The sequence below is a fragment of the Paenirhodobacter sp. genome, from assembly GCF_047600745.1.
Classification (GTDB): Bacteria; Pseudomonadota; Alphaproteobacteria; order Rhodobacterales; family Rhodobacteraceae; genus Rhodobacter.
In genome coordinates, this window is record NZ_JASGKI010000003.1 from 170,427 (window position 1) to 228,097 (window position 57,671).

45 protein-coding genes and 9 pseudogenes (2 of these 54 cut by a window edge) are annotated in these 57,671 nt (G+C 62.2%); 30 read left to right on the forward strand and 24 right to left on the reverse strand.

Translation table 11 applies throughout. The annotated features are described in order from the left end of the window. Together QM789_RS07390 and QM789_RS07395 are read left to right on the forward strand one after the other, a co-directional pair. Nucleotides 1-494, forward strand: partial view of a substrate-binding domain-containing protein gene (locus QM789_RS07390; RefSeq protein ID WP_420351311.1) — the 3' portion only. The gene continues 190 nt to the left of window position 1, outside the view; the window shows 494 of its 684 coding nt (coding positions 191-684); its start codon lies off the left edge, out of view; it ends in the stop codon at nucleotides 492-494. A 260-nt stretch (nucleotides 495-754) separates the two neighbouring features. Continuing rightward, nucleotides 755-1,573: a transposase gene (locus QM789_RS07395; RefSeq protein ID WP_420351499.1), complete on the forward strand. Its 819-nt coding sequence runs from the start codon at nucleotides 755-757 to the stop codon at nucleotides 1,571-1,573. 273 nt (nucleotides 1,574-1,846) lie between these two features. On the opposite strand, the gene QM789_RS07400 is transcribed toward QM789_RS07395, so the two are convergent. Continuing rightward, nucleotides 1,847-2,836, reverse strand: a complete 990-nt coding sequence (locus QM789_RS07400; protein ID WP_420351312.1) for a purine-nucleoside phosphorylase — start codon at nucleotides 2,834-2,836, stop codon at nucleotides 1,847-1,849. A gap of 207 nt (nucleotides 2,837-3,043) precedes the next feature. Between QM789_RS07400 and QM789_RS07405 the strand changes: the two are divergent. The 4 genes and pseudogenes from QM789_RS07405 to tnpB all read left to right on the forward strand — a co-directional run. Beyond that, nucleotides 3,044-3,208, forward strand: a pseudogene (locus QM789_RS07405) (ABC transporter substrate-binding protein); the annotation flags it as partial. A 67-nt stretch (nucleotides 3,209-3,275) separates the two neighbouring features. Next, nucleotides 3,276-3,461 (forward strand): hypothetical protein, encoded by a 186-nt coding sequence (locus tag QM789_RS07410; RefSeq protein WP_420351508.1) that lies wholly within the window; start codon nucleotides 3,276-3,278, stop codon nucleotides 3,459-3,461. A gap of 48 nt (nucleotides 3,462-3,509) precedes the next feature. Then, nucleotides 3,510-3,935, forward strand: a complete 426-nt coding sequence (locus tag QM789_RS07415; protein ID WP_420351313.1) for a hypothetical protein — start codon at nucleotides 3,510-3,512, stop codon at nucleotides 3,933-3,935. Continuing rightward, complete coding sequence (tnpB, locus tag QM789_RS07420; protein WP_420351314.1) at nucleotides 3,932-4,282, forward strand: IS66 family insertion sequence element accessory protein TnpB; 351 nt, start codon at nucleotides 3,932-3,934, stop codon at nucleotides 4,280-4,282. The genes QM789_RS07415 and tnpB overlap by 4 nt, the downstream gene beginning before the upstream one ends. A 301-nt stretch (nucleotides 4,283-4,583) precedes the next feature. On the opposite strand, the gene QM789_RS07425 is transcribed toward tnpB, so the two are convergent. The 7 genes and pseudogenes from QM789_RS07425 to QM789_RS07455 all read right to left on the reverse strand — a co-directional run. Beyond that, a complete protein-coding gene (locus QM789_RS07425; RefSeq protein WP_420351315.1) occupies nucleotides 4,584-5,030 on the reverse strand; it encodes an SMI1/KNR4 family protein in 447 nt (148 codons plus the stop codon). A 209-nt stretch (nucleotides 5,031-5,239) separates the two neighbouring features. After that, a pseudogene (locus QM789_RS07430) lies at nucleotides 5,240-6,622 on the reverse strand (IS5 family transposase). A gap of 185 nt (nucleotides 6,623-6,807) precedes the next feature. Continuing rightward, nucleotides 6,808-11,223 (reverse strand): calcium-binding protein, encoded by a 4,416-nt coding sequence (locus QM789_RS07435; RefSeq protein WP_420351316.1) that lies wholly within the window; start codon nucleotides 11,221-11,223, stop codon nucleotides 6,808-6,810. Further along, on the reverse strand, nucleotides 11,192-12,502 hold the full coding sequence (locus tag QM789_RS07440; protein ID WP_420351317.1) for a Hint domain-containing protein: 1,311 nt from the start codon (nucleotides 12,500-12,502) through the stop codon (nucleotides 11,192-11,194). Before QM789_RS07440 ends, QM789_RS07435 begins: the two co-directional genes overlap by 32 nt. A gap of 215 nt (nucleotides 12,503-12,717) precedes the next feature. Beyond that, the gene (locus QM789_RS07445; RefSeq protein WP_420351318.1) at nucleotides 12,718-13,203 is read right to left on the reverse strand and encodes a hypothetical protein; all 486 of its coding nucleotides are present in this window, start codon (nucleotides 13,201-13,203) and stop codon (nucleotides 12,718-12,720) included. A gap of 293 nt (nucleotides 13,204-13,496) precedes the next feature. Further along, nucleotides 13,497-13,832: a toxin-activating lysine-acyltransferase gene (locus QM789_RS07450; RefSeq protein ID WP_420351319.1), complete on the reverse strand. Its 336-nt coding sequence runs from the start codon at nucleotides 13,830-13,832 to the stop codon at nucleotides 13,497-13,499. Between the two features lie 378 nt (nucleotides 13,833-14,210). Next, a pseudogene (locus QM789_RS07455) lies at nucleotides 14,211-14,366 on the reverse strand (transposase domain-containing protein); the annotation flags it as partial. 393 nt (nucleotides 14,367-14,759) lie between these two features. Here QM789_RS07455 and QM789_RS07460 point away from each other — a divergent pair. From QM789_RS07460 to tcuB, 9 genes are all read left to right on the forward strand, one after another. After that, on the forward strand, nucleotides 14,760-16,460 hold the full coding sequence (locus QM789_RS07460; RefSeq protein ID WP_420351320.1) for a type I secretion system permease/ATPase: 1,701 nt from the start codon (nucleotides 14,760-14,762) through the stop codon (nucleotides 16,458-16,460). Next, a complete protein-coding gene (locus tag QM789_RS07465; RefSeq protein WP_420351321.1) occupies nucleotides 16,457-17,785 on the forward strand; it encodes an HlyD family type I secretion periplasmic adaptor subunit in 1,329 nt (442 codons plus the stop codon). The genes QM789_RS07460 and QM789_RS07465 overlap by 4 nt, the downstream gene beginning before the upstream one ends. A gap of 69 nt (nucleotides 17,786-17,854) precedes the next feature. After that, the gene (locus tag QM789_RS07470) at nucleotides 17,855-18,019 is read left to right on the forward strand and encodes a hypothetical protein (RefSeq protein WP_420351322.1); all 165 of its coding nucleotides are present in this window, start codon (nucleotides 17,855-17,857) and stop codon (nucleotides 18,017-18,019) included. A 154-nt stretch (nucleotides 18,020-18,173) separates the two neighbouring features. Continuing rightward, nucleotides 18,174-18,335, forward strand: coding sequence for a hypothetical protein (locus tag QM789_RS07475; RefSeq protein WP_420351323.1), 162 nt, complete (start codon nucleotides 18,174-18,176; stop codon nucleotides 18,333-18,335). Nucleotides 18,336-18,650: 315 nt separating this feature from the next. Further along, a complete protein-coding gene (locus QM789_RS07480; protein ID WP_420351324.1) occupies nucleotides 18,651-18,893 on the forward strand; it encodes a helix-turn-helix domain-containing protein in 243 nt (80 codons plus the stop codon). 184 nt (nucleotides 18,894-19,077) lie between these two features. After that, nucleotides 19,078-20,721 (forward strand): IS66 family transposase, encoded by a 1,644-nt coding sequence (gene tnpC / locus QM789_RS07485; protein WP_420351325.1) that lies wholly within the window; start codon nucleotides 19,078-19,080, stop codon nucleotides 20,719-20,721. Between the two features lie 769 nt (nucleotides 20,722-21,490). Then, nucleotides 21,491-21,928 (forward strand): hypothetical protein, encoded by a 438-nt coding sequence (locus tag QM789_RS07490; RefSeq protein ID WP_420351326.1) that lies wholly within the window; start codon nucleotides 21,491-21,493, stop codon nucleotides 21,926-21,928. 162 nt (nucleotides 21,929-22,090) lie between these two features. Continuing rightward, nucleotides 22,091-22,966 carry an FAD-dependent tricarballylate dehydrogenase TcuA gene (gene tcuA / locus QM789_RS07495; protein ID WP_420351327.1) on the forward strand — a complete coding sequence of 292 codons (876 nt, stop codon included), beginning with the start codon at nucleotides 22,091-22,093 and terminating at the stop codon, nucleotides 22,964-22,966. Beyond that, entirely contained in the window at nucleotides 22,953-24,059 is a 1,107-nt protein-coding gene (tcuB, locus tag QM789_RS07500) for a tricarballylate utilization 4Fe-4S protein TcuB (protein ID WP_420351328.1), read from the forward strand. The genes tcuA and tcuB overlap by 14 nt, the downstream gene beginning before the upstream one ends. 30 nt (nucleotides 24,060-24,089) lie before the next feature. Here tcuB and sodC read toward each other — a convergent pair whose 3' ends face one another. From sodC to QM789_RS07515, 3 genes are all read right to left on the reverse strand, one after another. Continuing rightward, nucleotides 24,090-24,620, reverse strand: coding sequence for a superoxide dismutase[Cu-Zn] (gene sodC, locus QM789_RS07505; protein ID WP_420351329.1), 531 nt, complete (start codon nucleotides 24,618-24,620; stop codon nucleotides 24,090-24,092). A 79-nt stretch (nucleotides 24,621-24,699) separates the two neighbouring features. Continuing rightward, nucleotides 24,700-25,974 carry an SLC13 family permease gene (locus QM789_RS07510; protein ID WP_420351330.1) on the reverse strand — a complete coding sequence of 425 codons (1,275 nt, stop codon included), beginning with the start codon at nucleotides 25,972-25,974 and terminating at the stop codon, nucleotides 24,700-24,702. Between the two features lie 243 nt (nucleotides 25,975-26,217). Then, nucleotides 26,218-27,123, reverse strand: a complete 906-nt coding sequence (locus tag QM789_RS07515) for a methylenetetrahydrofolate reductase (RefSeq protein ID WP_420351331.1) — start codon at nucleotides 27,121-27,123, stop codon at nucleotides 26,218-26,220. A gap of 114 nt (nucleotides 27,124-27,237) precedes the next feature. On the opposite strand from QM789_RS07515, the gene QM789_RS07520 reads away from it, so the two are divergent. Both QM789_RS07520 and QM789_RS07525 read left to right on the forward strand, forming a co-directional pair. Continuing rightward, on the forward strand, nucleotides 27,238-27,570 hold the full coding sequence (locus QM789_RS07520) for a LysR family transcriptional regulator (RefSeq protein WP_420351332.1): 333 nt from the start codon (nucleotides 27,238-27,240) through the stop codon (nucleotides 27,568-27,570). Next, entirely contained in the window at nucleotides 27,522-28,067 is a 546-nt protein-coding gene (locus QM789_RS07525) for a LysR substrate-binding domain-containing protein (RefSeq protein WP_420351333.1), read from the forward strand. Before QM789_RS07520 ends, QM789_RS07525 begins: the two co-directional genes overlap by 49 nt. Nucleotides 28,068-28,267: 200 nt before the next feature. Here the strand turns inward: QM789_RS07525 and QM789_RS07530 are convergent, their stop codons facing one another. Continuing rightward, nucleotides 28,268-29,224 carry an IS5 family transposase gene (locus tag QM789_RS07530; protein ID WP_420351334.1) on the reverse strand — a complete coding sequence of 319 codons (957 nt, stop codon included), beginning with the start codon at nucleotides 29,222-29,224 and terminating at the stop codon, nucleotides 28,268-28,270. 187 nt (nucleotides 29,225-29,411) lie between these two features. Here QM789_RS07530 and QM789_RS07535 point away from each other — a divergent pair, with 187 nt between their 5' ends. Continuing rightward, a complete protein-coding gene (locus QM789_RS07535; RefSeq protein WP_420351335.1) occupies nucleotides 29,412-29,531 on the forward strand; it encodes a putative oxygenase MesX in 120 nt (39 codons plus the stop codon). Between the two features lie 250 nt (nucleotides 29,532-29,781). Here the strand turns inward: QM789_RS07535 and QM789_RS07540 are convergent. The 3 genes and pseudogenes from QM789_RS07540 to QM789_RS07550 form a co-directional block, all read right to left on the reverse strand. Next, nucleotides 29,782-30,314: pseudogene (locus QM789_RS07540) on the reverse strand (transketolase); the annotation flags it as partial. 230 nt (nucleotides 30,315-30,544) lie between these two features. Further along, nucleotides 30,545-30,790, reverse strand: a complete 246-nt coding sequence (locus QM789_RS07545) for a hypothetical protein (protein WP_420351336.1) — start codon at nucleotides 30,788-30,790, stop codon at nucleotides 30,545-30,547. A 184-nt stretch (nucleotides 30,791-30,974) separates the two neighbouring features. Next, a pseudogene (locus QM789_RS07550) lies at nucleotides 30,975-31,124 on the reverse strand (IS256 family transposase); the annotation flags it as partial. 110 nt (nucleotides 31,125-31,234) lie between these two features. Between QM789_RS07550 and QM789_RS07555 the strand changes: the two are divergent. The 6 genes and pseudogenes from QM789_RS07555 to QM789_RS07580 form a co-directional block, all read left to right on the forward strand. Continuing rightward, nucleotides 31,235-31,933 (forward strand): hypothetical protein, encoded by a 699-nt coding sequence (locus tag QM789_RS07555; protein ID WP_420351337.1) that lies wholly within the window; start codon nucleotides 31,235-31,237, stop codon nucleotides 31,931-31,933. Next, nucleotides 31,815-32,570, forward strand: coding sequence for an RHS repeat-associated core domain-containing protein (locus QM789_RS07560; protein ID WP_420351338.1), 756 nt, complete (start codon nucleotides 31,815-31,817; stop codon nucleotides 32,568-32,570). The genes QM789_RS07555 and QM789_RS07560 overlap by 119 nt, the downstream gene beginning before the upstream one ends. A gap of 324 nt (nucleotides 32,571-32,894) precedes the next feature. Continuing rightward, a complete protein-coding gene (locus QM789_RS07565; protein ID WP_420351334.1) occupies nucleotides 32,895-33,851 on the forward strand; it encodes an IS5 family transposase in 957 nt (318 codons plus the stop codon). 1,020 nt (nucleotides 33,852-34,871) lie between these two features. Beyond that, the gene (locus tag QM789_RS07570; RefSeq protein ID WP_420351339.1) at nucleotides 34,872-36,218 is read left to right on the forward strand and encodes an IS5 family transposase; all 1,347 of its coding nucleotides are present in this window, start codon (nucleotides 34,872-34,874) and stop codon (nucleotides 36,216-36,218) included. A 770-nt stretch (nucleotides 36,219-36,988) separates the two neighbouring features. Beyond that, nucleotides 36,989-37,484, forward strand: a pseudogene (locus tag QM789_RS07575) (IS110 family transposase); the annotation flags it as partial. 408 nt (nucleotides 37,485-37,892) lie between these two features. Beyond that, a pseudogene (locus tag QM789_RS07580) lies at nucleotides 37,893-37,997 on the forward strand (IS5/IS1182 family transposase); the annotation flags it as partial. A gap of 408 nt (nucleotides 37,998-38,405) precedes the next feature. Here the strand turns inward: QM789_RS07580 and QM789_RS07585 are convergent. Genes QM789_RS07585 through QM789_RS07605 form a run of 5 tightly spaced genes read right to left on the reverse strand, consistent with a single transcriptional unit; the run spans nucleotide 38,406 to nucleotide 45,674 of the window. Next, nucleotides 38,406-40,595 carry a TSUP family transporter gene (locus QM789_RS07585; protein ID WP_420351340.1) on the reverse strand — a complete coding sequence of 730 codons (2,190 nt, stop codon included), beginning with the start codon at nucleotides 40,593-40,595 and terminating at the stop codon, nucleotides 38,406-38,408. 57 nt (nucleotides 40,596-40,652) lie between these two features. Continuing rightward, nucleotides 40,653-42,299, reverse strand: a complete 1,647-nt coding sequence (locus tag QM789_RS07590; protein WP_420351341.1) for an ABC transporter ATP-binding protein — start codon at nucleotides 42,297-42,299, stop codon at nucleotides 40,653-40,655. Further along, complete coding sequence (locus tag QM789_RS07595; protein ID WP_420351342.1) at nucleotides 42,299-43,183, reverse strand: ABC transporter permease; 885 nt, start codon at nucleotides 43,181-43,183, stop codon at nucleotides 42,299-42,301. Before QM789_RS07595 ends, QM789_RS07590 begins: the two co-directional genes overlap by 1 nt. A 12-nt stretch (nucleotides 43,184-43,195) precedes the next feature. Beyond that, complete coding sequence (locus QM789_RS07600; protein ID WP_420351343.1) at nucleotides 43,196-44,113, reverse strand: ABC transporter permease; 918 nt, start codon at nucleotides 44,111-44,113, stop codon at nucleotides 43,196-43,198. Nucleotides 44,114-44,162: 49 nt separating this feature from the next. Beyond that, a complete protein-coding gene (locus QM789_RS07605) occupies nucleotides 44,163-45,674 on the reverse strand; it encodes an ABC transporter substrate-binding protein (RefSeq protein ID WP_420351344.1) in 1,512 nt (503 codons plus the stop codon). Between the two features lie 89 nt (nucleotides 45,675-45,763). Between QM789_RS07605 and QM789_RS07610 the strand changes: the two genes are divergently transcribed. Continuing rightward, on the forward strand, nucleotides 45,764-46,426 hold the full coding sequence (locus QM789_RS07610) for a GntR family transcriptional regulator (RefSeq protein WP_420351345.1): 663 nt from the start codon (nucleotides 45,764-45,766) through the stop codon (nucleotides 46,424-46,426). A gap of 72 nt (nucleotides 46,427-46,498) precedes the next feature. On the opposite strand, the pseudogene QM789_RS07615 reads toward QM789_RS07610, so the two are convergent. Continuing rightward, nucleotides 46,499-47,403: pseudogene (locus QM789_RS07615) on the reverse strand (transketolase); the annotation flags it as partial. Between the two features lie 689 nt (nucleotides 47,404-48,092). Between QM789_RS07615 and istA the strand changes: the two are divergent. Together istA and QM789_RS07625 are read left to right on the forward strand one after the other, a co-directional pair. Further along, a pseudogene (gene istA / locus QM789_RS07620) lies at nucleotides 48,093-49,610 on the forward strand (IS21 family transposase); the annotation flags it as partial. Further along, nucleotides 49,605-50,168 (forward strand): ATP-binding protein, encoded by a 564-nt coding sequence (locus tag QM789_RS07625; RefSeq protein WP_420351500.1) that lies wholly within the window; start codon nucleotides 49,605-49,607, stop codon nucleotides 50,166-50,168. The pseudogene istA and the gene QM789_RS07625, both read left to right, overlap by 6 nt. A gap of 751 nt (nucleotides 50,169-50,919) precedes the next feature. Here QM789_RS07625 and QM789_RS07630 read toward each other — a convergent pair. After that, a complete protein-coding gene (locus QM789_RS07630) occupies nucleotides 50,920-51,948 on the reverse strand; it encodes a siderophore-interacting protein (protein WP_420351346.1) in 1,029 nt (342 codons plus the stop codon). 3 nt (nucleotides 51,949-51,951) lie between these two features. Next, nucleotides 51,952-53,958, reverse strand: a complete 2,007-nt coding sequence (locus QM789_RS07635; protein WP_420351347.1) for a TonB-dependent receptor domain-containing protein — start codon at nucleotides 53,956-53,958, stop codon at nucleotides 51,952-51,954. Nucleotides 53,959-54,073: 115 nt separating this feature from the next. Here QM789_RS07635 and QM789_RS07640 point away from each other — a divergent pair, with 115 nt between their 5' ends. The 3 genes from QM789_RS07640 (at nucleotide 54,074) to QM789_RS07650 (ending at nucleotide 57,005) form a co-directional block, all read left to right on the forward strand. Then, complete coding sequence (locus tag QM789_RS07640) at nucleotides 54,074-54,946, forward strand: heme/hemin ABC transporter substrate-binding protein (protein ID WP_420351348.1); 873 nt, start codon at nucleotides 54,074-54,076, stop codon at nucleotides 54,944-54,946. A gap of 305 nt (nucleotides 54,947-55,251) precedes the next feature. Continuing rightward, nucleotides 55,252-56,340 (forward strand): glycerophosphodiester phosphodiesterase family protein, encoded by a 1,089-nt coding sequence (locus tag QM789_RS07645; protein ID WP_420351349.1) that lies wholly within the window; start codon nucleotides 55,252-55,254, stop codon nucleotides 56,338-56,340. Nucleotides 56,341-56,366: 26 nt separating this feature from the next. Continuing rightward, on the forward strand, nucleotides 56,367-57,005 hold the full coding sequence (locus QM789_RS07650; protein WP_420351350.1) for a VPLPA-CTERM sorting domain-containing protein: 639 nt from the start codon (nucleotides 56,367-56,369) through the stop codon (nucleotides 57,003-57,005). A gap of 11 nt (nucleotides 57,006-57,016) precedes the next feature. Here the strand turns inward: QM789_RS07650 and QM789_RS07655 are convergent, their stop codons facing one another. Next, nucleotides 57,017-57,671 carry the 3' portion of a hypothetical protein gene (locus QM789_RS07655; protein ID WP_420351351.1) on the reverse strand. The gene runs 560 nt beyond the window's last position, so the window shows 655 of its 1,215 coding nt (coding positions 561-1,215); the start codon falls outside the window, past its right edge — the gene reads right to left on this strand; its stop codon occupies nucleotides 57,017-57,019.

Sequence of the window (57,671 nt, forward strand, 5' to 3'; positions counted from 1 at the left end):
CGCATCATGTCATCGCGCATAACCGCATGGTTTTGCTGGCGCGTCCGGGGATTGCGGCGGGCAGTGACGCGCTGGCGCTGTTGGCCGATCCCCGCTGGCGGATCGGCATGTCTACCCCCGGCGCCGATCCGAGCGGCGATTACGCGGCGGGTTTTCTGGACGGGATGCCGGGGGCGGTCCGGTCGCGTTGCCGCAGCCTGTTCGGCGGGCAACTGCCCGATCCGGCCAGCACCGGCAGCCCGGCGCTTGAGGTGCTGCGGGCGGGGGAGGCGGATCTGCTCATCATTTATGCGACCAGCGCGCGGCGGATCGCGCAGAGCCTGCCGGGGGTTTCGATCCTGCCGCTCCCCGCGCCGGTGACGACGATCTGCGCCGCCCTGTCGCAGGACGCCGACCCGGTGGCGCGGGAGTTCCTGGCCTTTCTGACCGGCGCCGAGGGGCAGCGGATCCTGATGCAGAGCGGCTTTCTGGGTATCGGGTCGGCGGGGGGCTGAGGGCCCCATATGCGCTAACTTAAGGGGTGGACACTGGGAATCTCGATGTGATTCTCGGGGAGGATGCAAACACCCGATTTCATCGACCCCGACTGGCAGCAACTGATCTCGAAGCTTTCGACCGTCATTGACCTCGACAAGACGGCACGGGCGAGTGGCGCACTTTTACGTCGGCGTATCGTTCGGGACGGGGCGACCTTGCTGCGCCTGGCCCTTGCCTATGGTCCCGGCGGCATGAGCCTCCGACCGGCCGCCGTCGCCTGCGCATCGCGGACGGCAGTTCGATTTCCCGGCCCGGCAGCGGCGGTACGGATTTTCGGCTGCATGCAACCTATGAGCCGGCGCTTTCCCGGTTCACGCATCTGGAAATCACCGACTCCCATGGCGGCGAGGCATTTACCCGCGTGCCGCTGCAGGCAGGCGATATCGTTGTCGGAGACCGGGCCTATGCGCGCGCTCCGTCATTGGAAAAGGTGATCGCTGCCGGCGCCGATTTCATCGTTCGTTCGGGCTGGCGCGCCATGCGCATTGTCACGAGGGATGGTCATCCGATTGATTGGAATGCCATTTATGCCCCGATGCAGGTCGGCGAGATTCGTGAACTGGACGTGCTCGTGGAACACTCCGGTGACCCGCGAAAGGGTCGCGGCAAGCCGCTGTTTCAGGCAAGGCTCATCATCAAACGGAAAGATGCCGGGGCGGCGGAGCGTTCCCTGAGGGCGGCCAGACAGGGGCACCAGCGCCGCCGTCGCAATCAGACCATGCTGCCGACAACCGTCGCCGCGGCGGGGTTCGTCATGGTCCTGACCTCGATCCCGGCAACCGACATGACGGCCCAGGCCATTCTGGATCTCTATCGGCTGCGCTGGCAGATCGAAATCGCCTTCAAGCGCCTCAAGAGCGGACTTGGCATTCACAAGCTGCCGGCCAAAGATCCACAACTGGCCAGAACCTGGCTGACAGCCCATCTCATTCTGGCGCTGATGATCGACGAGGCCGTCAACGACGTTCTCGACTCTTCCCCCTGTGGAGACAGCACCCCGGAAAGCCATCGCAATTTCCATGTGGAGGTTGCATGACCTTTTGAGACGCGCGCTCCTGGCTGCGATCCTGACGGTACTCTCACCCAAGAAAGCAGTGCCCGGAGCCCTAGCCAAAATCATGCGCCTTCTTTGCGACACGCCCAGACTGCGGAAAAGCCAGTCAAATGCCGCCAGAACACTGGAAATGCCACTAAGTTAGCGCATATGGGGCTGAGGGCCCCGCTCCCCCTTCGAATACCTGCCGGGGCCGCAAACAGATCTCGCCTTTCGCCGCATGCAAGGCCGGCGCGGCATGGACGCGGTGGCGGGTCAGGGTGCCGGGACGCCGTTTTGCCACTCCGCCCAATCCGCCACGATCCGGTCGACCAGCGGCGCCCCGACCAGCGCGATATTCGCCACCGTTTCGGCAAAGCCCCCCGCCGTTTCGCCCGGCGCCGGGTCGAGGTGCCGGAGCGTGGTTTCGTTCGGATTGCCCTGATCGAAGTTCACCGCGCCGCGGATCGCCGCGATCCGGTCCGTGCCATGCAGCCGTTCGATGACCTGCGCGATGGCGTTGTCCTCCATCTCAGTCACCATGTAATCGTCGGCGCCATAAAGTTTCGAAATATATTGCGCTTCCGCCGACAAGCCGGGCCCGTGGAAGAAGGTGTCACCCGTCATGTGCGTGCCGACCTTGACGGAAGGCGCGGCCTGCGCGGCGGCCTCGGGGTAGCGCATCCGATAGGCGCGCGCGGCATCGGAATCGCGCAATGCCACGCCCGAGGACAGCCGCACGCCCCAGGCGACCAGATCGGGGTTCAGCCGGTGGAGGCGGTAGCCTTCGTAGCCTTTGCGCGGCATGAAGACCGGCGCGCCGGGGGTGCCTTCTTCGGGTGCCCAACGGTGGCCGAGGTCGTAATCCACCAGCCAGCTGGCCCAGACCACATCGCCGATCGTGCCGCGCGCGGGGGGCGTTCCGGCCACGCCGGTCAGCAGGTAATAGGCCTCCGAAAAGTCGAACTCCGGGTTCAGCAGGATCGCCTGCATCGAGGCCGCCGCATTGACCTTGCCCATGCCCAGGATCGAGCCGCAAACCCCATCGTCATTACACTGCACCGGTGCGAAGGCGCCCGGCACGGTGCGGGCGGCGGCGGTCTGCCAGTAGCGCTCAAACCAGTGCTGATATTCCCCGGCCCGGTCGCCGCTGTTCGCGCCGATCTCGAACATGGCGCCGATGAAGACCTTGACCTTCACCGGTTCCGCCGAAACGGCGCCCGCAAGGCCGAGCACGAGCGCCGAAGCGCCCCAGAGGGATGTCATCAAATTCCGCATCGTTTTTCCCATTGGACGTGAGTTTTTCCCCTGCCTACCGTCCCCGCGGGGGGAATGCTAGCCGTTGAGCATCTTCAACGCGCGCCCGCCGTCGCTTTGGCCGAAGTTCCGACCGATTACGCGCCGCCGCAGCGATGTGCTCTGGTCACGGCCTTCGGCGCGGTGGATGCGAAGTTCTACACCTCGACCGGCACCATGCTGGAAAAGATCAGCGCCGGGGAACATGCCATTGGCTACAATATTATCGGGCCCTATGCCTATCTGCGTGCCGAACGCGACCCGAATGTGAAGGTCGTGGTGCCCGGGGATTATACTGTCGTGCTGTCGCGCCTGGCGATCGTGACGCAGCAGGCGCAGCATCCGAATGCGGCGCGGGTGTTCCTTGACTATCTGCTGTCGAAGCGCGGCCAGACGGTGATCGGCAACGATGCCCGATCCGCCCGATGTCGCGGGCAAGGCCACCATCGCCGGGCTGACCGCCGCGCATGGCGACCGGCTCAAGCCGGTGGAGATCGGGCCGCATCTGCTGGACGCGATCCAGCCGATGGAGCGGATGGCCTTCTTCCGCAAGTGGAACGTAAGCGTTGCATCTGGCCCCCGCCGTCATGGCTAAAAACTGCGCTAAAGGCATGATATATTCCTCTCAACCCGCGAGGATTATATGTCAGAAACGAAAAATCCGCCTCTTCAAGCCTTCGGTTTCGCCATCCCAATCACTCCGGCTGGACGACGTATCTGGCCACCGCAGTTCAAGCGCTTCGTTCTGGAAAAGATGGATGCCGGAGAGCTTACCTTAGACCAGATCATAAAAACATGTGGTGTATCGAGGTCCTATATATACCAGTGGCGCATGCAGGCCAAAGGCAAGCCCGCAACTGCGGCGGAATGGCGCGCAAAGGCTCATTTTGCAGAAATTGCCATCCATGAAGATGAGGAACCTTCTTTTCCTGAGATCGCCCTGCCCGCGCATATCACCATTTCCGGACTGATTGCCGAAATTACGCTTCCTCGTGATTACCCTGTCGCCGATCTCGTTCAGATCCTTCGAGCGCTGAAAGCCATGAACACAACCGGGGATGTCTCGTGATTTCGCCTTCAGGGAACCTCAGGATCTATCTGGCCACCCGGCCCGTGGACTTTCGTAAGGGAATGGATGGTTTAGCCGCCATCGTGCAAGCGGAATGCGATCTCGATCCGTTTTCCGGAGCCATTTTTGTTTTTCGGGCTAAGCGCACAGATCGTTTGAAGATTGTCGTCTGGGATGGAACTGGGCTGGTACTGGTTTGCAAACGCATCGAGGGAACGGGTTTTGCTTGGCCGAGGGCCCGTGATGGAGTGATTTCCCTCACCCGATCGCAATTCGAAGCGCTCTTCGAGGGGTTGGACTGGACCCGGATAAGAGCCCGCGTGCAACCGAGACCTGTGCAGGCTTAGATGTTCAATCTCGGCTTCTGGTGGATCGGATTTAGGATGGATCTGCCCAGATCTTGCAGATGTATTCGTATGACGCGAGACCTCGCCGGTCTTGATCCTTCGTGCGGAGTTTAGGCCGCGCGCGGAGTTGGTCGTGGCTGTCATAATGGAAGCGCTTGACAGTCGCGTTCTTGAGCGTGCGGTTCATCCGCTGAACTCGACCATTGGTGGAGGGGGCGCGGGAACCGACTCGGCACGGCGGCCACCACTGCCCCCGACCGGCGGCGCGGACTCGGGTGCGGGGTAATGTCGGTTCGAGCCCTCAGGCGCCGGTCACCCCTGCCAAGGCGAGCAGTCCCGTGAATGACGCTGCAAGAGGCCGAATGCTTTCAGCGAGGTCGGCATTCGTCATGTCAAAACAAACGACTCCCGCGTCTCCGCCTGAGCGAAAGTCGAATGCAACGCCTTCACCCGCCCCGTTGCTGCCAATCACGAGGAAGCTTGGAAAGAACTGGGTAAAGGTGCCATCAGCCAAGGTATCAATAACGGTATCAGCGCTGTCCAGAACCAACCAGAAGGGCTCAACCGGCAGGGGTCCTTGTCCGCCATTGCTGACACGCAGAAACGAGAGATAGTCCTCAGGCAGCGCCAATCTGGATGCGGCAACCATCTTGGCAAGGTCTTCACCGGCTGCACCTTTCTCGGGTTGCCAACCATTTCTCATCACGATTGCGACCTTCTTCTGGAGTGCTTGCCACTGTATCGGCATGTTGGAACATAGGCTCTATGGCAACAATGTCCGCAGAGCAGCCACTGACCGCCACCACGAGTTGTCTTGGTGCGCTGAAGCGAGTTTGCGGCGATGCCACCTCCAACCATTGGTTCGGGGATGGTCGGCCTGTACCCGATCTCGTTTACCTCTCAGATCATGCCGAAGCAAATTGTTCGGGTGTAAATGGTCGGCTCTGAACAAGGCGGTTATGGCGCACAGGGTGTCCGAAGTGACCTGTCAGTGCTCCCGGTGATGGCGCGGATGAGGCGGAGGACGAGTGTCCAAAGAGCCCTGATATGGGCGAGGATCTTGCGGATGTTGTGGCCGCAGGCGCAGAGCACGGCGAAGACCGCATCGCCGATTCTGCCCTTGAGGGGGCATCTGGCCAGACGCCCATCCGATTTCATATGGCCGATCTCGGGTTCGATGGCGCTTCGTCGTTTGAGGAGCTTCGCCAGAACCGGGGTAAGGCCGCGCCGCTGGCCGCTGATCAGGACGCGGGTGGCCTCGACACCGTGGCCGCGATAGCCACGGTCCACGACGACGAGGTCGGGCCTTGTGTCGGTCAGGATTGCGACCTGTTCCAACGCCGGGGCGAGGGTGTGGCCGTCGTAGGGATTGCCGGGAAAGCTGCGGGCACCGACAACGAAGCCGCCATCGAGGGTGGTGGCAAGGCTGACTTTGGTGCCGAATTCGTATCGCACTCGAGCCTTGCCCTTGGAGATGCAATCGACCTCGGGCTCATGCAGGGAATAGAGCTTGTCCTTGCTCTTCGGCCCCTGTTCCAGCAGGCGACCGACCCGCGTAGAGGGCGTCCAGCACCCTCTCGCGCACAGAACCCTGCTCGATGTCCTGCAGGTGCCGACGCAAATCGCGGCGTACCCGGCCGACATAGCCTTTGAGCTGGCGCAGCGCCTTGCGCATGCGCTTGAACTGGCGGGCATGGGCGTAGCGGCCGACCTGGATCGCCAGACGCGGCGCGAGCCGGGCATAGCTCTGGCGCACCTCAATCCCGGCCCTCTTCGCCAGACCGGCCAGCAGGGCACGAGCCCGCTCGTAGAGCCGTGCATCCGTTGGATGGGCGATGTTCTTTTTCATCACGGTGGTATCGACGGCCACCCGCTTCAGGCTGTTGTCTGTGATCGTTCCGGACTTGCGCCCCGCTTCGATCGTCTTGGTCAACAGCCACTCTACGCCGTTCGGCGTGGCCTTGAACCGGTGGCGCCTCACGCCTCACTCACCGATCCTCTTGCGCCGCGCACCAGAGAGGAGGGATCGATCGGCGGGCGGTGCTGAAAGAACGTCTCGCCGGTGAAGTGCTGATAGTAGGGGTTCTCGACCCAACGGGCGATCACCGCCTCGTCCGACAGCTTGAAGGCATGCTGCAGATACATCAGCCCGGCGATCAGGCGCGGCGAAGTCGCCGGACGGCCCGTCGCCGAGGGGAAGAACCCGGACCATTCCCGCTCGAAGAACGCCCAGTCGATCAGCGCCGCCAGCTTCACCAACTCGTGGCGCGGATCAATCATGTCCAACAGTCGCGGGCGCAGAAGGTCAGCCTGTTCGGGGGCGCGGGAATGCGGCTTCATCCGTAAACCGAAATTGCAGGGTTTTGGCTTCTCAGATTACGAAACCCTGCAATCCAATGCCAACAAAATCAACAGATCATCACATGAAATCAAAGCACTGAGCCTTGTTCACGGGCGACTAAATGGTGTTCCGCTTTCGTCGCATGAAACAAGCGGGTAGCCGCGCCGCTGCCCGCTTGTTCTGTTCAGGTGAATATGAAATCCGAAGCCGTCAGATCCGCCACCTTGAGGGCCGTACTTTCCAGAAGGATGGTATCCGTCGCCGATCCATAGTCCACCAGGACCCCGGTTTTGCCTCCACTGTTGTATTGCGAGATGTGGAGATCCGAAAATTTCATTCCAGCCGTCGAGAACTTGATCTTGTCATATCCATCGGTGTAATCACCGATGGTGTCCTTCCCGCTGCCGGTTTGGAAGACGAAGGTGTCAACGCCTTTCCCTCCGAGATAATAGTCACTTCCCTTTCCGCCGTCGAGAATGTCGTTTCCATCGCCTCCCTTCAATTGATCGTCACCATCTCCGCCATAAAGGCTGTCATTCCCTGCGAGCCCATCGAGAAAATCATTTCCGGATTTCCCGAACAGAATATTGCCTGCCGCATTGCCTCGCAGAACATCATGGTAGTTCGATCCCGAAACACCCTCAATGCTGACATAAGTGTCGCCTGCGGAATCTCCCCGGTTGTTGATGGCGTTACCCAGGTCAACGGTGACCGCCTTCGCGGCATTGCCGTAGTACACCAAATCTATTCCGGCGCCACCGTCCAGCTTATCAGCCCCGGTCCCTCCTTGAAGGCTGTCATTTCCATCTCCGCCATACAGCGTATCGTTGCCAGCCTCACCATAAAGCTGATCATTCCCGCCGCGACCGCTCAGGACGTTATTCCCGGAATCGCCCCGCAGAATGTCATTGTAATTCGATCCCAGAATATTTTCGATGCTTGTGAAGGTATCTCCGGCAGCATCACCCGTGTTGCTCGCAATATTTGTAAAATCAACCCGAACACCGGACGCAGCCCTGCCATAATCCACCTGATCGATCCCGACGCCGCCGTCGAGATGATCAGCCCCTGCCCCCCCTTGCAGGGCATCATTCCCGTCCCCACCATAAAGCGTATCGTTCCCGGCATCGCCATAAAGGAGATCATTTCCGGCATAGCCGTCCAGGCGATCGTTCCCCTCGCGCCCGATCAGCGTATTGCGTGCCGCATCGCCCCGAAGAATATCATTGTACTTTGATCCGGCAATGACTTCGATGCTGACGAAGGTGTCTCCGGCCGCATCGCCCGTATTGTTCGCAGCCTTGGTCAGGTCAACCAGAACCCTGGCCGCCGCATTGCCATAATCGACCTGATCTGTTCCGGCGCCACCGTCGAGATAGTCGGCTCCGGCTCCGCCCTGGAGCGTATCATTGCCATCTCCTCCATAGAGCTTATCGCTTCCAGACTCGCCAAAAAGCTGGTCATTTCCGGCATAGCCGTCCAGACGATCATCTCCAGAACCGCCAAACAAGCTGTTACTCCGGGCGTCACCCCGCAGAGTATCATTGTACTTCGATCCGGAAATGACTTCGATACTGACGAATATATCGCCCACAGCATCCCCGGAGTTATTCGAAGCCTTGGTCAAGTCAATCAGAACACCGGAAGCTGCATTGCCGTAGTCAGCCCGATCGGTTCCTCCGCCACCCTCCAGCCTGTCAGCTCCAGCTCCACCCCGAAGAATATCGTCTCCATCACCGCCATAAAGTGTGTCGTTCCCCGAGTAGCCATCCAAAAAGTCATTTCCAGCGCTGCCAAGAAGCGTGTTGGCGGATGCATTCCCGCGAAGGGTATCATTATGATTCGAGCCGGAGATCTTTTCTATGCTTGTATAGGTATCTCCTGCGGCATCACCGGTATTATTCGCGACTTTGGTCAGATCGACCAATACCCCAGATGCAGCGTTGCCATAATCCGCCTGATCGACACCCTTGCCGCCATCCAATTGATCAGCGCCGCTGCCGCCCTGGAGGAGGTCATCTCCGTCACCACCGTAAAGCTGATCGTTTCCTGCGCCACCTTCCAGTCGATCGGTCCCCGCACTTCCTAGAAGCCTGTCATTCCCCTTTCCTCCAGCGAGAGTGTCGTTGCCATTCTGGCCATCAAGCGTATCGTTACCGTCATCTCCGCTTAATAGGTCGGAACCATCTCCTCCCGCCATACTATCGTGTCCTGCGCGGCCAATGAGGATATCATCAAGCGCAGAACCGAGCATGGTGTCGTTATAGTTCGTTGCCTCATAGGCCTCGATATCCATTGATCTCGGCTGAGTGTGGTTGTAACGCACATCATCCGCAACGACTGCGCTACTGGCTGCCCAGTTTGCGAGGTTGATCACGATACCCGAGCTGAGGTTTCGATAGCTCATAGTGTCGAAACCAAATCCACCTCTGATGCTATCTGCCCCCAGCCCAGCCACCAAAATATCATCTCCGGCATTTCCGGAGAGATAGTTGCTGCCATTGTCACCGATCAGGATATCGTCGAAGTTGCTCCCTTCGAGTGCCTCGATACTGATATAGGTATCACCCGCGGCATCGCCGGTATTTATCGACGGTTTGGCAAGAGAAGCGGTGACCCCTGCCGTGGCATAAAAGTAAGATGCGTAATCCGGAGAGCCTGACGGATTCTTGCCTCCATCGAGAGTGTCAGCCCCTGCACCGCCCTCCAGCCAGTTGGGAAGATCGTCTCCCACGAGAGTGTCGTTATAGTCAGAGCCGACCAACTTGATGATGAAGCTGAGCTTGTCGCCTGTAGCATGTCCGCCGGTTGCCTTCCCGGTTTTCAGATTGATGTTAACCGCTGCGTTGGAAGTCTTATATCCTGCGATTGCGTAATCCGTAGCATTCGTTTCTGGAGGCAGATTCTGATTTGGCGAAATTCCGCAGATTGTATCCGCTCCTGCGCCACCTTCCAGATAGTCCATCTGATTTCCGCCGTAAATCAGATCGTTACCGGATCCTCCGAAAATCGTATCGTCCTGATCACCTCCGAAGAGCGTATCGTTACCGGCGCCGCCTGAAATCCAGTCCCAGCCCGTTCCCCCCTGAATGCTATCGGCTCCGCCGCCCGCGAAAATGATATCATCGCTGCTCTCTATTTCCGCATCACCAACATGGATCGTATGGCTGCCTGTATCCTTGAAGTCATAGCTCTTGTTATCCGGCGCAATCCATATATCACGCCCATCGCTTTCCCCATTTACGGCATATCGCGTGGAAGTGCCGACTTGTGTCGAAGTCGTCAGGTTCTTGTAACCCACCCCGGCCATGTTAGAATCAAAAGAGAAGCGTATGCCGGCACCGTCCTTAAGGGGTGTAATTTTTGCTCCATTCGCAAACAAGTTAAGATAATTCGGAATACTGGCAGAATCTTCAACGATGACATCGACAAAAATTTTACCACCCGTGCCCCGCGATACTGTCACCTGCGAAAAATCAACCGCGACACCCGCATCAGTCAGAGAGGCGACAAACCCGCCGAGACCACCATTAAAGTCGCTCTGATTGGTTTTCGCGAGCTTCAATCCCTCAGCTCCCGCCAGAACATAAGCCCAGGTTCCCGCAAAAGCGGTGTCCGCCGCGCTTGCGATCAGGGCATTGATAACTTCCCGATTTTCGTGATAGCGCAGGTATTCCGCCGCGGTCGCCATTGCACTCGCGATGGTGAATGATGAGTTCCCGGTAGAGTTCGCAACAGCACGCTTCAGGAAAATATCGCCACCGATAGGTTGGGCGTCACGCAGGAAGTCGGTCACGGCGCCATCGACCATCGCTTCGGCAGAGGCAACCTTGCGGCCGTTGACGAAAAACTTAAGAGATCCATTTCCAGCAGAATCAATGTTCATTCGCTGAAGAACCCGGATCAGCGGATTGCTTCCAAGATTATACGGATCGTTACTCTGAAAGATCGCGGGCAGCTTGAAATTGTCGATATGCGCATTCGCCATGTCGAAGGCGCCGATATTGCTCATATAGTCCTTCGACAGGTCGAGAACGGCCTGCCCAAGGTCACGCGTCGTTCCGGTCGGGAAACCGTCACGCGCGCTGGCGTATAGGTAATAGTTGAACACGCCCGGAACGATGACTTCGCCTTGTTTCTCCGCGAACATCCAGAAATCTGCCCCCGGGTCAGGGTCATCCCCAAACAGATTCCCTAAGTAAGTTCCAAGGAGAGATCCAACAAAGGCGCCGACCCCAGGAACAAGAAAGTTACCCAGCAGCCCCATGGATTGCATCCCTGCGGCACCACCGCCGATCTGACCTATTGCCCATGAGGTTCCAATGATCGAGCCGAACGAACCGCCGATAGAGCCTTCGAGAGCATCCGCCGGCAGGATCTTCCTCGCCAATGCTGAACCGAAAAAGCTTCCAAGCAACAGCCCTGAAGACGCCTCCTGCCAAGCCTCACCCCATTTGAGTGCGTTCAGATTATAGCTGCTGTTCGCGAGTTGTTTGTAGAGAGAGCCAGCATAGGCCGTACCGACGGTGCCGAACATGTCCGCACCAAAACCTTCCAGGCCAAGCTTCTCACCGAGCTCGGCAACCATCAGCGAAGCCATGGACGCTTGAAGGCTTCTCGACGAATTCAGGCTTGATGTTATTCACCTGCCCCTTCAACGCATCGGCAAAAGACTCCTTAAAGCTGAAGTTGTGCGCGTCGAACATGTGATAGCTGGTGCTCGTGATCACTTCTGCCAGATTCTCGGTGACCGCTCCCAGAACGGTTCCGCCAAGCAGCTTGGTGAACTGGCTCTCGCCGTCCAGAATGACGTTCGCCATCTGGGTGCCGAAAACGCGGCCGAGGTTCCCGGCAAGGTCTATAGTCTTCTGACTGCTGTTGTGCACCCGCACGCCGCCTGCAACGTAAGTATGCAGATCCTCGACCTCGAAGTTGTAGCTGCGCCAGGCACCGCCCGTGCGATGCGCCAGTCCGTCGCCCGCAGCCATCGCTACGGTTTCGACCTCCTCGAACAGATGCCGGGTTGCTTCGGACCAGACGATCCGCTCAGCCCGGACCTGCGCAAGCGCGCCATCGGCCAGCACCACGGTCGGCGCGGCGTCATCGATGATCTCGTCAATCCGTCGGAAACGCCCCATGGTATCGAGGAACCGATGCCCCGGCGTCACCGTCAGTTCGCGATCCTCGCCGCCCTCGCGCCAACTCAGCCGCAGCCAATCCTCCGTCTCATTGTGGAACAGCCGTACCACCTGCTTTGGCACCAGAGCACCACGGCCAAAATCCGCCGAAGGGTCGAAGGCGAGAATGAGATCGCCGGGAAGGAGAGATTCAATAGCTATGGAGCCTTTGGCGGTAAGGACGGCGGTGCCGGATGGGAAACAGTGCGGCGCCCCATCCGGTGGAAATGGGCTTCCACCTTCCAAAAGGATATATTCACCCTCATCTATCAAATTATTCCTTATTTCATTTGCCCACTCAATTGCCTCCGGATCATTTGATTGCTTAGCTACGCGATCAACGAATCCAAGAATAAGTAGAGATTCTTCATTATTAAGAACCAATCCGTCATCTGCCGCCCCAAGCATCAGATTCCACATATATTTCTGGGCTTCGCCACCACTTGAAAAAACAGGAGATCTTGTAAGGTCGCTGACCCACTCCTGAAGTATTTGAGGATGCTCGTAAGCTAGTTTAAGAGGAATATAGGCGGTCCAACAATCGACACCGAGGCCTGCGGCCGTAAATACTTCCGAATGATACTGCTGAATCGCATTGAAACCTATGAGCCCGGAATTCCCGCGAGAAAAATCAGCTTGGCGATTCGTCAAATCAGCCCGCATCAAATCAATACTGATCTGACGCGCTGCCGCCTCGTCCAACTGTATCCCATATTTACTATATGCCGTTTCAGAAAGAAAAACATTGGCACTTCGGCCGCTCACTGAGCTCCCAGTCACCACTCCGAGCGCAAGACTGGAGTACGAAGCGAACTCCCCCCCGAGGGATCCAAGGTAAGTATAGTAACCTACACGGTTACCAGAGATCGCATAACCTGCGAGGGCATCAAGGTTACTCTGCGTTAAACCAGACATATTTACTCCACCCAAGAAATACACTCAATAAATTCATCTCTACGAGTGCGGATTGTATCTATTTTCGAAATCTGATCTCGGAAAAACGTGGTAAGCGTTTCCCATCCATCGACATTTTCATGCAACTTGCAAAGAGGCGATCGAGCTTTCTCCATTTTAGAGCAACTGAGTAGCGACTTCATACTGCCAGAATCATTCATTTCAGAAAACAGGTCGTTATTAGAATTAGCACTTTGTCCATCACGAAGCACGACATTGATCTCACGGAAAGAGCCGAAAGCTATCGGGCCAATTTTATAATTTGGCCATGTAAGAGGGGGAAGGGTAGGATAAAATGCAGATTCAGCCCCAAGTGAATATTCGGGTTGCGAATATGACAGCCCACTAACCAGAATCATCATAGATTCTTTGAGTTGCCCGTGCGCTTGCTGCCTTTCAGGGTATGGTTCTCCGGAAACGAAATTAAGAAAAAAAATCTTATCCTTCATTATAGAATCTCGATTCAATGGCGCCCAGACAGGGCTATAAAGATAGTCACTTGAATATATTATGCGTCGCATAGATGGCTTCCCTCCCTTCACAGGAGGAACATTATAATACTCAATATTTGAATCCTGAGGGGATCTTCCCGTATATTGCAGGCAGGATGGCGAACCAAGAGAAGATTGTGTAGATATCATAATCACCATCCCCGTCATGATTACATATCTACACCTATCGATCCTCATCTTACCTGCATATCTCCAAAAGGGTCACTTCATCGTCTATTCTTCAGTCAAAATCAAGTATACCATTTAACCAAGAAAATTGTGGGTTTCGAGAATTTGGAATTTTCGGTTAATTCGCGCAACTCTGCAACGACGATACTCACCCGACACCAGCCGCAACATCGTCGGCCCCACCTGCGCATATCCGGCACTTGCGCGTATTTGATGTGGAACCGCCGCGCCAAGATCGCGGGCATGACCAGCGCCTCGATCTCGGCCACCTTCATTTCGCGGCCTGCGGGGTCTTGCGTCATCAGCCAGGTGATCTCGCCCAGGATCTCCGCAACTGTTTTTTCACCCACAGGATTGTTGGGGTGATTTGGTGCCGCATCGGGTGATTCGTGGGTCATGCAGAGCATTCGAAAAGGGGCGCGTTGCGTTTAGTAAGCCACCTGCAATCGACACTGTAAAGCGGGGAAATAGCGTCTGAAGTTCATGTATGCCATCGAGCGGCGTCGACCGCCCCGGCGCGCAACGAGGCACTACGGTCGAACGTTCTGGAGGCGATGGACGGGATACCGCACCCGAAGCACGCCTCAGGCCGCCTTTCTGCAACACCGCCGCGTGCAAGCGTGCTCAGGCATGGCTGGCGATGGCCTTGGCCACGACACGCGTCCCTTCGGGATCTCGAGAGCCTGCGGCCAGGCAAGCGAAGCGGTTTGAATCATGCGGTCGGCGAGGCTTCCATCCCGAAGGTCGCTCCAAGATAAGCAGGGAGCCTGGCCCGTTCAGGCTTTGTAATTCCATGGCATAAGGGCGTCGATATTGGCGCTCTGCCATTGGTTTGCGATGCGGGTGAGGGTCTGGCTGAGCCAGGCGGTCGGATCGGCGCTGTTCATCCGGCAGGTCTGCAAGAGAGTTGCGATGGTAGCCAGAACATTGCCAACGTAACGGGCCGGCCGCGATCACGGGCCCCGGAAAATCAGGTAAAGCGCCGGGTGCGTGTCGGAGGGAGGGCGTAGCCCGGCCGGAGGCATGCCTTCGGCGTTCCGTCTCATCCTGTTTGTCACGCGGCACCTTTGTGGTTGGATGAGGCGGTTGTGCGTTTTGGGGGCGTCTTTTGCGGTATTTTTGTCTTCGCGACCCGAGATTGCCGTGGACAGGGGCGCAGTGAATGTGCAGATCTTGCGCGTGGCTGGCCGGTTCGCAGACAGGGTTCGTTTTCCCATCTCCCGATACGGCGGGTCCAAGGCAACTTGATCTTCCTTTGCATCCCCGCCCTGGCGGTTTTCTTGTGGTGTGATTTGGCAAAACGAATTTCTCCGGGAACGGGTGAATTGACCGCAGCGTGCCGGGAGAGCGGATGGCTGTTTCTGTCGGTCGCGATCTTCTGTGTCTTCGTCAATCTCCTGATGCTGACCGGGCCGCTGTTCATGTTGCAGGTCTATGACCGGGTTCTGGGGTCGGGGTCCGAAGCGACGCTGGTGGCGCTGTTCGGCATCGTGGTGTTCCTGTTCGTCATGCTGGGTCTTCTGGACCTGGCGCGGTCGCGGGTCATGGCCCGGATCGGCGCGCGGCTTCAGGCGCGGCTGGAAGCGCGGGTCTTCGGCGCGATGCTGCGGCGGCAGGCGCAGCTGCCCGGCGATCCCGCGGCCGCGGCCGGGTTGCGCGATCTGGAGGCGATCCGGAAGCTGGCGGCCTCGCCGGTACTTCTGGCGGTGTTCGATGCGCCGCTGGCGCCGATTTTCCTGGTGGCGATCTTCGTGCTGCATCCGTGGCTGGGCTGGCTGGCCGTTGCCGGGGGCGGTGTGCTGATGGTGGTGACGCTGATGAACCAGTCCCTGACGCGGGGGCCGCTGACGTCCGCCTCGGCCTCCGGCATGGCCGCGGAGCGGCTGTCGGATCAGATGCGCGACGAGGCCGAGCTGATCCAGGCGCTCGGCATGCGGGCGCGGGCGTTTCGCCGCTGGCAGGCGGCCCGGGTCAGGGCGCTGCGCGACGGGCTGACGGCGACGGACCGGGGCGGCGCGTTCTCGGTCCTCACCAAGACGTTCCGGCTGTTCCTGCAATCGGCGATGCTGGCGCTCGGGGCCTGGCTGGTGCTGCGCGGCGAGATGACGGCGGGCGGGATCATCGCCTCCTCGATCCTGATGGGGCGGGCGCTGGCGCCGGTGGAACAGGCGATCGCGGGCTGGCCGATGGTGCAGCGGGCGCGGGAGGGCTGGACCCGTCTCGGGCAACTGCTGTCCGGGGTGCCGCGCGAACCGGCCCGGACCGCCCTGCCCAGACCGCGGGCGCTGCTGGAGGTGCATCAGCTGACGGTGGCCCCGCCGGGGGAGAAGCTGGCCACCGTGCGGATGGTGTCCTTCCGGGTGGAGCCCGGACAGGCGGTCGGCGTGATCGGGCCCTCGGGGTCGGGCAAATCCACCCTGGCCCGGGCGATCTGCGGGCTCTGGCCGGTGGGCGGCGGGCAGGTCCGGCTGGATGGGGCGACGCTGGATCACTACGATCCGGACGTTCTGGGCAGCTATATCGGCTATCTGCCGCAGCGGGTGGCGCTGTTCGATGGCACCGTGGCGGAGAACATCTCGCGGCTGTCGGGGGCTGTGGAGGACCGGGCGATCGTCGAGGCGGCGGAGCGCGCGGCGGCGCACCGGATGATCCTGGAGCTTCCGGACGGCTACGACACCCGCGTCACCCAGGCGGGGGGCCGGCTTTCCGGCGGGCAGATCCAGCGTATCGGCCTGGCGCGGGCGCTGTTCGGCGATCCGCTGCTGCTGGTGCTGGATGAACCCAACGCCAATCTGGACAATGACGGCGCCGTGGCGCTGAACCAGGCGATCCGGGCGATGAAGGCCCGGGGCGGGGCGGTGATCGTCATGGCGCACCGGCCATCGGGGATCGCGGAATGCGAGAGGTTGCTGGTGCTGGAGGACGGGATCCGCCGGGCCTTCGGTCCACGCGACGAGGTGCTGCGGGCGGTGGCGCAGAACGCGGGGCAGCTCGTGCGGGCGCCGGGCCCGGGAGGCGTGGCATGACGGGGGCGCAGCACCGGGCCGACGCCGGGCCGGAGACGCCCCCCTGTCCGGCGGGCGGGTCGCTCGCGCTCGGCTATGCCGCGGTGGCGGTGCTGGTGGCGGGCTTCGGCGGCTGGTCGGTGCTCTCCTCGATCTCGGGGGCGGTTGTCGCGGGCGGGCAGGTCGAAGTGGAGCAAAGCCGCCAGGTGGTGGAGCATCCCGATGGCGGTGTCGTCGCGGAAATCCTCGTCCATGACGGCGATCTGGTTACGGCGGGTCAGCCGCTGATCCGGCTGGATGGGGTGATGCCCGGGGCGGAGCTGTCGGTCACGGAGGGGCAGCTGTTCGAGCACCTCGCGCGGACCGGGCGGCTGGAGGCGGAACGCTCCGGGGCGGAGCGGGTGGTGTTTCCGGCGGACCTTCTGGCGGAGCCATCCGATGGCCGGGTGAGCGCGCTGATGGCGGGGCAGGACCGGCTGTTCACGGCGCGGCTGGACACCCTGGCGCGGACGCTCGAACAGCTGGACGAGCGCAGCGCCCAGACCGTGAGCCAGATCGCCGGGGTCGATGCCCAGCTGGCCGCGCTGGTCGAGCAGCACCGGCTGATCGGGCTGGAACTGACGGACCAGCGTTCGCTTCTGGCGAAGGGGTTAGCGCAGGCCAGCCGCGTGCTGGCGCTGGAGCGCGAGGCGGCGTCGCTGTCGGGCCGGGTGGGGGAATTGCAGGCCCTGCGGGCGCAGCACGCAGGCCGGATCACCGAGATCGCGCTGGAGCGGCTGCGGCTGGAAAGCGTCCGCCGGGAGGAAGCCGAGACCGCCTTGCGCGACATCGGCCCGAAGGTGCTGGAACTGACGGAGCGGCGGCGCGCCCTGCGGGAGCAGATCGCGCGGCTCGACCTGCGGGCGCCGGTTTCGGGGATCGTGCATGCGATGGAGGTCAAGGCGCCGCGCTCCGTGCTGCAACCGGCGGAGCCGGTGCTGTATCTGGTCCCGCAGGACCGCGCGCTGGTCGTGAGCGCGCGGATCGCGCCGGGCGACATCGACGAGGTGACGATCGGCCAGGACGTGACGCTGCGCCTTCCGGCCTTTTCCAGCCGGCTGATCCCGGACCTGTCGGCGCGGGTGACGAAGGTGTCGCCCGATGTGCTGACGGAGCAGGCGACCGGCGCGACCTATTACGCCGCGGAGGTGACCCTGCTGGCGGGCGAAAAAGAGAAGCTGGCCGACAAGACCCTGATCCCCGGAATGCCCGTGGAGGTCTATATCCAGACCGGCGCCCGAAGCCCCATCGCCTATCTCCTCAAGCCGATCACGGATTACTTCAATAAAGCCATGAGAGAAGGGTAAAGAGGTAAGCGAGATTTTCAGATGGCACGGGCTCTGGCGCGACCTCGCGGGCGCGGGCAGAAGGGGCGTTTGGCGGCGGCGAGCCTGCTGATTGTTCCATCCATGGTTACCAATTTTTGGCAGCTGCTGGCGGGGCTGATCGCCGGGGTGATTGCAGGGGCGACCGACGTTTTCGTCATCCCCGCCGTTCCTTACATGCAGGCGCCCAAGCTGGAGAAGGACGATCTGGCCTAGGCGTCGACCATTGCCCTGATAGTTGCCTTGGCATCGCACCAAGCCTGGCTGGTCGACCAGATTTGGCCAAGGCTCCGGCGCTGATCGGCATGTGGGCGGGGCAGATCCTGCGCTGCACCGTCAGTCCGCGCCGTTCTGGTGCAGGTTCCTCATCATGCTCGCCCTGCTCCGAGGGAAGATCCTGGTGCGTGGGATGGCGTGTGTCTGCAAAAAGATCGGTCACCGCGACCTGTTCAGCGCGGGGGATGCTGCGGCGGGCACGAATGACCGGTTTCGGGTGCTGCGCCGCAATAACCAACCGGTAGCTTTGGGCTGAGACTGACGCCCATAGTATTTCCGGCACGGCTAAACGCGTTATGTGTTGAAGCATCGCGCCTCGTATGTGGCAAATTGTCGCATTGTGGCGCATGGTATTGATATCTTGCCTCTACGTTTGAAAAATACGTTTTTTCAATACGTTATATCTAATCTGTCGCCAATCCATCATTTTGATTTTCCTGCCTTTCTCTGCGAATAGCAAAAAGCAATAATTCCAAAAAGCGTTCCATAAATCCTTAGCAGAATCAAAGGCTTTGACAGCTCCCTCCTATCCGCCACATGATTCCCACAAGGTTTCAAAGGTGGACCACTGATGTTCATAAACATCGAGCAGCATGAATATCGGAAAGCACGACTGAGGGTCGCGGGCAGCTCACTGTCGGCGATCGCGCGTGAGCTGGGGCTATCCCATACATCGGTGACTATCGTTTCTCAGGGTTACCGGCGTTCGGCGCGGATAGAAGCTGCCATAGCTAAAGCGCTTGGCGAAAAGCCTTCGGTTACTTTTCCTGATCGCCACCAGTCGGCACAGGGAGGCGGCGATGCCCTGATCTAGAAACCGGGCCCTGAAAAGGTTGAGCCCGGGAGGCTGGCGCCTACCCGAGCCCATAAAATCGCTGCCTGCGATATCCTGATCATCCCCCCGCATAGGAATGAAGTCAACACCCATGTGCCTTGGAGGTGCGTGGCGGGTTTCGGCTTTTCGTTTGGCAACGCCGCAAGTCGGCGGGTGACGGGCTATGTCTAATAGCATCGAAAGTATTTGCAACGACGTTGAGGTTCTGCTGGACGGGCAGACGGGGGCGGAATTATCGCGTCGCCTCAAGGACTTGTGGCGACAGGTTGAAGGGGATCTACTCAAGGCATCCGCCCGTGTTACCCATCTTACTGCCGAAGTGAAATCGCTCCGAAAAGCGCTGAAGAAGGCAAATCACAGGCTTTACAGCCCTACGGCGGACCGTCCTCCCCAGAAAACCGACATTGCTGAAGTGCCCCAGGATACCCCCGTCGCAGATGAGGCGCCTCACGCGGAACCCACGCAGACCACCGCCATCGCGAAAGCGGCCAGAAGGGCTAATGCCTATCGCGGCGGCCGAGCGCCCAAAACCTTCGGCCCCGGTGTGGAAGAGCGCGAAATCCTGATCGAAACGCCAGACCGAACCTGCCCCTGTGGCTGCGGTGGAGGTATTCGCGGCTATGACATTGACCGCACTGTTGAGTGCATTCCCGCTCAATACTACGTCGCCGTACGAAAATACGCCCGGTATCGCTGCCGCAAGGAGGATCGGCTCATCGGCACCCGCTTTGAAGCGAGGGTTCTTGCGCAAACGGGCATGAGCACCAGTTTTCTCGCCCAAATCATCTGCCTGCGTTATGCGTGGTATCTGCCATGGTTCCGCCAGGAACAGATCATGGCAGCGCAGGGTTTCCGTTTCCAGCGCTCGACCATGGTGCGTTGGGCCGGCCGAGTGGCGCTTGAGGCCTTCAAGCCGATCTATGATCTCATGCTGGAAAATCTTCTGGCGCAATCGGCGCGTCTTTTTATGGATGAAACAACCGTCAAACAGCTGTCGCCCGGAGACGGCAAAACGCGAACCAGCTACATGTATGCTCTCCACCGCGATGATCGTTCCTTTGGCGGAAATCTCCCGCCAGGAACTGTCTATTTGTCGCGCAGGACGCGAGCGATGTACAATATCAATCAGTTGCTCGCCGACAGGAGCCTGATCGTTCATCATGATGGTTATCGGGGATATGGCCATCTGGGCCGTCTGGATACACCCTATGTCAATATCATGTCTGTTGATTGTTGGGCGCACGTCCGGCGATTATTCATGGACGAACTCAAGGCGGAGAAATCTCCGCACGCGGTGGAAATCGTTGATTTGATCGCGGAACTTTATTCAATCGAGAAACCGATCAACGGTAAAGCGCCTGATGTTCGCGCCGAGATCAGGCGACGACAATCAGTGCCAATCCTGAATTGTATCGACTCCCGGCTCAAAGAGCTCGAAAGCAACTATCTGGGGAAAACCGACATGGGTAAAGCCATTCGCTATGTCCAGGACCGTTGGACCGGCCTTACCCGTTTCGTCGAGAACGGCTATGTTGACCTCGACAACAACCCCGTCGAGCGGCAGTTCAAGCAAACGATCCTGCTGCGCAACAATGCCTTGTTCATCGGGAGTGACGAAGGTGGCGAAGCATGGGCAATTACCTCGTCCCTGCTTCAGACCTGCAAACTGAACCGGGTCGATCCACACCGCTATCTCGTCTGGGTGCTGGAACAGGTGCGTGCCAGGAAGCCGCGCGCTGAATATGCCGAGCTTCTGCCGTGGAAAGCGCCGCTGAGCTGCCGGATTGACGTACCGAGAACCCGATAAGAGCTGGGCCAGGCGACACTTGGTCCCTGCCTCCGGAAATTCTCGACACGTCGCCAGTGTGGTTCGGGCGCGAAGCGCCTGTTGCTGTGGGTGCCGCCAGCGCCCATGTCAACGTGGCGCCCAGCACCCATAATTCGCTTCAAAGCTTCTCGGTCTGCACTGGCGTGATGGTCGCCGAAGTGCTGGACGATGCGTGCCGTGTGAAAGGTGTTCGCCCCTTGGCGGCTCCGTTGCGTTCGACGAAACCGCTGAAGCGGCGGTCATTCGCGCGTTTCACGAAAAGCTCGGGATCGCGGGGACGATCCTCGGACCTCCTGTTTTCATGGAGAATATCTAAACCCACGAAGGCTCCCGGGGGCATGAAATTCTGGCGATCTTCGACGTGGCATTTCCCAACGAAGCCCTTTCAGGCGCAACCCACGCCGAGTTTCACGAGAGCGATGGCACCAGATACTTTGCGAAGTGGTGTGATCTCGACGCGTTGGATCCGCCTGACGGCCCGCAACTCTACCCGGAAGGGCGGAAGGCGCACCTGCAAAGGCTTTGACGAGCGTTTGCTATCCGGTCTGCGGTATCAGATACCGGCGCAACCCAAATGGCATGGCGAGGGTGTGCATGAAGCCCTCCGCCGAAAAAGTCAGTAAAAACAGCGCCTCGTATTGGCGCGTAGCGCCAATATACATCCTAGAGGCAATCCCAAAAAGAAGTGAAAGCGGGGGCCAGATGCAACGCTTACAGTGGAACGACGCGCTGAAGGCGGGGAAGTAGGATGCGCAGCGATTCCTGGCGAAACGGCGTCGTCCTGCTGACGGCGCTCTTTATCCTCGCGCCGGTGGGCCTGATCGTCTGGCAGAGCGTTCTGACCGATGCCTTCTTCAGCGCGCGGGCAAGGGCGACCACGGGCACCTATAGCTTTGTGCTCAGCGATCCGGGCTTCTGGGACGCGCTCGGGAACACGGTCATCCTGTCGGTGGGGATGGTGGCGATTGCCGTTCCGCTGGGGTCGCTGCTCGCCTTCCGGCTTTGTGCGCGGGAATATTCCACCGGGATCTTCCTGATGGCACAGGGCAACGAGGTCATGGGCACCATGCTCGTCAGCCTGTGGAACGGTGGCAATATCGACGTTGCCGCCTCTCTGGCCGTCGTCAACACCTTGGTTGTCGTGCTCGCCCTGCGTTTCGGAGTGCGCCCGACAGCGTGGAGATGACCCGCGTGGCCTCGATGGGGAGCATGTCTACCGCACCCGCGCGCACAGCCTGCGGGTGCTGACCGATGGGCCGCTGCGCGAGGCGACATCGCTGATCCGGATCCCGCGGGAAAGCGTCTGGGTGTTCTGAGATGTAAAAGCCTGTCGATTTCAGCCGGGAGTATGACGTCATCGTCGCGGCTGGCGGGCAGGGCGCTGGTCGCCGCCTCGGGCGGGTTCGAGGCGAACATCGACTGGCTCAAGGAAGGCTGGGGCGGGATCGCGGAGAATTTCCTGATCCGGGGCACGCCCTACAACCGGGGTTCGCTCCTGCGCAGGCTGATCGGCAAGGGGATGAAGCAGATCGGCGACCCGACGCAATGCCACGCCGTCGCCATCGACGCCCGCGCGCCGAAGTTCGACGGCGGGATCATCACCCGGCTCGACTGCGTGGTCTTCGGCATCGTGGTGAACCGCGACTGCGAACGGTTCTACAACGAGGGCGAGGATATCTGGCCCAAGCGCTATGCGATCTGGGGCCGTCTGGTCGCGGCGCAGCCGGGGCAGATCGCCTATATCCTGTTCGACGCCCGCGCGCTGAAGCTGTTCATGCCCTCGCTGTTTCCGCCCATCACCGGCGCGACGATCGAGGAACTGGCAGGGAAGCTCGGCCTTGACCCCGCGCGGCTGCGCGCGACGGTCGACGGGTTCAACGCCGCGGTACAGCCCGGCACCTTCGACGACAAGATCCTTGATGGCTGCCACACCGAGGGGCTGAGCCCGCCGAAAACGAACTGGGCGCGGCGGATCGAGCAGGCACCGTTCTACGCCTATCCGGTGCGCCCGGGCATCACCTTCACCTATCTCGGCGTCGAGGTGGATGACGAGGCGCGGGTCCGGCTGGCGCAGGGCGGGCGGGCCGAAAACATCTGGGCGGCGGGCGAGATCATGGCCGGCAACGTCCTTGGCCGCGGCTATGCGGCCGGTATCGGAATGACCATCGGCAGCGTCTTCGGGCGCATCGCCGGAGAAGGAGCAAGCATCCATGCAAGCCGCTGACCCCCACCTCGACGAGGCCGCCCGGCTGATGACGGTGTGCAATTCCTGCCGCTATTGCGAAGGGCTCTGCGCCGTTTTCCCGGCGATGGAGATGCGCCGGGCCTTTGGTGCGGGCGACCTGACCTATCTGGCGAACCTGTGCCACAATTGCGGCGCCTGCAACGCCGATTGCCAGTTCGCCCCGCCGCATGAATTCAACGTCAACGTGCCGAAGGTGCTGGCCGAGGTGCGCAACGACAGCTACGCGCGCTACGTCTGGCCGGGCGCGCTGGCGCCGCTGTTCCGGCGCAACGGCGTGGCGGTGGCGCTGATCACGACGCTTTCCGTCGCGGCCTTCGTCATCGGGTTCGCGCTGTGGAAGGATCCGGCGGTGCTGTTCGGCAGCCACTCCGGCCCGGGCTCATTCTACCGGATCATGCCGCACAACGCGATGGTGGCGATCTTTGGCGCGGCCTTTCTGTGGGCGGTGCTGGCGGTGGTGATGTCCTGCGTCAACTTCTGGCGCGATATTGGCGAGCCCGCCGCCACGCTGCGCGATCCGCAGGCGCTGGCCCATGGCGCGCATGATGCCGCCACGCTGAAATATCTCGACGGTGGCGGCCCGGGCTGCATGAACGACAGCGACAGGCCCGACGACACCCGCCGCCTGTTCCACCATCTGACCTTCTACGGCTTCGCGCTGTGCTTTGCCGCGACGGCGACGGGGACGCTTTATCACTACCTGCTGGGCCGCGATGCGCCCTATCCGTGGTGGGATCTGCCGGTGGTTCTGGGCACGCTGGGCGGGATCGGCATCACGATCGGCCCGATCGGCCTGCTGCGGGCGAAGATGCGCCGCGATCCGCAACTGATGGACGAAAGCCGCAAGGGGATGGATGTCGCCTTCATCCTGATGCTGATGCTGACGGGGGTGACGGGGCTGGCGCTTCTGGTGCTGCGCGCGACGCCGCTGATGGGGGTCACGCTGGCGCTGCATCTGGGCTTTGTGCTGGGGTTCTTCCTGACCATGCCCTATGGCAAGTTCATGCACGGCATTTTCCGCGGCCTCGCGCTGGTGCGCTATGCCGCGGAAAAACGGCGCCATCTGGTCTGAGATCAGCGCCGTTCAGGTCCATGCCGGGCGTCAGCGCAGCACGGCGCAGGCGATGCGGTCCCCCGCGCCCCCGATCGGCTGGCTCTGGTAATCGTCGGGGTTCGCATGGATCACCAGCGCGGCCCCATTTTCATCCAGCAGCGCCGGGCGATCCGCGCCGGGCTTCAGCGAAACGAGCGTCGAATACAGCTCGACCGTGGCGGTGCCGTCTTCGGCCACATGAATATTGGGCAGGTCGCCCGCGTCATTGGCATCCGGCGTCAGGAACCCGTGCAGAACGGGCGCGGTCGCATGCACATGGCCGCCTGCGCTGCTGAATTTCGGCGCGGCGCAATCGCCCGTTTCGTGGAAGTGCATCCCGTGCCAACCCGGCGAGATCCCCTTGACCTGCACCCGCAGAATGACCCCGGCAGGCGCCTCTGTCACCGTGACGCTGCCCAGCGACGCCCCATCGACACCCTTGAGATCGCCGCTGGCCGTCTCTGCCGCAGCCGCCAGACCCGGCGCGAACGCCACCATCAACGCGATAAGGCCCAGCTTCCGACCGATCAGTCCCATCATGTCTTTCCTCTTCCTCGGCGTTTCATTCCGCGCGCATGATAGACGGGGGACGGGGGCGAGGGAAAGAGCGCATGCCCCGTCAAAGCGCCCCGAGCCATCCGGCCCAGAGATACTGGATCGGCACCAGAACGGCGAAGGTGATCGCCGACAGCAGCAGACACAGCCGTATCGCCGCGCCGAGTGGAACGCGGGCCATTCCCATCGCGACAACGATCGGCGCGGATTGATAAGGCAGGATCGGGGTCGCGAATCCGATGATCTGGATCATCAGCACGGTCATCAGCGGAAAGCCCGTCCCATCGGCGAGGGCTTGCGCCAGCGGGGTGAAGATGGCCGGCACGCCATTCGCCGTGACCACGAAATTGAGCAGGGTGGTCAGGCCGGTGATCGTCGCGAAACTGGTGAACGGGGCGTCGGCGGAAAGCGGCGCATGGCGCAGGAGGGCCGTTCCGATGGTCGTGCCGAGGCCGCTTTCCGCAACCAGCGCCGCGAGGCCGAGGATCGCCGCGACATAGATCGCGGTGCGGTGGTTGACCTGGGTGCCGAACTCTTCGGCGGTCACGAAACCTATACGCGGCAGAAGGCACAGGCAGGCCGCCGCGAGGCCGACCCAGGCGGGCGCCATGCCATGCAGCGAATCCGTGATCCACAGCGCGAGCGTGACCAGCAGCAGGATCGCGAGCCGGATTTCCGGGGCGCTCAGCGGTGTCGGCGGCTCGGCCGCGACGACGCCCTCAACCCTGTCCGGAAACAGCACAAGGATGCACAGCGCGAGGGCGACCCCCTTGAGCAGGCCCAGCACCGGCGCGTTCAGCAGCAGATACGGCAGGTAGGCAAGGTGCAGCCCATAGGTGGCCTCGATCGTCCCGGACATGACGAGGTTGGGCACATTGGCCGGCAGGATGGAGGCCGAGAGCTGGAACGTGCCGAACCCCACGGCCAGCGCCAGCCCGATACGGCCGGGCCGCCCGTCCCGCAGGCCCGCGCTGTCGGCGAGCGCGAGGATGATCGGCATCAGCAGGGCGATCCGTCCCATGTTGGACGGCATGACGAAGGCGAGCGCATAGGTCAGCGCGACGGTGCCGAACACCAGCCTTGGATAGGAGCGCGTCAGGCGCGAGGCCAGCAGCCGCGCGACCCGGGCGGCAAGGCCCGTCCGGGTGATGGCGATGCCGATGACGTAACCGCTGAGGATCAGCCAGAATGCCGCCGAGGCGAAGCCCGAGAAGATCACCGATGCCGGCGCCACGCCGAGGATCATGGCGGCCGCAAAGAAGATCAGGGCTGTCAGATATTCGGGGAACCTGCCCGATGCCCACAGCGCGATCGTCACCGCCACGAGTGCCGCGACCATTTCAGCTCCTCCCGCCACCCTTCAGGGCGTGTTTAGCGGTCGGGGGATTGGCTGTCGAGGTCGGCCTGTCGCCCTGTGAGGTGCCCGCATCTGCCGGATCCGGGCCACAGCGGGCTGCGCCCGGCGGTTGCGGTGTCACCGCAAGGGCGGTGGCGCTGCGATGTTCATCAGCGGGCATATGACCGGGATCGGTAAACGGTCTTGCCGTCAATCGCTGCGCCGAGGGCAAAAGATTGCATGCCGCTATCGTGCCGGATCGGAGGAGATGGCTTTGGCCTGCCAGTCCAGAAAATCGGCCAGACCTCCGAACGGGAAGATATGCACCCCCGCGATCAGGGGGGCGCCGGTTGGATCGGCGGCCGCCGCCAGATCGGCCGCGATGTCCTCGGGCGTGATCGGGCGCAGGAATTTCCGGAAATCCGGGGCCCTGCGTTGCAGAACGGCCAGAGAGGGCCCGACACCACAACTGATCCCATAGCGGATCAGTTCCGCAAGGCGTGTCGGCCCCGCAAGGCCGATGGTGATCGGCAGATCGACCCCTGCATCGCGCTGGCGCCGCGCCCAATCGAGAGCAGGCGCGCTTGCAAAGAGGAACTGGGTCAGCAGGGCGGCCCGCATGCCGCTGCGGTTGCGCCAATCCTGTTTCCAGCGCAAAGCCGCATTGGCCTGAGCGGTGCCGCCGTCCGGGTCGATGTCACGGCTGCCCTCCGGGTGGCCGGCAAAGACGATTTCCGCAAAGCCGAGGCGGTCGAACATCCCCGTGGCCATCAGGTCCATCGAAGACGCGAATGCGCCCGCCGGAGCCTTTACCCCACCCGCGATGACCAGCGCAGAGGACACACCCGCCTCGCCGCGATAGGCGGAAAGGATGTCGTGCAGATGGGGCCCGTCCTCGATCAGCCGCGCGGGCAGATGCGGAACCGGCTCCAGACCAAGCATCCGCAACGCGCGCGCCGTCCCGACCATCTGGTCGATCGGGGTTCCCGCGATATGCGCGATGAACACCTTCGTCCCCGCGGCGATCCCGGAGGCGGCTTCGGGCTGGGAAGTCCGGAATTTGTGCCAGGTTTTCGGGGTCACTTCAAAGGATGCCGAAGCAAGCAGGTTGCGCGGTGCCGGACCGGTGGTGATTTCGAGTTTCGCGGACATGGGTGGCCTTCGTTCATTCGGCTTGATGCTATGACGGCCCGCCGCCGGGGGCCAGCCAAACCCGGCATTGAATCGGTGTTCATGGGCGGTCATGACGGCACCATGTGACAGGTCATGCCCGCGATTGATATCCAACCTCTGGCCATTCTGCGCGAGATTGACCGGACGGGCAGCCTGACCCAAGCCGCCGACAAGCTGAACCTGACGCAATCAGCGGTCAGCCATGCGATCCGGCGGTTCGAAGAGCGTCATGGCGTCAAGCTGTGGGAGCGTGAAGGCCACAAGCCGCGCCTGACGCCGACCGGAGAATATCTCCGCTGGCGCTTGAGCAGGGCGCGATGGTGCTTGAGGATTATGCGCACGGGCGGCGCGATCCGGGTGGGAATGGAATGCCAGGATTGGCTGATCCGTTTCTGGCGGAATGGCCCGATGTCGAACTGGATGTGACCACGGCATTTCAGTTCGGCGGGCTGGCCGCGCTTTTGAGTCATGAAATAGATATTCTTGTTACCCCGGATCCGATAGAGCGCCCCGGGCTCCAATATACACCCGTTTTCGATTACGAATTGGTTCTGGCCGTGGCCGAAACCCATCCCTTGGCGCAAAAGCACCGGGCCGAGCCCGAGGATCTGGCGGGCGAGACGCTGATCACCTATCCCATTTCCCGCGAGAGGCTGGATATTTATACGCGCTTTCTTGTCCCGGCCCATGCCCTGCCGCGCCGGCATCGCACGGTGGAAACAACCGATCTGATGTTGCGGCTGGTGGCCTCGGGGCGCGCGGTCAGTGCAACGCCCGATTGGCTTTTGTTTGGGGCCCGTGGAGTGAAGGGTTTGCGGCTTGGCGAAGGGATCACGAAATCCATCCATCTGGGGCATCGCGCGGGCGAACCTGCCCCCTACCTGAGCGGATTCATCAATCTTGCGAAAAATGGCGTGATTTGAATTGGTTGTGCTGGGCTTCTCAGCGCTTGAACATGACATTTTATCATATTTTACTGAAGGAACATCTGATCAACGGCTTCGGCTGCGCCGAGATGGCCGCCTGCCTGCCTGGACAGGTCGAGGACGGGCTCGCAGCGTCTGGTTTTCTGGTTTCACGACGGCCGTCACAGCCGTTTTGTGGGTTTCAGGCAGGCTCATCCTCATGCCAGCAACCTCCTTCGCACCATGAACAGGTTGCCGAGCGCGAACAGCGTAAAGAGTTGGGCGCGGTTCTTGGCGAGGCCTCGATAACGGGTCTTCAGGTGACCGAACTGACGCTTGATGATCCGGAAGGGATGTTCGACCTTGGCCCTGACCATCGCGATGATGCGGTTGATCCGTGTGTCGATGGGATGCAGGTCGCTGCCTTTCGGCGCCTTGCGCATCACACCCCAGACTTTGCCTGGACCCTTGAAGGCCGCCTCGCGCTCGGCGCTGACATAGCCCTTGTCCGCCCAGACCGAGGTTTCCTCGCCGTGCAGCAACTCGTCCCAGACCTGACTGTCGTGCAACCTGGCCGTCGAGGTCTCAAGGCTGTGGGTCACGCCGCTGTCCACATCCACGCCGATGTGGGCTTTCATGCCGAAATACCAATCGTTGCCCTTCTTGGTGGACGACATCTCGGGGTCGCGCGCCCTGGCCTTGTTCTTGGTGGAGGATGGCGCGTCGATGATCGTCGCATCGACCAACGTGCCCGAGCGCAGCGTGATGCCCTTGTCGGCCAAATGCGCGTTCACGTCGGCGAAGATCGCCTCCGTCAGCCCGTGCCGCTCCAGAAAGTGGCGAAAGTTGAGGATCGTGGTCTCGTCCGGGATGCGGTCATCCCCCAGCTCGATCCCGGCGAAGCGGCGCATCGCCTCGCTGTCATACAGCGTCTCTTCGGCCATCGGGTCGCTCAGCGCATACCAGTTCTGAAGGAAATACACCCGCAGCATCGTCTCCAGCGGCATCGGCGGGCGCCCGCCCTGCGGTCCGGCTTTCGGATAGTGCGGCTCGATCAACCCGATCAGCCGCCCCCAGGGCACGACCGCGTCCATCTCCGCCAGGAACAGTTCCCGCCGCGTCACCTTCTTCTTCATCGCATCGCGCAAGCCGGGAAGGGCAGGCTGTTTCGGCATCGCCGGGCTCCTTGTCACATCCCGGAAATTCTATCAGATCACGCCGAAATGAGCAGGTTTTCAGACCTTCCTGAAATAATATCATTATTTATCATGTCTGTGTTCGGGCATATAGTCCGCACCGACGCCCCGTATTGGCGCGTCACCCGAACGAAAATCACCTCGGAAGCCAGGAGGGCAGACTGCGATGACCAGAGATTTCACTTTCATAATCAAGACCCTTCGTTTCGCCGAGAATTACACCCCCGCCAATGGCACGCGTCTGACCACCAATTTCGCAAACCTGGCGCGGGGGGAAAACGGCTGAAGCCGTCGCATCTGTTGTGCGCTCAGCCAGAAATATCGCTCGTATCATTTGATCATGGCCTGCGTAAATCACTCAATCTGCTAGTATAAAACAGAAACCTATAGCAATCGACACCAAGCGGCTATTCTGAGTGGTTCCTCAAGCGTGCGCATTGCGAGCGCCTGAGGAGGGCGCCGGCTGTTGTAGGAAATGATCCCGTCGCCGATGGTGCGGATTGCGTCCTGGATACTGTCGTGCGGCAGGCGATCCACGCATCTTGATGGCGCCCGGTGCCGCGGGCGAAGAACAGCGCCTGCGCCGGAAAGGCGCGCACGTCGGCGAAAGGGTCCCATTCTGCGCCCTTCGGCACACCCAACCGGACCTGCCATGCGTCTGATTGCGCCTCGGTCATCAGCCCGCCGTGGTTGTCCTTGCGCCCAGCGATCAGCGTGCCCCAGCCCTTCACCGTATAGGCAAGGAAGCAGGTCGGGCGGTCATGGTCGATCGCGGCGAAGGTCTCGACGGAGTTCCCGCCGAGGTGCCCCATCAGCGCCGCCAGTTCATCATCCGAGCGCCGTTCGATCAACGCGGAAACGGCGCCCTGATCGCCCAGATCCTCAATCAGCCGCGTGCGCCATTTCGCACCGCCCATATAGGTCAGGGCGGAATAGTCCTGATTCGGGCTGCGGTCGATCCAGTCGCGCCCGGTTTGGTAAAGGCCGCGCGTTGCAGTGCGCCGTATTTTACCCGCACCATCTGCCAGCCGAAGGCGGCGACGCTCTTCTCGATCCGCTCGAACGATCCCGTTCCAGCGACTGGCGGTTGAGCCTCTGAAAGGGTCGCGGGATGTTGCGCTCGATCGCGCCCCGCCGGAGTGTTTCGAAACGTGCGTTACGGATACACGCCAAGCGCAGATCAAAGTCCTTGGTATCCCGAGGGTCTTCAGCGCGAACCGCTTCTATGTGGGACAAATACTCTGCAAGCGTCATGTCCCGCATCGCCGACCAGTTGAGATCAGCCATAATCTGATCAGCCTATAGATCGCCCTTCGCGATCAGGCGCAGGCAGGCCTTGAAAACCCGCCCAGGCTGAAGATCATCAATGCCGAGCAGCTCACTGATGCGCCATAGATTTCGGAGATTTTCGGCGACCTTTTCTACCGCCTCATCGGCTTCCGGATCAGGTTGCGAAAGCAAAGACCTGATGCCTGCGGCGGAGATTGTCGCGCCGCGCGCGACTAAAGGCGTCGGCATCGACAACTGCAAACTTGTGAGCTTCATGCAGCGGTGCGGCCCGCCAGATGGCCCTGATCTCCTCTTTATGGGAGACCAGCAAACGTCAGATACGGGTCGTATCGCGAGTGTGGCGGAAATTGCCGAGCAGTGGGCTGCGGGCATGTAATGTTGGCTTCAGTCAGGCCGCGAGGTCAAGGGACATCGGCGCGAGTGATTGAGAGAGGATTTCTCATCCGTCGACCTTTCGCATCTGGATCTGCCCTGACGCCAGGAGAGTCCAGAGCAGCATGGTCTGGGTCTTGATGCGGCGGCCGAATTCCGCATTCAGACGCTCGATGGCATTGGTGGTCCTTGCTGACTTCCATTGGGTGGGTGTCAGTCCACCCGGAGATTACGCCACGTTCACTTTCCGCCATTTCCGAGACAAGACCTTCTCTTGGAAATTTCATCACCAATGTGAAATATAATGTCTGGGGAAACCCGCAGAGAATGGATTTCGGTAACGGGGCATATCAGACAGCTAGTCATGACAGCCGCCGCGGCTGGGTCATCGAAATGAACGGATTTGATGCGGCCAATGACAAGATCTTCCGCGCAGCTTACACACGCTCAGCCACAGGTCGGATTTCCACTCATGATACTGGCTTCACCTGGGAAGGTGTCACTTCCGATCGGGCGGGTTCATTCGCGTTTGTCTACGATTATGCCGGACGGCTCCTGAGTTCGACCAATACCCGCAGTCAGGTTGCGCATAGCCAGGTGTTCAGCTATGATCGCGCCGGTGGAATGCGGACCAATGGCCAGCGCACCTGTTATGTCTATGGCGTTGGCGGGGTGCGGTTGAAAAAAGTCGAAAGTCTTGCCGCCAATCAGAATTGCGCGGCGCTGACTGCCAATGCCGCGGCGACAGTCTATTTCGGCGACGTCGAGATCCGCAACCGGGGCCTTGTGGGACAGGAGGCGGTGACGACCTACCCGGATCCTGTGGTCAAGCTGACAAATGGAAATCAGCCGGCCCAGGCGAGCTACCTGCACCGCGACCATCTGGGTCCGGCCCGCGCCATCACTGATGGGGACCAAGGCGGAGAGCGCGGTCTATCGGCCGTTCGGCGAACAGACCAACTGGCGATCGCCCGCGATCACCGAACCGGAAAGCAGGGGCTGGATCGGCGAACGCTACGATGCTGATTCCGGGTTGCAATACCTCAACGCCCGCTACTACGACCCCGAACTCAGCCTCTTCCTCCAGCCCGACTGGCTCGATATCATGAGGCCGAGCGTTGGGACGAACAGGTATGCTTACAGCTTCAATGATCCGGTGAACCTGAGAGATCCCAAGGGGAATTGGTTTGTTGCAGATGATGTATTTGCTGGTCCGGTTGACGAGTTTGTCGCCATTGCCGGGCGGACTATTGCGGCCTATATGGGATCGGAGTTGGAACAGGAAAAATTAAGATCAATAATGTCAATTATTGGGATTGAATCGCGGAATATTAACGAAACTAAGGTGATAAATCCAGAAATAAATGAGGGCGCCCAAGGAAAACATCGGCCCGGTCATAATGACTTTGATCCACATCGCAGTCCTATTGATTCTGAAGTGAACCCTCATGATTTGTTTGGTGGAGCCATAAGAGGGGAATTCGATAAGGTGGGCGAGACGCCTCGCGGTGATCCAATTGGAAAGCGCGGGTCACATGTCGTACCAGCAGGTGAGGACGCTGTTAGAAATGCAAAGGATCGCGAACATCAAAAGCGGCAGGATGACAACGGTGCAGAAAGTGACAACGAGGTGGATGAGAAATGGAAATACCAGATAAAATGATTGTGTGGGCAGTTATTTGCCTTTCGGGGACCGTAAGCAAAAACATGCGTGGGGTTTCCATATTCTATACCAATCACACATTCACCGTAAAATATTACCTTGCGTCAGAAACAGAGCCTTTGGATGAAGATCTATCAGAGGAATTTTGCGCTGAATTCTATTCGGGATCCATCTTTCAAATAGATAAAATGGACGTTGATTTCACTGTGGATGCCCCTGCATCAAAAAGCGCAGAAGAATTCTTTCTTTTTCAGGAAGGTCTGAAAACCTGCTCATTTCGGCGTGATCTGATAGAATTTCCGGGATGTGACAAGGAGCCCGGCGATGCCGAAACAGCCTGCCCTTCCCGGCTTGCGCGATGCGATGAAGAAGAAGGTGACGCGGCGGGAACTGTTCCTGGCGGAGATGGACGCGGTCGTGCCCTGGGGGCGGCTGATCGGGTTGATCGAGCCGCACTATCCGAAAGCCGGACCGCAGGGCGGGCGCCCGCCGATGCCGCTGGAGACGATGCTGCGGGTGTATTTCCTTCAGAACTGGTATGCGCTGAGCGACCCGATGGCCGAAGAGACGCTGTATGACAGCGAGGCGATGCGCCGCTTCGCCGGGATCGAGCTGGGGGATGACCGCATCCCGGACGAGACCACGATCCTCAACTTTCGCCACTTTCTGGAGCGGCACGGGCTGACGGAGGCGATCTTCGCCGACGTGAACGCGCATTTGGCCGACAAGGGCATCACGCTGCGCTCGGGCACGTTGGTCGATGCGACGATCATCGACGCGCCATCCTCCACCAAGAACAAGGCCAGGGCGCGCGACCCCGAGATGTCGTCCACCAAGAAGGGCAACGATTGGTATTTCGGCATGAAAGCCCACATCGGCGTGGATGTGGACAGCGGCGTGACCCACAGCCTTGAGACCTCGACGGCCAGGTTGCACGACAGTCAGGTCTGGGACGAGTTGCTGCACGGCGAGGAAACCTCGGTCTGGGCGGACAAGGGCTATGTCAGCGCCGAGCGCGAGGCGGCCTTCAAGGGTCCAGGCAAAGTCTGGGGTGTGATGCGCAAGGCGCCGAAAGGCAGCGACCTGCATCCCATCGACACACGGATCAACCGCATCATCGCGATGGTCAGGGCCAAGGTCGAACATCCCTTCCGGATCATCAAGCGTCAGTTCGGTCACCTGAAGACCCGTTATCGAGGCCTCGCCAAGAACCGCGCCCAACTCTTTACGCTGTTCGCGCTCGGCAACCTGTTCATGGTGCGAAGGAGGTTGCTGGCATGAGGATGAGCCTGCCTGAAACCCACAAAACGGCTGTGACGGCCGTCGTGAAACCAGAAAACCAGACGCTGCGAGCCCGTCCTCGACCTGTCCAGGCAGGCAGGCGGCCATCTCGGCGCAGCCGAAGCCGTTGATCAGATGTTCCTTAAAAGGTATGAAGAGCGCAATTAAAAGTTCTCAACAAGGTAGGATATCAGATCATGACTAACCACGCCCCCTTGTTGAAGCCAGGAAATTCGCTCAACAATATCGGATTAAAAGACTGCGCGGACGACGAAAGTCACAGTGTCATGGACTTTGTTATGTCCAGAACTCAAATTGGAGATGGCAACCTAGGGCGACAAATTCTTCCAAAAAATCTCGGGTTAACGTCGCGCTCTTTGGCGCTTTCCCGGTGCACAATCGGATAGGAGAATATGGGTTTTTATCAAATCTGGAGGATGCCGTTGAGTGGAAAATAGGAAACGCGACGGGGGGTATATTTTAGCCATTCGCTCTTTGAGTGACTACTACTGCCTTGCAACAGATAAGTTCTCTTATAAATAACTGATGGAGATAAATGAACGAACAAATGTTACAGATTTTTTGTAATATTGCCGTAATGCGATGGTTTTTTCATCCTTCTTGAGGATGATCCGGCCTGTCTGATTAGTTTTGATAGCGCGGTCGAGTTTGGTAAGAATTTTGTGAACGTGGAGGTTGCCAGAGAAATTTTTAATCTGCACATGATGGATTGGTTAATAAACAGCCTTCCATCGCAACGCACCTGGCTGGAATCAATACAATCCTACATTTCGACAGATTAGACCCTATGATCGCGGAATGAGCTGACTGGGTTGGTGGTCTCTCCCGCGGCATTCTCCGTTCGAGGGCTGCGCTGGATTGGCTGGCGCCGAGCCTCAGGAGTCGGCTCTGAACAACGCGGAACACATTGATTTTGCGTTGTTATATTGCTGTTTTGTTGGCATCAGATTGCAAGGTTTCGTAATCTGGCCCCAGAAACCCTGCAAATTCCGATCGCCCATGAAGCCCCATTCCCGCGCCCCCGAACAGAATGATCTCCTGCGCCCCAGGCTGGTGGACATAATCGATGCCCGCCACGAATTGGTGAAGCTCGCCGCCCTGATCGACTGGGAGTTCTTCGAGCGGGAATGGGCCGGGTTCTTCCCCTCGAAGACAGGCCGTCCGGCGACCTCGCCACGCCTGATCGCCGGGCTGATGTATCTGCAGCACGCCTTCAAGCTGTCGGACGAGGCGGTGGTCGCCCGTTGGGTGGAGAACCCCTACTATCAGCATTTCACCGGTGAGACCTTCTTTCAGCACCGCCCGCCGATCGATCCCTCATCACTGGTGCGCTGGCGCAAGAGGATCGGTGAAGAAGGCGTCGAATGGCTGCTGACCAAGACGATCGAAGCAGGCCGCAATTCTGGGACGATCACGGACAAGGCGCTGAAGCGGGTGGCGGTCGATACCACCGTGATGGAAAAGAACATCGCCCATCCTACGGATGCCCGGCTTTACGAGCGGGCCCGGGCCCTGCTGGTCGGCTTGGCGAAGAAGGCCGGGATCGATCTGCGCCAGAGCTATGCCCGTCTTGCACCGCGGCTGGCCATCCAGGTCGGGCGCTACGCCCATGCCCGCCAGTTCAAACGCATGCGCAAGGCGCTGCGCCGGCTCAGGGGGTATGTCGGCCGGGTGCGCCGCGATCTGCGCCGTCACCTGCAGGACATCCCGCAAGGCCCCCTGCACGAGAAGGTTCTGGACGCGCTCTGGCTGGTCGGGCGCCTGCTGGAACAGGGGCCGAAGAGCCGCGACAAGCTCTATTCCCTGCATGAGCCCGAGGTCGACTGCATCTCAAAGGGCAAGGCCCGTGTGCGCTACGAATTCGGCACCAAGGTCAGCCTCGCCACCACCCTCGACAGTGGGTTCGCCGTCGGCGCCCGCAGCTTCGCGGGCAATCCCTATGATGGTCACACCCTGGCGCCGGCGCTGGAACAGGTCGCCATCCTGACCGACCAGGTGCCCGATCTCGTCGTCGTCGACCGCGGCTATCGCGGCCACGGCGTGAACAGCACCAAGGTCCTGATCAGCGGCCAGCGGCGCGGCCTAACGCCATTACTGGCCAAACTCCTGAAACGGCGCAGCGCCATCGAGCCCGAGATCGGTCACATGAAGATGGACGGACGCCTTGCCAGATGCCCCCTGAAAGGCCGTATCGGCGATGCGGTCTTCGCCGTTCTCTGTGCCTGCGGCCACAACATCCGCAAAATCCTGACCCATCTCAGGGCCATTGCGTCCCTCGTCATCCGACTCATACTCTCCATCATCGTGGTTGCTGACAGCTCTCTTTGCAAACCCTGCGCGGCATAAACGCGTTGTTCAGACCTGACTCAGGAATGGGGCGGAGACCGAATGGAACATTGCACGTTCATCGGGCTGGATGCCCACGGCGACGATCCTAGTCGCGGTTGCGTGGGGCAAACGGGGTGGCGAGGTCCGTCACGGGGACGGTGCCGCACCGCCCAGATCAGATCCGCAAACTAATTGAGAAGCTGGGGGCTTTGGGGGCGCAGCTGCATTTTTGCCATGAGACGGGTCCCTGCGGATATGGCCTGCACCGCCAGCGTGTCGAGATGAGGCACGACGGTATCGTGGTGGCGCTCTCGCTGATCCCGATAAAGACGGGTGATCGGCTGCCGCGATGCTGGCAAAGCTCCACCGTGCCGGTGAGTTGACGGCGGTCCGGATGCCGCCCATGAGGCGATGCGCGATCTTGTGCGGGCATGTTCGACGCCGATGCGGGCCGCCCAGCACCTTCAGGGCTTCCTGTTGCGCCGCGGTCGGATCTGTCCCGGGAAAAAGGGCTGGACCGTTGCCTATCGGCGCTGGCTGGCAATGGTGCGGTTCACGCATCCGGCAGGTCTTCCACGATTACATCAATGCCGCCGCGGATGCCGAGGCGCGGGTCGGGCGCCTGAAAGGGCAGATTGCACCCGTCTGCCGAGCTGGAGCCTCGCACCGGTCGTTGAGGCAGTTCAGGCGATGCGCGGCGTCGGGTTCATCGTCGGGGGCTTCGCCTTGCTGCTGTGCCCCCCCCGACGGGATCTTTGGTCAGGGAGGGTCCACATGGGAGAGCGGTCATGTTGGCGATTATCACTGTCGGGCTCGATCTGGCGAAGAATGTGTTTCAGGCGCACGGGGCTGATGCCGTGGGGCGTGTTCTTTTTCGCAAGAAACTGAGGCGGGATCAGGTTCTGCCGTTTTTCAGCCAGCAGCCGAGCTGCGTTGTCGCGCATTTCCGGGGCCGCGAGCTTGGCAAGCTCGGGCACGAGGTGCGGCTGATCCCGCCTGCCGATGCCAAACCGTTCGTCAAGCGCCATAAGAAACATGGCCGATGCCCGTCTCGCGAAGCGGCAGCGCACCCAACTATGCGCTTCGTGCCCGTAAAGAGTGAGCAGACCCAGGGGCCGGCGATGGTCTTCCGCATCCGGGAACTTCTGATCCGGCAGCGCACACAGGCGATCAATGATTTGGGCGAGGTCGGTCAGATCGTGCCGCAGGGTGCTGGCAACGCGGCCCGGCTGATTGCGATCATCGAGGACCCGGAGCGGCCTGCCCGCCGATGCCATCGCCACCCATGCGGGTGCGGGTCGCGCTGGCGAGGAGTGAGCGATGAAGTGCCACGGGTTCAAGCTCATCGCGAACGGCGCGGATCGTCTGGGCCTTCAGGCGAGGGGACGTCTACAAGGCTCCGGCCACGGCGGCGCAAGCCGTCGAGGTCGGAGCACAAGAGGGCAGGGAGCGGCTTGGCGCGACGGTCGACGGGATCATAGGAGCCAGCCTGCAACAGGATGCCTTCGTGCACGCAGCGTTGACTCGGGACATGATCCGCGAACACCATACGGGTCGGCGGCGCAACGATGGCCGCACCCGACGGAGCGCCAGAAAGACCCAGAACCCTCTTGCGCATGCGGCCGTTATTCATGTCGCACTTATCGGTGATGCGGGTTCACCCTTTGAATCAGGCATGTTAACTGATGCCGCATGCCATCGCCATCTCGTAGCCGCTACCGCACGACCAACTGGTCAGAGTATAATGCGTTGCTACGACGCCGGGGATCGCTCTCGGTCTCGTTCGATCCGGGCATGAACTGATACAACCACCCTCGGCACCGCCGAGATCGGAGCCGTTGCCTGAAACCTGCGGGGATAGGGAGATCCTCACCCACGCCAGATTGGCGCGATAACACCTTTCCAACCGGAAATGACCGTCGTCGCGGATCTGCCTGGCACAAGATGCGCGGGGCGGTCATCTTGCGCCAGAAGTGAGAGCGTCCGAGGATTTCCGGTCTCAACCGCCGTGACTGAGCGTTATGCGTCGGCTCGGTCAGGGCGGGGATTTGCTTTGCGGTTCCTTCGCCATGGCGGCGTCAAGTTTGGCAACGCTTACCGCGTCATCCTTGTTCGTGTCCATTGCTTTCAAGGATGGCCTGGGCCGGTGCTTCTGCCTCGGCGCGCGCTGTATCCCCCGGTGCCGCGTTGTGCACCGTGCCGCGCTCACCCCATGAGCGCCTTTCGCAGCATGTTTCCTGCGAGCAGGAGGATGGTGCAGGCGAAGGTGGTGCGCAGCTGCGCCGGGCTGAGCCGATGCGCCATCTTCACGCCGATCGGCACGGTCAGGGTCGAGGCCACCGCGACCAGCACCACGGCGGGCAGGTTGACGTAGCCTAGGGTGAACGGCGGCCGCCCCTCCAGCCCCCAGCCGGTGAGCAGGAAGGTCACGAAGGCCGGCACCGAAATCAGCAGCCCGAAGCCCGAGGACGTCGCCACCGCCCGGTGCGGCGGCACGCCATAGGCGGTCAGCAGCGGCACGGTGAACGACCCGCCGCCGATCCCCATGATCGCCGAGAAAAACCCGATCAGCCAGGCATAGACAGAGCGCAGCGCCGGCCCCGGCAGCACGTCGGAAATCCGCCAGTCGCGCTTGCCGAAGGCCATATAGAGGCCGAGGCAGACGCCGATCGACCCGAACACCAGCTGCAACTGGTCCGAATGCAGCGCCGCCGCCGCGAACACCCCGATCACCGAGCCGAGGGCGATGAACGGCCCCCACTGCCGGATCATCGCGAAATCGACCGCGCCGCGCTTGGCATGGCCCTGCACCGCGCGGATCGAGTTGAAGATGATCGTGCCGGTCGAGGTCGCCACGCAGACCTGCATCACATGGTCCGAATGATAGCCCATCGCGCCGAAGACATAGAACAGCGCGGGCACGAGGATGATCCCCCCGCCCACGCCCAGAAGCCCCGATATGATCCCCGCCAACCCCCCGGCAACCGCGATCACCGCAAGCAGGAGCATCATGCCGGTGCCTTGCCCACCGCGATATCGGCGAAGACCCCGGTCATGCCCAGCAGCGCCTGCCGCATCAGCGGCTTCAGGACATGTTCGTTTCGGCGCGTGCTGGTTGCAGCCCGCATAGCTGTGCGGCACCCAGATCGTCGGCAGCGCCAGCACTTCGGCAAAACAGTCGTTCGGCAGCGACCCGCCGAGGTTCGGCAGCAGATGCGGCGCGAAGCCCGTCGTCTGTTCCAGCGACCGGGCGGTGAAGCGCACCCAGGGGTGATCCGGGTCGAGCCGCGTCGCCGGGAAGGTGCCCCGGTCGGCGGCGATGACCTGCACCGCGCCGAAGCCCCGGGCCGCCAGATGGCGCCGCAGCGCGGGAACGATGTCGTCCGGATCGGTGCCGACCACATAGCGCAACTGACAGGTCGCGCGGGCATGGCCGGCGATGGCGTTCACCGGCGCCTCGGGCACGCCGGATTTCATCGCCAGAACGGCGAAGCTGTTCCAGCCGAAGACGCGCTCCGCCGGGGTCAGGCTTTCTTCGCCCCAGTCGGGGTCGAGCGTGATCCCCGCCTCGACCGGCGGCAGGACGGAGAGCACCTCGCGGATGCGCGGGGTCAGGCTGTCGGGGCGCCATTCGGGGATCAGGATCTGCCCCCGCGCATCGGTGATCGTGGCCAGCGCATGGGCCAGAATGATCGACGGGTCCGCGATCAGCCCGCCGAAATTGCCCGAATGATGCGCGCCGTCGCGCAGATCGACCAGCAGATCGAAGGTCACGCCGCCACGCGAGCCGGTGAAGATCGTCGGCCGTTCGGGCGACAGCCGCGGCCCGTCCGAAGCGATCAGGACATCCGATTTCAGCAGATCGCGCTGTTCGGCACAGAACTGTTTCAGCCCGGGCGATCCCGCCTCTTCGCCCATTTCGATCAGGATTTTCGCGTTGAACCCCAGCTTTCCCTGTGCCGCGATCAGCGCGGAGAAGGCGCGCAGGTTGACGAGGTGTTGCCCCTTGTTATCCGCCGCGCCCCGGCCATAAAGGCGATCACCTTCCTCGGTCAGGGTAAACGGGGCAAGCCCCGCGCGCCACTGGCCCTCCTGCGCGCGCACCACATCGCCATGGCCATAGGTCAGCACCGTCAGCGCCGAAGGATCCTCGATCCGCTCCGCCGTCAGCAGCGGCCCGGCCCCCGTGACGGGATTGTCATGGATCCGCCAGACAAAGCCCATCTCCTCCAGCATCGGCACCATATGGCCGGTCAGGTAGTCCATCAGATGGGGCCCGCCCCGCGGATCCTGGCTTTCGCTCGGAACGGCGACCAGCGCCGCCAGTTCGCGTGCAAAACCGCCCGCGTCGAAATAGGTCGCGCTATGGCTCAGCGCCGCGTCACGGATGCTCATCTCGTCCTCGATTCTGCGGGGGGGGTCCGGCACCGTAGGGAGGGGCAGGCGCCAGCGTCATGCCGCGCCCTCCGCAGGGGGAAGGGCCGCGATATCCGGCACCACCCAGCCCCGACCCGGCTGCGCCGCCAGAAGCTGCTGCGTATAGGGATGCGCCGGATGGCCGAAAACCGCATCCACGGTGCCCTGTTCGACGATCGTGCCCTTCTGCATCACGATCAGATTGTCGCAGATCTCGGCCGCGACGCGCAGATCGTGGGTGATGAACAGGATCGTCAGGCCCATCCGGTCGCGGATCTCGTTCAAGAGCCGCAGCACCTCTTTCTGCACCGAAACGTCCAGCGCGGAAACCGCCTCGTCCGCGATCAGAACCTTCGGCCGCACCATCAGCGCCCGCGCGATGCAGATCCGCTGCCGCTGGCCGCCGGAAAACTGGTTCGGATAGCGGTTCAGCGCCTCCGGTCCGAGCCGCACGATCGACAGCAGCTCCCGCGCGCGGGCCATCGCTTCGGCCCGGTCCTCGCCGAAGTTCACCGGCCCCTCGACCAGTTGATCGCCGATCGTCCGGCGCGGGTTGAGCGAGCCATAGGGGTCCTGAAACACGATCTGGATATCCTTGCGGAACGGATGCAGCGCCGCCCGCGAACAGATCGCGATATTGGTGCCCTCGACCCAGACCGCGCCATTGTCGGGGTCTTCGAGCCGGATCAGGCATTTCACCAGCGTCGACTTGCCCGACCCGGATTCGCCCACGATGCCCAGCGTCTCGCCCTCGCGCACGGTGAAGTCGATGTCGCGGCAGGCTTCGACCGTGCGGGCCGGACGGAACATCGTGCCCTTGACGTGATAGGTCTTGTTCAGCCCCGCGACCCGCAGCATTTCCGGCCGCGTGTCCAGATTGCGCGTGGCGCTGCCGCCGCGGCGCGGAACGGCGTCGATCAACTGCCGGGTATAGGGGTGGCGCGGGCGGTTGAGCACCTCGTCCGCCGTGCCCTGTTCGACGATCCGGCCCTGTTTCATCACCACCACCCGGTCGGCGATCTCGGCCACCACGTCGAAGTCATGGGTGACGAACATGATCCCGGCATCGTGCTTTTCGCGCAGGTCCTTGAACAGATGCAGGATCTGCGCCTGTGTCGACAGATCGAGCGCCGTCGTCGGCTCATCCGCGATCAGGAGCGCCGGATCGAGCGCCAGCGCCATCGCGATCACGATCCGCTGTCGCTGACCGCCCGAAAGCTGATGCGGGTAGGAGGCATGGATCCGCGCGGGTTCCGGCAGGCGGACCTCTTCGAGCAGGCGCAGCGTCCGGGCGCGGCGCTCGGCCGCCGACAGGCCGGTATGTGCCTCGAACATTTCCTCGATCTGGTTGCCGACGGTATAGCACGGGTTCAGCGCGCTCATCGGTTCCTGAAAGATCATCGCCATCCGGGCGCCGCGCAGCTTCGCATGCTCGCGGGGCGCGATCTTCAGCAGGTCGCGGCCCTCGAAGATCACCTCGCCCTGCGACGGTTTCAGCGCCTTCGGCAGCAGCCCCATCGTGGTGAAGGAGGTGATCGACTTGCCCGAACCGCTCTCGCCGACGATGCAGACGATTTCCTTCGGCATGATGTCGAGGGTCAGGTTCTCCACCGCATGGGGCCGGTCGCCGCCCTTCGGCAGGTCCACGGTCAGATTGCGGATCGACAGGATCGGATCGGTCATCAGTTGCGGCCCTCCGGCGCGGTCACGTCGCGGATGCCGTCGCCGATCATGTTGATGGAGAGAACGAGGAAGAACAGCGCCACGCCCGGAATGGTGATGAGCCAGGGCTCGAACAGCAGCATCTCCTTGCCCTCCGAGATCATCAGCCCCCAGCTCGGCGTCGGCGGCTGCACGCCGAGCCCGAGAAAGCTCAGCGCCGCCTCAAGGATGATCGCATGTGCCATTTCCAGCGTGAAGATGACGATCAGGTTGTTCATCACGTTGGGCAGGATGTCTTTCCACAGGATGCGCGGCAGCGACGCGCCCAGAACCTCGGCGGCGGCGACATATTCGAGCTTGCGCACCTGAAGCGTCGAGGCCCGCATGACAACCGCGAACCGGTCCCACAGCAGGAGGCCCAGCACCGCCGTCACCACCTGCAACGAGCCGCCGAACAGCGCCACGACCGCCAGCGCCACCAGTACCACCGGCATCGCCAGCCGGCAGTTGATCAGATAGGTCACGACCAGATCGACGCGGCCGCCGAAATAGCCCGCAAGGATTCCCATGGTGGAGCCGATGATCGCCGAGATCGTCGCCGCGAACAGCCCGATCATCAGCGAGATGCGTGCGCCATAGGCCAGCCGCGCCCAGAAATCGCGGCCAAGCGCATCGGTGCCAAGCCAGTGCTCCCATGTGCCGCCGAGGAACACCGGCGGCTTCATCCGGGCAAGCAGGCTTTGGTCATAGGGGCTCCATGCCGTCAGCAGCGGCGCGAAGACCGCGATGAAAACGACGATCGCCATCACGATCAGCCCGAACATCAGCCCCCTGTGACGCAGCGCGCGGCGGAACATCACCTGGCGCGGGGTCAGCGGGGCGGTAACCGTAGTTGTGTCGCTCATCATATGCCTCCGTCAACCAAGCCGCAGCCTGGGGTCGAGCCATGCGTTCAGCAGGTCGGCCAGGAAGGTGAAAAGGATGTAGAACATCGAGAACAGCAGAATCAGCGCCTGCATCGTCGGCAGATCGTTGCGCGAGATCAACTCCCACGCCAGATAGCCCGCCCCGTGCAGTGCGAAGATCAACTCGACCACCACCGACCCGCCCAGCATGAACCCCATCTGCACGGCGGCCAGGCTGACCACCGGGATGATCGCATTGCGCAGCGCGTGCTTGAACAGGATCTTGCGCGGGGCCAAGCCCTTGGCGCGGGCGGTGCGGATGTAATCGGCGGACAGCACCTCGATCATGCCCGCGCGGGTCAGGCGCATGATCGCGGGCGTTGCGTAATAGCCCAGAACGATCGTCGGCAGGATGAAATGCTTCCACGTCGCCGAACCCGATGCCGGGACCAGCCCGAGCTTGATCGAGAACACCACGATCAGGATCAGCCCGAACCAGAAGGACGGGATCGCCTGCCCGACGACGGAAATGAACAGCGCCGCGCGGTCGAAGACCGAATTCGGCTTTACCGCCGCCAGCACCCCCATCGGGATCGCGAGGATCAGCGCGAAGGCGATCGACGTCAGGCCGAGGATCATCGTGACGCCCAGCCGTTCGCCCACGATCTGCGCGACCGGCATGTCGAGATACCAGGATCGGCCGAAATTCCCCCGGACAGCATTCGCGAGCCAGTCACCATATTGCACGATCACCGGTCGGTCGAAGCCGTATTGGAGCCGGATCGCCTCGATATCGGCGCTGGAGGCATTCTCCCCGGCGATGGAGATGGCGGGATCCCCCGCCATGTAGAGCAGCCCGAAACTGATCGCCGAGACGGTCAGCGCGACACAGATCGCGAGCACGAGCCTTTTCAGGGTATAGACGAGCATGGAGAGGGCCCTTGCACCAGGGCGCGGCGGGATGACCCCGCCACGCGGCTCAGTTCCAGGTGAGTTCGTAGAAGCGGATAACCTCGTCCGGCGTCGGCTCGAAATTCAGATCCGGCGACATGACGTAGTTCACGTTGTAGGTGAACAGCGGGATCCAGTAGGCTTCCTCGGCGATGCGGGTCAGGGCCTTCTTGTAAAGCGCGGCGCGGGCCGCCTTGTCGATCGTGCCGTCGGCCTGCTTGATGTCGGCAATCACCTGCGGGTCGCGGGCATCGTCTTCCGGCCCGCCGGTGAAATATTCCCCCGTGCTGGCCGAGGCATCCGCCACCGAATTGGAGCCCCAGGTGGTGAAGGTCACCGGCACTTCGCCCTTGCGGCGTTTTTCGCGCAGGGCGGCATATTGCATGTAGCTCAGCTTCGGCTTGATCCCCACCGCTTCGAGATAGCCCATCATCGCCTCGGCATAGGGCCGGTCGCGATAGGCCGCGAATTCGATGGTGAAGCCGTCCGGGTAGCCCGCCTGCTTCAGCAGTTCCTTTGCTTTCGCCGGATCGTAATCATAGCTCGGCACGTCCTGCGCGCAATTCGCCTGCGACGGCGCACAGGCGGAATTGATCACCTGCGAGGCACCCTTGACCAGCGCATCGACGATCGCCTGCCGGTCGATCGCGTGCCACATTGCTTGACGCACTTCCTTTTTCGTCATCGGCCCGTTCGGATCCGACCGCCCCGCCGCGTCGAGCGTCAGATAACCGATCCGCATCGAGGCGCCGTTCACCACCTTGTAGCGGTCGAGCGCGGCCAGCTTCTCGGTCTGGTCGGCCGGAACATTGAAAATGAAATCCAGCGTGCCGTTGAAGAATTCCGCGATCTGGGTATTCACGTCCGGGATTGTGCGGATGTCGATTTTCTCGACCGTGGGTTTGCCCTTCGGACCGTCGAAATAGGCGTCGTTACGCAGGAGCGACAGGTGCTTGCCGGTTTCGTTCTTCACCACCTTGTAGGGCCCGGTACCGACGGGTTCGGCATTCATCCCCGAAGGCCCAACCTTCGCGTAATATTCGTCGGGATAGATCACCAGCGGCCCGGCCAGATATTCCTCCGCCGCGGGGAAGGGCGCCTTCATATGCAGCCGGACGGTATAATCGTCGACCTTTTCCGCATGGTCGATCCAGGCCGAATTCGCGGTGTTCTTGACGCCGTTCTTCGGGTCGACAAGGAAGTTGAAGGTATAAACGACATCATCCGCGGTGAAGGCTTCGCCATTATGGAATGTCACGCCCTGACGCAGCTTGAATTCCATCGTCTTGTCATCGACCCAACTCCATTCCACCGCCAGGTTGCCGACATATTGGTTGGTCTTCGGATCGCGATACAACAGCGCATCCCAGACCTGATAGCTCAGCAGAACGCCTTCGCGCGCGGTGTTGAAATAGGTGTCGGCGGTTTCAAGCTCCTTCGTGAAGGCCAGATGGACCGAATTCGACGCCTTGTCGGCGAGCGCCGGCCCGGCGAGCAGAGCGGCCACTGCGGCGCCGATCAATAGCTTCGGGGTATTCATCAGCTTCTCCTGTCGGGTTTTGTATTTTTTATGTTGATGTTTGTATACAATTCTTCAAACCTGAATACTGTCAAACGAAAGCGCAGAAGATGACCCTCACGGCGAGAGCTTCAGACAGGATCCGCACAGAGATTGAGCAGCGTATCGCGGCAGGCGTTTACCAGAACGGCGAAAAGCTGAACGAAGTCGCGCTGGCGGAACAGTTCGCGGCTTCGCGCACGCCGCTGCGCGAGGCGTTGCAGACGCTGGCGGCCGATGGTCTGGTCGAACTGATTCCAAATCGCGGGGCCTTTGTGCGGCGGCCCTCGGTGACGCGGCTGGTCGAGATGTTCGAGGTGATGGCCGAGCTTGAGGCCTGGTGCGTGCGGCTGGCCACGCGCAGGGTGACGGCGGCGCAACGGGTGCTGATGGGACAGGCCTCGCATGATTGCGCGGCGGCGCTGGCGGCCAATCGGCCGGGCCTGTATTACGAGGCCAACAACCGGCTGCACAACCTGATTTACGAGGCGTCGGGCAACGGCTTTCTGGCCGAGGAAACCCGCCGGTTGCAGCGCCGCCTGCGCCCGTTCCGGCGCCATCAACTGGATGTCAGCGGGCGGCTGGAGGCGTCGATGCGCGAACACGAAGCGATTCTCGCGGCGATGGACGCGGGCGATCCGGTCAGCGCCGAGAAACGGATGCGCGATCACATCGGCGCGCAGAACCGCAGCTATGACCGGTTTCTGGAAACGGTTCAGGCCCCGCCGGGTTGAGTGCGGCGCAACCGCCGCGGCGCTCCTCCCGTGCATCGTCCGAATGAGGTCGGGTGGCGCATCGGACGCCCCCTCGACCCTGCTCACGATCGCGGCGGTGTCGAAATGGCGGTAGATATCGCCGATCGTCCCGGTCTGGCCGAAATGCGCGACACCCAGCGGCGTCGGATGGCCATGGACCGCACCCCGCCATGCCAGCGTGGCAGGATGCCCGTCGATCACCGTCATGATGCGCCAACCCGGGGGCAGACCGCCAGCAGCCGCTCGACATGGCCCTGCGCCCGCTGCGCAGCCAATAGCCGCCGTCGATCGCGCCCTGCCGGAAGGCGTCGTCATGGCGCCTGTCCGGCTGTTCGACCGGATTGCCCGTCAGCCGCAGATAGACCGCGCCGCCGGTTTCGTCGCGCAGCCATATGCGCGCGTCCGGGTCCCGCGCAGCATATAGTCGAAGGCCCATTGCATGGTCACGGCCAACTCGTCGGCAAAGGCCCGCTCGAACGCGGCCAGACCGCCTTGCGACATGCCGATGGAGTGATGCGCGCCCCTTGATAACAGGCGAAGTTCAGCGCATCGAGACCGCGACAGACGAAGGGATCCGTAGAGCGTGCCGATCGGCAGCACCCGCTTGCCGAACAGGCTGTGCGACAGACCCGCCACCAGCACCAGGAACAGGTTCATCTCGGCGATGCCAGGCTTCAGATGCTGCCTCCGGGCCTGAATTCCCATTTCGCGGTCGAAGGGATGCGATGCTCGATGAACGCATCCGCCATGGTTTCGCGCGCGAACAGCTTGCGCCGGTTGACCCAGGGGCCGCGGCCGGTCGTACCGGTCACATCGGGCGAGGTCGTCATGATCCGCGCGGCGATGTCGGCATCCATCCGCCAGATCCGATCGAGAGTCTTCGAGAACGCCATCTGCGTCGAGATCACGCGTTCTTCGGAGATCGGCAGATCCGGCACCTCGATCCACGCATTGCTCTTTCAGTGTCCGGACCACGCCGTTTTGCTGTGGGGTGATGAACTCCTGCGTCAGGCCGTAGCTGCGGACCAGGGCCGTGAACTTGCGAGTAAAACCAGGCCGTTGTCCGACCTCAGGAGGAACTTCGCTGGCACCCGGCCCAAGGTGCCGAACCTGGTGATCGACGCATGTTCCAGCGGGTTGTGGCTTTGCCGAAACGCACCGGTGCCAGCCCGGCAGTTCGTGGGTGTGGCACTCCATAACCAAGGCCAGCGCGGCCCCGCCATCCTGTCCGATCGACCGGCGTTTTGGCGCAAGACGGGATCGCCGCGATGCGGGGCGCATCCCCCGGTCGCTTCATGCCAGCCCTTGATCTGAAAGGTCCGCTGAACCGTGTTCTTGTCGAGCCTCGGAAGCCAGGCCACGGTCCGGTAGCCGAAAGACGGCCCCTGCTCGATCATCGCCTTGATCGGCGCGGCAAAGCGCGGATCGACCTTCGGAGCCGCCTTGGTTCGCCGGTAATACACTGTCCGGCACAAAGTTTCGTTAGCGGAACCGCAATGCCCTCGGCGAGAAGGCTTGCGTGTTTCACGCGATGGCTGGCGCGGATTCCACGGGATGCTGGGCGGCCGTTCCATGTGATCGTGGGCGATTCGGTGTGACCGACGGCCAGAAGCCAAGGTGCCCTTCGTTTGAACGAAGGGGCTGAATGCCGACAGGACGGCTGAACATGCGGCGGATACGCGACGTGATGAGATTGAAGCACGCCCATGGGGTGAGCGAACGTCAGGTTGCGGCCTCGCTCGGGCTGAGCAAGACCAGCGACGGGACTTACCTGCGGCGGGCACGCAAGGCTGGCCTGGGTTGGCCATTGCCGGCAGGCCTGGATGACGACCTTGAACTGCTCCTGTTTCCAGCCGCCCCTCTGTGCCGGATCATGAGCGTCCCGTGCCGGATTGGGCCTCTGTCGATCGGAAACTTCGTTGGCCCGGGGTCACGCGGGCCCTGCTTTGGGAAGAATATCGCGCCGTCTATCCCGAGGGCTTTGCCTACACCTGGTTCTGCCCCCATTATGACGCTTGGAAAGGCCGGGTGCGTCCGGCGATGCGGCAGACGCATGTCGGGGGCGATAAGGTTTTCGTCGATTTCGCCGGGGACAGGATCGACGTCATTGATCCGGCAAGCGGCGAGGTGCGGGCGATGAAGCTGTTCGTCACCGCGATGGGCGCGTCGAGTTACACCTATGCCGAGGCTGTTGCCACGGAAGGGCTGGAGGACTGGATCGGCGCTCCCGGATGTTCGTCTTCCTCGGCGGCGTGCCGAAGGGGGTGGTGCCCGACAATCTGAAGGCGGCGGTTCTGAAGACCGACCTTCCGGGCTGAACCGGAGCTATGCCGAGATGGCCGGACATTACGGCCCTGCCATCCTGCTAGCCCGGCCGCGCAAACCCCGCGACAAGGCCAAGATCGCGGTGCAGGTGGCGCAGCACTGGATCGTCGTGTCGCAGACGCGCCTTCGGCATGATGCACGGCTGCGCAACCGGCGCTTCTTCTCGCTGGCCGGGTTGAACGCCGCGATCCGGTGTTGCGCGACGTGCTGAACATGCGGAGTTACGGCGCCAGCCGCGCCGATCTCTTCGCCACGCTGGATCGGCCGCATCTCCAGCCCTTGCCAGCAGAGGCCTATGCCTTTGCACGCTGGAAGCGCGCCCGGGTGGCGACGGACCATCACATCGAGATGGACAGTTCCTGGCATTCCGTGCCCTTCGGCCTGATCCGCGCGGCGATGGATGTCCGGACCTGCGGCGGGATCGTCGGGGTTTTCCACAAGGGCCAGAGGGTTGCGAGCCATCTGCCCGGGGCGGCGCAGCCATGTGACGCTGCCCAATCACATGCCCTCCGCTCACAGGCGCCACGCGGAATGGACCCCGGCCCGGATGCTGGCGCAGGCGGTGCCACCGCCTTTGCGAGGCGCTCATGACGGCCCGCCGCGATCCCGACGAGGGCTTCCGCTGCATGGCGGTCAGGTCATTCGCGGGGGTCGGCCCGCCCATCCGAGCAGGGCTTCCGCGCCTGCATGGGCGTTCTGGCCCTGGCGAGAAGCCATGCGCTTCGATGCCGCCTGCCGGCGCGGGCTGGCCATCCGGGCCCGGTCCGTCACCTTGATCCTGAAGAACGACCTCGACCGCGCCTTCTTCGAGGAGCGCCCCGAAGACCGCCCCCTGCGTCAGGCCGCCAGTGTCGAGGATCTCGACCTGCGCACACCGCGCGGCATCGACCGCGCCGTCATGGCCCATCTGAACGACGGCGGCTGGAGCGACCGCCATAAGAACCTGATGATCACCGGGCAGACCGGCCTCGGGAAAAGCTGGATCGCCTGTGCCCTCGGTCACAAGGCCTGCCGCGATGGCCGCAGCCTGGCTTGTCATCGGGTGCGACGCCTGTTCGAAGCCCTCGTCCTCGCTCGCGGCGACGGTCGCCATGCCCGGATGCTCAAGGCCATCACCCGGATCGACGTCCCCATCCTCGATGACTGGGGGCTTGCCGTCCTCACTCCGTCAGAGCGGCGCGATCCGCTGGAAATCCTTGAGAACCGACACGGCCGCGGGTCCACCATCGTCACCAGCCAGCTCCCGGTCGAGCATTGGCACGAGGCCATCGGCGATCCCACCCTGCCAGATGCCATCCTCGACCGCCTCATCCACAACGCCCACCGCCCCCGGCTCTCGGGTGAAAGCATGCGAAGAAGAGCCGCAAAACCCCTCGACCTCAACCCGCAGACCTGATCCTATCAACCTGCCCCCGACCGCGAAACCGCCGCCCGCAATGCCGTGGAATACACAGGAAGGCCCTGCTGAATACTCTGGATCATTTACCGTCCTGTGCATCCAGCTTTTTTGCGCACGCAACTCCAGCGGGGCCTCGCCATAGGCCTCTTGCAGGTCCTTCCACTGCCTCATGTATTGCTCCGGGATGCCGAGCGGGTCCGCACGCAGGGAATTCTCCATCCCACGCTTCGCATCATCGACCCGGTCCTCGATCTCCGAAAGGGAAAGATCGAAGGATCGGCTGGCTTCGGCCATGGTCGTCTTGTCTTGGATGATCTCGATCACCAGCGCTGTTTCGTGCTTGGCCGGCCGCCCTTGGTGCTGTTGTCCATGCTCATTGCGACCATCGCCCTTGGAGTATGAGCAGAGGGTCACGCGGTCGATACAGTCTGTTCGAAAAGCTGGCGGGCAAAGAGATATGGCCACAGGCGGGATCTGCATGACCGGGCTATCGCCTTGGCCGCCGCGCTGCATGGAGGTCGCCGACGATGCGTCTGGCGCGTTCCGTGGGGGCTGTCCGGGATGGGCGCCTTCTGGCGACAGCTATGGCCCCGATGATGGCGGAACAGGTCTGGCCACGGCAAGGGTGCGTCCCGTCACGCCGCTATGCGGCACGAGACAATCGCAGCGGCCTACATCTCCGGACCGGGGGCACCCCGCGAATAGGGGATCTTGCGGTCGGCGGCGCGACGATGATCCGTCCGGGGCGTTACCCCGCCATCAGCCCCGCGACTCCGCGCCGCCAATAGGCCGCGACCAGCGTCACGTCCCGGCCAAGGCCGCGCGCGCCGCGCCATGCCTCGCGCACCTGCCGGGCGACATCCGATTCCGCCGCGAACCAGCCGAATGTTCCTTCGTCCCAGCCCTGCGCCAGAACGGCCCCCGCCAGTTCCCCCCGCCGCAGCCATTCCAGCCGGATCCGCGTGCGGTTCGCGATCTCCTGCCGCTCCGCCATATCCGCCAGTTCGACGAAGGCCACGCCCTGCGTCGTTTCGGGCAGGGTCTCCAGCAGCCGCGCCACGGCGGGCAGGCCGGTTTCGTCCGCGCCCAGAATATAGCGCCGCGCATCATACCGCAGCGGCCGCCCCAGCGGCCCGATCAGCCCGACCTCCGCCCCCGGTTCCACCGTCAGCGCCCAGGCCGAGCCCGGCCCCTCGGTTCCGTGCAGCAGGATGTCGAGGTCGAGCCACCCCGCCGCCGCATCCATTCGCCGGATCGTATAGACCCGCGGGATCGGCTTGCGCGCCGGATCGGGCCAGTGCGGCAGCCCGTCCGGCCCCGCCACCGGCCAGACCACGCCCGGCCCCGGCAGAAGCAGCCGCACATGCATGTTGCCGAAGGCCGCGAACCGGTCGAGCCCTTCGCCCCGCAACCGCACCCGGTTCATATGCGGCGCGATCCGCGTGACCGTTTCGACCCGCATCAGACGAAAGGCATCGAGCCGCGCATCCCCCGCGCCGTCGCCCGCCCAGACGATTTCCGGCGCATCCTCGCGCGCATAAAGCCGGAACGCCGTCGCCATCAGATCCTTGAGCCGCGCGAGCCCCGCCGGATCGGGCGCGGTGCCGCGCAGCCGCACCCGCGCGCCCTGCGCCTCGATCTCCAGCCAGCCGAAGGCATAGGCCAGGCGCGGGCCCTCCCGCCGGGCCTGAAAACTTTGCAGCCGGTCGAGGATCTGCGGCATATAGGCCGGGTGATGCGGCAAGGTCAGTTCGGCATGGCAGGTCAGGGCGCGCATCGCTCAGCCCCCCAGCCGTTTGGTGAAGCTGATCCGCAGCGTCCGGCCCCGGCCCTGCTCGATGTCGGAAGAGGTCGACCAGCCGGATTGCGGATCGGTATAATCCTTGTCGAACAGGTTCTCGACGCCGAGGTCAACGCGGGTATCCGCGTCCGGCGACCAGCTGGCGAAGAGGTTGACCAGATCGACCTTGGGATAACGCGTGGTGTCGCGCTCGACATCGGCGAAATGCTGATATTCCAGCCCGTAATCCAGCGTTCCGTCCAGTGCGCGCAGCCCGAGCCGCGCCGAAGTCCGATCCAGCGGGGTGTTGGAAAGCGTCGCGCCCGCCTCATGCCCCGAAACCAGCTTCGCGCTGATCGCCGAGGTCGCGAGCGTGACATAGCCCCGACCGAAGTCGTAGCCGCCCTCGACCTCCAGCCCCTTCAGCCGCGCCTTGCCGATGTTTTCGTAGCGGGTGACGGTGCCGGTCTTTACCGTGTCGATGTAATCGTCCACGTCCGACCAGAAATAGGTGACCTTGCCGCGCAGGCTGTCATCCGCGCGGAACAGCCCGTCGCGGCGGATATTGGCGCCGATCTCCCAGCTTTTCGCGACCTCGGGTTTCAGCAGAAGGTTCGGCTCGTAGCCCTCGCCATGCGCGCCGTTTCGGCGGAACACCTCCTGTAGGTGCGGGGCGCGGTAGCCTTCGGACCAGGTGCCGAACAGTTGCACCCCCTCGATCACGCTCGCGCCCAGCGACAGCCGCGGCGAGAGCCGGTGGCCGTCACGCGTGACATCGCGCTCCGGCGCGCCCGGGGCCGCCTTGGACCGGCCATCGAGGCTGTAGCTGTCATGGCGCAGCGAGGCGACCGCCTCCCAGATCCCCCGGTTGCCCTGCCACTGCGCAAAGCCGCCCCAGAGTTCCTGCCGCCCCGCGCCGAAATGATCGGCATCCGAATGGCCCTTGATCACCGCCCAGTCGGCGCCGAAGGTGATGCGGTTCTGCCATCCGCCGGCGCTGAAGCGCGATGTGTTCTGCACCGAGGCGCCATTGGTCGAAACGTCGTAATAGCGCGACGATCCCCGTTTCGCCTCCGGCCAGACCTGATCCTGATCGTTGTCGGTCGCGGCGCGGTAGAGTTTCACCGACAGATCGACCAGATCGTTGCCGGGCCGGTAATCGTAGGACAGTGCGTAGGTATCAGCATTGGTCGTGGTGTCGTAGCGGCTGAGCGTGGGGGAGGTCGAGCCGCTCGACCCGCTGATGATGTCGTCGATATGCTGGCGGCTGGCGCTCAGCTTGATTTCATGCCCCTCCGCCGGGCGCCAGCGCAGCTTGGCGAAGCCCGAGGTGATCCGGTCCCCGGTCCAGCGCACGACATCGCCGTTGCCGTCCTTGTAGGGGTTGGTGTCGTGATACGAAAGCGCGCCGATGACGTCGAAATCCGCGCCGATCCGGGCCGCGCCGGTCGAGGTGGTGGCCCAGCCCTCGCCATTCGTGCCGTAGCGCAGCTTTTGCCGGAAGGCCCAGGTTTCGCGTTCGTGCAGCAGGTCGTCCGCGTCGAGCGTGTCGAACGCCACCACCCCGCCGATGCCGCCCGAACCATAGCTGTTCGAGGCCGGGCCCCGGATCACCGTCACCTGCTTGATCAGATCCGGGTCGATGTAGAACGACCCCGACCCGTGCCCCACGCGCCAGAAATCCTGCCGCGCGCCGTCGAGCGTGACGACCACCCGCCCCATCTGCTGCATCCCCCGGATGTTGACGGCGGTCGAAGCGTCGTCGCCGCTCATCGTCGCGCCCACCCCCGGCACCCGGCGCAGCCCGTCGGCGATGCCGGGAAGCTGCGCGCCCTGAAGCGTGGTCTGGTCGATCGTGCTGACCCCGGCGAGCGCGCTCAGCGCGGTGCTTTCGGTCCGGGTGTCGATGATGGTGATCGTGTCGAGTGTCACCGCATTTTCAGCGAGCACCGGGCCGGAGATCAGAAGCGTCGTGCCGAGCAGCACGGAACGGAGAGAGCGGGACATGACGGAGCGCCTTTGCGAAATGCGGGGAGGGCTGGCCACGGGCTTGCTGCTTGCGCAACCTGTCAAACTCGATAAAAACAGTCAACAGATAGTGGTTCGTTCCGCCGGAGGTGCCATGACCCTCAGCCGCCGCCTGTTCCTGTTCGGCCTCGCCGCCCTGCCGCTGCCCGCCCATGCGCTGAGCGATGCCTTCGGGCAGGCGGTCGTGCCCCGCGATGCGCGCCGGATCCTCAGCCTTGGCGCCGACATTACCGAAATCCTTGCGCGGATCGGCTGCGGCGACCGGATCATCGCGCGGGACCGATCCTCGACCTTCCCGCAGGAGATGCGGGCCCTGCCGTCCGTTGGCCAGCGCCGCGCGCTTTCGCCCGAGGGGATCCTGTCGGTGAACCCGGACCTGATCCTCGCCGCCGACGATATCGGCCCGCCCGAGGTGGTGGCGTTTCTGCGCGGGCAGGGGATCCCCTTCGTCACCGTGCCGCATGCCTATTCGCTGGACGGAATCCTGACCAAGGTCGCGATCCTGGCCGGGACGCTGGGCGTGGAACCGGCGGGGGCGGCGCTTTCCGCCGACATCGCGCGCGACTACACTGCGGCCGAGGCGATCAGCCGCAGCATCCCCGAGGCGGCCCGCAAGCGCGCGGTTTTCCTGCATGGGTTCGCCACCCTGAGTGCGGCGGGGTCGGGCACGGCGGCGGGCGAGATCCTGCGCGCCGCCGGGGCGCGCAACATCTTCGCCGATCATGCGGGATACCTCTCCGCCACGCCCGAACTGATCATCGCGCGCGACCCGGAGGTTGTGGTCGCCATGCCCGACAGCACCGGCGGCCCGCACCCCGAGGAGGTCTTCGCGATGGCCGCCTTTTCCGGCACGACGGCGGCGCGGAACCGGGCGCTGCTGGTGCTGGAGGACAATCTGATGATCGGCTTCGGCCCGCGCACCGCCGGCCAGATCCGCCGCCTCGCACAGGCGCTCTATCCCGGCTGAACGCGGCTGTTGACTGGCGCGGCGATCCCGGCGGCATCGTCACTCCTGGAGAGCGGCATGCTTCGTTTGACCCTTGGCGCATGCGGCGAGCATCCTGTTCATCCGCCACGCCGCAAGCCGCGCGGGGGTATCCGGGCCGGTTTTCCCGCTATCCGGTTCGCGCCCCAGAACCCAGCCCGCGCGCGAAAGCGCCTTCCCGGTGATTGGATCAGGGTTGATGATTTGTTGGCAAGATCTTACCGATTTATCACGGAACATACACAATCCCCCGGTAATCGCTCCTGCAAGCGGAATTGTTCCGCCAAATGACGCAGATCGGGAACGAACTCATGCAGAAATCCATGCTTCTGGGCTCGGTGGCGCTTGCCATGATGGCCGGGGCCATTTCCACCGCCGATGCGGCGGTGTTCAATACGCTGACGGGTGAGGCGCCGATTGTCATCGCGCATCGCGGCGCTTCGGCCTATGTCTCGGAAAATACGCTGGCCAGCACGGAACTGGCGCTCGATATGGCGGCGCCCTATGTCGAGAACGATGTGCAGATGACCCGGGACGGCGTTCTGGTGGTGATGCACGACGGCTCGCTTGAGCGCACCACCAATATCGAGAACCACTTCGAGCGTCGCAACGGTTCCTATAACGTGGCGGATTTCACGCTGGCGGAAATCAAATCCCTCACGGTGGATACGAAGATCAACACGGATCATGATTTCCTGATCTCCGGCGCCAGGGCGTACGAAGTTCCGACCTTTTCCGAACAGCTTGACCTGATCAACGCCTATAATGCGGAGAAGGGCACCAATTACGGCATTCTGGTCGAAGGCAAATACGGCTTCAACGCCGCGACCAACCGCGCCGTGATGGAAACGCTGAAGGAAAAGGGCTTCGACACCGCGGACAAGGCACTGATCCAGTCGTTCGATTTCGGCAATGTCTTCGATTACGCCCTGTTGAAGGACGATCTGGAGATGGACACCGGCATTGCGCAATTGGGCAGCGCGACGTGGAACGGTTACGCCTGGACGGTGAACAACCTGATTTCGCTGCAAAACGTGGCGCAGTATACCGATACGGTCGCGATCAGCTATGGGTCGCTGTCGAAAGCGTTTATCGACGCGGCGCATGATCTGGGCCTGTCGGTTTATGGCTGGACCTTCCGGCCCTCGGATCTCGGCGCGGCGGAATCCATGATGGCCAGTTATCTGACCTGGGGCCTCGACGGGTTCATCACCGATAATCCCGATCTGGTCGATGCGGCGATCGGCGCGGCGAACCGGTTCAGCACGATGGCGCTGCAAGACGCGATGCCCTCCGTTCCGGTTCCGGCCGGTCTGCCGCTGCTATGCACCGGCCTTGCCGGGCTGGCACTCCTGCGTCGCCGCCGCGCGGCCTGATCTTCCCTGTTTTTCCGGAGCCTCAGATGCTGAAACCCATTCTCGCCGCGCTTGCCCTTGGCATGGTTGCGGTGCCCGCCACGGCTGCGACGCAGAACCTCATCGTCAACGGAACCTTTGACGATTTCACCACCGGCTGGATCGGCAATTACCAGATCCGCGACAGTGACCCGAAAATCGACACGGGATCCTATTTCTTCCCGGGGCCCGGCGCCTTTCACATGATCTATCAGAACTATGCACTGACGCATAATGATCTGACCCGCCTGCACGATACCGGCCTGAAATACACCCTTTCGGCGGATCTGTTCGGCTGGCATTCGCAGCGCGATCGCGGCACGCTGTCGGTTTTCTTCCTGAATGACAAGGGCAAGCGGATCACCAGCGATACGCTGATGTCCTCGACGCTTTACGATGGCTGGTGGGATACGGAGATCATCGCGGGCGGCAAATATTTCCAATCGACCTCCGGGCTGGTGCCGGCGGAGACGATGACGCTGCAATTCGTGATCTCCTCGACCCGGATCGGCGGCGGCACGAATAACGACGGCTATATCGACAACGCCGCCTTCACCATGGCCGACGTCCCTGCCGTGCCGCTTCCGGCCGGTCTGCCGCTGATCGCTTCGGGGCTGCTCGCGCTCGGCCTGATCCGCCGCAGGTAAGGCCCGCGGCCTCAGTTGATCATCACCATGGCGAGGAAGGGGCTCGAACTGGTGAACATGCGGGTGAACATATCCATGCTCTCGCCCGTCACCGGGGGCGCCTGCGTCATGTAGCCGGTGACGGCCCAGCCCTGCAACACCCCGTCGAGCGGCAGCGGCCCGGGCGCGTCGAACCACGCCCCGAGGTCGAGGCCGACCGGCGCGCGCCAGAACGGGATGGACTTGCGCCCCTCCAGCAGCGCCTCGGCATCGTCCAGCACCTGCAACCATGCCGCGCCGGTGCCCTGCGGAAACTCCAGCCCGGTGGCCGAGACCTGCCGGTCGTTCGGGATCCATTCGTTGTCGTCATCGGTCTCGGCCCCGACGAGCGTCCAGAACTGCCGGTTGCTCCGGATCGTTTCGCGCCAATGCGCCTTCGCGCGCTGCGTGCGGGCGGGGTCGGGCTGATGGCGCAGCAGGTCGAGGAAGGCGGCGATGGGCTCGAAATAGGGGTCGATGCCATAGAGGTCGGCGAAGGTGGGCGCATCGGGAAGGCGGTGGCTGTCGATCACCTTGCGGGCATCCCAGATCTTTTGCAGGCTGGGCGTCGGATCGAAGGCCAGCAGCAGCTCCGCGCCCCCCGCAACCAGATGGCTGTAGGCCGTCAGCCAGGCCGCGTCGGCATTG

Bases quoted from the DNA above. Each gene is read 5' to 3' on its own strand.
- QM789_RS07650 (WP_420351350.1), top strand. From the start codon at position 56,367: ATGCTGAAACCCATTCTCGCCGCGCTTGCCCTTGGCATGGTTGCGGTG.
- QM789_RS07520 (WP_420351332.1), top strand. From the start codon at position 27,238: ATGCCCGCGATTGATATCCAACCTCTGGCCATTCTGCGCGAGATTGAC.
- QM789_RS07610 (WP_420351345.1), top strand. From the start codon at position 45,764: ATGACCCTCACGGCGAGAGCTTCAGACAGGATCCGCACAGAGATTGAG.
- QM789_RS07510 (WP_420351330.1), bottom strand. From the start codon at position 25,974: ATGGTCGCGGCACTCGTGGCGGTGACGATCGCGCTGTGGGCATCGGGC.
- QM789_RS07595 (WP_420351342.1), bottom strand. From the start codon at position 43,183: ATGAGCGACACAACTACGGTTACCGCCCCGCTGACCCCGCGCCAGGTG.
- QM789_RS07530 (WP_420351334.1), bottom strand. From the start codon at position 29,224: ATGCCGAAACAGCCTGCCCTTCCCGGCTTGCGCGATGCGATGAAGAAG.
- QM789_RS07535 (WP_420351335.1), top strand. From the start codon at position 29,412: ATGACCAGAGATTTCACTTTCATAATCAAGACCCTTCGTTTCGCCGAG.
- QM789_RS07465 (WP_420351321.1), top strand. From the start codon at position 16,457: ATGACGGGGGCGCAGCACCGGGCCGACGCCGGGCCGGAGACGCCCCCC.
- QM789_RS07425 (WP_420351315.1), bottom strand. From the start codon at position 5,030: ATGCCGATACAGTGGCAAGCACTCCAGAAGAAGGTCGCAATCGTGATG.
- QM789_RS07560 (WP_420351338.1), top strand. From the start codon at position 31,815: ATGGGGACCAAGGCGGAGAGCGCGGTCTATCGGCCGTTCGGCGAACAG.
- tcuB (WP_420351328.1), top strand. From the start codon at position 22,953: ATGCAAGCCGCTGACCCCCACCTCGACGAGGCCGCCCGGCTGATGACG.
- QM789_RS07555 (WP_420351337.1), top strand. From the start codon at position 31,235: ATGGATTTCGGTAACGGGGCATATCAGACAGCTAGTCATGACAGCCGC.
- sodC (WP_420351329.1), bottom strand. From the start codon at position 24,620: ATGATGGGACTGATCGGTCGGAAGCTGGGCCTTATCGCGTTGATGGTG.
- QM789_RS07565 (WP_420351334.1), top strand. From the start codon at position 32,895: ATGCCGAAACAGCCTGCCCTTCCCGGCTTGCGCGATGCGATGAAGAAG.
- QM789_RS07645 (WP_420351349.1), top strand. From the start codon at position 55,252: ATGACGCAGATCGGGAACGAACTCATGCAGAAATCCATGCTTCTGGGC.
- QM789_RS07445 (WP_420351318.1), bottom strand. From the start codon at position 13,203: ATGAAGGATAAGATTTTTTTTCTTAATTTCGTTTCCGGAGAACCATAC.
- QM789_RS07545 (WP_420351336.1), bottom strand. From the start codon at position 30,790: ATGAAGCTCACAAGTTTGCAGTTGTCGATGCCGACGCCTTTAGTCGCG.
- QM789_RS07490 (WP_420351326.1), top strand. From the start codon at position 21,491: ATGCGCAGCGATTCCTGGCGAAACGGCGTCGTCCTGCTGACGGCGCTC.
- QM789_RS07415 (WP_420351313.1), top strand. From the start codon at position 3,510: ATGTCAGAAACGAAAAATCCGCCTCTTCAAGCCTTCGGTTTCGCCATC.
- QM789_RS07400 (WP_420351312.1), bottom strand. From the start codon at position 2,836: ATGACATCCCTCTGGGGCGCTTCGGCGCTCGTGCTCGGCCTTGCGGGC.
- QM789_RS07475 (WP_420351323.1), top strand. From the start codon at position 18,174: ATGCTCGCCCTGCTCCGAGGGAAGATCCTGGTGCGTGGGATGGCGTGT.
- QM789_RS07570 (WP_420351339.1), top strand. From the start codon at position 34,872: ATGAAGCCCCATTCCCGCGCCCCCGAACAGAATGATCTCCTGCGCCCC.
- QM789_RS07450 (WP_420351319.1), bottom strand. From the start codon at position 13,832: ATGACCCACGAATCACCCGATGCGGCACCAAATCACCCCAACAATCCT.
- QM789_RS07585 (WP_420351340.1), bottom strand. From the start codon at position 40,595: ATGAGCATCCGTGACGCGGCGCTGAGCCATAGCGCGACCTATTTCGAC.
- QM789_RS07590 (WP_420351341.1), bottom strand. From the start codon at position 42,299: ATGACCGATCCGATCCTGTCGATCCGCAATCTGACCGTGGACCTGCCG.
- QM789_RS07410 (WP_420351508.1), top strand. From the start codon at position 3,276: ATGCCCGATCCGCCCGATGTCGCGGGCAAGGCCACCATCGCCGGGCTG.
- QM789_RS07435 (WP_420351316.1), bottom strand. From the start codon at position 11,223: ATGGCTTCGCTGATGGTTGCCGAGCTCGGTGAGAAGCTTGGCCTGGAA.
- tnpC (WP_420351325.1), top strand. From the start codon at position 19,078: ATGTCTAATAGCATCGAAAGTATTTGCAACGACGTTGAGGTTCTGCTG.
- QM789_RS07635 (WP_420351347.1), bottom strand. From the start codon at position 53,958: ATGTCCCGCTCTCTCCGTTCCGTGCTGCTCGGCACGACGCTTCTGATC.
- QM789_RS07515 (WP_420351331.1), bottom strand. From the start codon at position 27,123: ATGTCCGCGAAACTCGAAATCACCACCGGTCCGGCACCGCGCAACCTG.
- QM789_RS07480 (WP_420351324.1), top strand. From the start codon at position 18,651: ATGTTCATAAACATCGAGCAGCATGAATATCGGAAAGCACGACTGAGG.
- QM789_RS07605 (WP_420351344.1), bottom strand. From the start codon at position 45,674: ATGAATACCCCGAAGCTATTGATCGGCGCCGCAGTGGCCGCTCTGCTC.
- QM789_RS07630 (WP_420351346.1), bottom strand. From the start codon at position 51,948: ATGCGCGCCCTGACCTGCCATGCCGAACTGACCTTGCCGCATCACCCG.
- QM789_RS07640 (WP_420351348.1), top strand. From the start codon at position 54,074: ATGACCCTCAGCCGCCGCCTGTTCCTGTTCGGCCTCGCCGCCCTGCCG.
- QM789_RS07600 (WP_420351343.1), bottom strand. From the start codon at position 44,113: ATGCTCGTCTATACCCTGAAAAGGCTCGTGCTCGCGATCTGTGTCGCG.
- tcuA (WP_420351327.1), top strand. From the start codon at position 22,091: ATGACGTCATCGTCGCGGCTGGCGGGCAGGGCGCTGGTCGCCGCCTCG.